Source organism: Verrucomicrobiota bacterium (assembly GCA_019247695.1).
Classification (GTDB): Bacteria; Verrucomicrobiota; Verrucomicrobiia; order Chthoniobacterales; family JAFAMB01; genus JAFBAP01.
Window position 1 is genome coordinate 1 of record JAFBAP010000157.1, and the last position, 57,331, is coordinate 57,331.

At 61.3% G+C, this 57,331-nt stretch carries 51 protein-coding genes and 2 tRNA genes (1 of these 53 cut by a window edge); 19 read left to right on the forward strand and 34 right to left on the reverse strand.

All coding sequences use genetic code 11. From position 1 onward, the window contains the following. Positions 1–491: 491 nt before the first annotated feature. The gene (locus JO015_18440) at positions 492–1,043 is read right to left on the reverse strand and encodes a bifunctional (p)ppGpp synthetase/guanosine-3',5'-bis(diphosphate) 3'-pyrophosphohydrolase (GenBank protein ID MBW0001077.1); all 552 of its coding nucleotides are present in this window, start codon (positions 1,041–1,043) and stop codon (positions 492–494) included. Between the two features lie 20 nt (positions 1,044–1,063). Beyond that, the gene (locus JO015_18445; protein MBW0001078.1) at positions 1,064–2,230 is read right to left on the reverse strand and encodes an FIST C-terminal domain-containing protein; all 1,167 of its coding nucleotides are present in this window, start codon (positions 2,228–2,230) and stop codon (positions 1,064–1,066) included. 132 nt (positions 2,231–2,362) lie between these two features. Between JO015_18445 and JO015_18450 the strand changes: the two genes are divergently transcribed. After that, positions 2,363–3,001: a hypothetical protein gene (locus tag JO015_18450; protein ID MBW0001079.1), complete on the forward strand. Its 639-nt coding sequence runs from the start codon at positions 2,363–2,365 to the stop codon at positions 2,999–3,001. A gap of 19 nt (positions 3,002–3,020) precedes the next feature. Next, positions 3,021–3,917, forward strand: coding sequence for a histone deacetylase (locus JO015_18455; protein ID MBW0001080.1), 897 nt, complete (start codon positions 3,021–3,023; stop codon positions 3,915–3,917). Between the two features lie 263 nt (positions 3,918–4,180). Here JO015_18455 and crcB read toward each other — a convergent pair whose 3' ends face one another. The 3 genes from crcB to JO015_18470 all read right to left on the reverse strand — a co-directional run bounded on the left by crcB (position 4,181) and on the right by JO015_18470 (position 5,341). Then, on the reverse strand, positions 4,181–4,570 hold the full coding sequence (crcB, locus tag JO015_18460; protein ID MBW0001081.1) for a fluoride efflux transporter CrcB: 390 nt from the start codon (positions 4,568–4,570) through the stop codon (positions 4,181–4,183). A 7-nt stretch (positions 4,571–4,577) separates the two neighbouring features. Continuing rightward, positions 4,578–4,994: a CrcB family protein gene (locus JO015_18465; GenBank protein ID MBW0001082.1), complete on the reverse strand. Its 417-nt coding sequence runs from the start codon at positions 4,992–4,994 to the stop codon at positions 4,578–4,580. Positions 4,995–5,266: 272 nt separating this feature from the next. Next, positions 5,267–5,341: transfer RNA gene (locus JO015_18470), tRNA-Val, on the reverse strand. Positions 5,342–5,871: 530 nt separating this feature from the next. Here JO015_18470 and JO015_18475 point away from each other — a divergent pair. Beyond that, the gene (locus JO015_18475) at positions 5,872–7,215 is read left to right on the forward strand and encodes an exodeoxyribonuclease VII large subunit (protein ID MBW0001083.1); all 1,344 of its coding nucleotides are present in this window, start codon (positions 5,872–5,874) and stop codon (positions 7,213–7,215) included. Positions 7,216–7,242: 27 nt separating this feature from the next. On the opposite strand, the gene glgB is transcribed toward JO015_18475, so the two are convergent. Together glgB and JO015_18485 are read right to left on the reverse strand one after the other, a co-directional pair. Continuing rightward, entirely contained in the window at positions 7,243–9,519 is a 2,277-nt protein-coding gene (glgB, locus tag JO015_18480; GenBank protein ID MBW0001084.1) for a 1,4-alpha-glucan branching protein GlgB, read from the reverse strand. After that, a complete protein-coding gene (locus JO015_18485) occupies positions 9,516–10,718 on the reverse strand; it encodes a glycosyltransferase family 4 protein (protein ID MBW0001085.1) in 1,203 nt (400 codons plus the stop codon). Before JO015_18485 ends, glgB begins: the two co-directional genes overlap by 4 nt. A gap of 153 nt (positions 10,719–10,871) precedes the next feature. Between JO015_18485 and JO015_18490 the strand changes: the two genes are divergently transcribed. The 3 genes from JO015_18490 to rpsT all read left to right on the forward strand — a co-directional run bounded on the left by JO015_18490 (position 10,872) and on the right by rpsT (position 11,935). Then, positions 10,872–10,943: transfer RNA gene (locus JO015_18490), tRNA-Met, on the forward strand. Positions 10,944–11,021: 78 nt separating this feature from the next. Continuing rightward, positions 11,022–11,534, forward strand: coding sequence for a hypothetical protein (locus JO015_18495; GenBank protein ID MBW0001086.1), 513 nt, complete (start codon positions 11,022–11,024; stop codon positions 11,532–11,534). Positions 11,535–11,599: 65 nt separating this feature from the next. Next, on the forward strand, positions 11,600–11,935 hold the full coding sequence (gene rpsT, locus JO015_18500) for a 30S ribosomal protein S20 (protein MBW0001087.1): 336 nt from the start codon (positions 11,600–11,602) through the stop codon (positions 11,933–11,935). Positions 11,936–11,984: 49 nt separating this feature from the next. Here rpsT and JO015_18505 read toward each other — a convergent pair whose 3' ends face one another. The 6 genes from JO015_18505 to JO015_18530 form a co-directional block, all read right to left on the reverse strand. After that, entirely contained in the window at positions 11,985–12,347 is a 363-nt protein-coding gene (locus tag JO015_18505) for a PilZ domain-containing protein (GenBank protein MBW0001088.1), read from the reverse strand. A gap of 45 nt (positions 12,348–12,392) precedes the next feature. Continuing rightward, a complete protein-coding gene (locus tag JO015_18510) occupies positions 12,393–13,151 on the reverse strand; it encodes a TVP38/TMEM64 family protein (protein ID MBW0001089.1) in 759 nt (252 codons plus the stop codon). Then, positions 13,105–14,928: a bifunctional homocysteine S-methyltransferase/methylenetetrahydrofolate reductase gene (locus tag JO015_18515; GenBank protein MBW0001090.1), complete on the reverse strand. Its 1,824-nt coding sequence runs from the start codon at positions 14,926–14,928 to the stop codon at positions 13,105–13,107. Before JO015_18515 ends, JO015_18510 begins: the two co-directional genes overlap by 47 nt. A 114-nt stretch (positions 14,929–15,042) precedes the next feature. After that, positions 15,043–15,939, reverse strand: a complete 897-nt coding sequence (locus JO015_18520) for an ABC transporter permease (protein MBW0001091.1) — start codon at positions 15,937–15,939, stop codon at positions 15,043–15,045. Further along, entirely contained in the window at positions 15,932–16,852 is a 921-nt protein-coding gene (locus tag JO015_18525) for an ABC transporter permease subunit (protein ID MBW0001092.1), read from the reverse strand. Before JO015_18525 ends, JO015_18520 begins: the two co-directional genes overlap by 8 nt. A gap of 17 nt (positions 16,853–16,869) precedes the next feature. After that, the gene (locus tag JO015_18530; protein ID MBW0001093.1) at positions 16,870–17,400 is read right to left on the reverse strand and encodes an adenine phosphoribosyltransferase; all 531 of its coding nucleotides are present in this window, start codon (positions 17,398–17,400) and stop codon (positions 16,870–16,872) included. Positions 17,401–17,431: 31 nt separating this feature from the next. Between JO015_18530 and ccsA the strand changes: the two genes are divergently transcribed. Genes ccsA through cobA form a run of 4 tightly spaced genes read left to right on the forward strand, consistent with a single transcriptional unit; the run spans position 17,432 to position 21,747 of the window. After that, positions 17,432–18,256 carry a cytochrome c biogenesis protein CcsA gene (ccsA, locus tag JO015_18535; protein MBW0001094.1) on the forward strand — a complete coding sequence of 275 codons (825 nt, stop codon included), beginning with the start codon at positions 17,432–17,434 and terminating at the stop codon, positions 18,254–18,256. A 5-nt stretch (positions 18,257–18,261) separates the two neighbouring features. Beyond that, on the forward strand, positions 18,262–19,329 hold the full coding sequence (locus JO015_18540; GenBank protein MBW0001095.1) for a glutamyl-tRNA reductase: 1,068 nt from the start codon (positions 18,262–18,264) through the stop codon (positions 19,327–19,329). 35 nt (positions 19,330–19,364) lie between these two features. Beyond that, on the forward strand, positions 19,365–20,243 hold the full coding sequence (gene hemC / locus JO015_18545; GenBank protein MBW0001096.1) for a hydroxymethylbilane synthase: 879 nt from the start codon (positions 19,365–19,367) through the stop codon (positions 20,241–20,243). Continuing rightward, positions 20,236–21,747: a uroporphyrinogen-III C-methyltransferase gene (cobA, locus tag JO015_18550; GenBank protein MBW0001097.1), complete on the forward strand. Its 1,512-nt coding sequence runs from the start codon at positions 20,236–20,238 to the stop codon at positions 21,745–21,747. The genes hemC and cobA overlap by 8 nt, the downstream gene beginning before the upstream one ends. A 411-nt stretch (positions 21,748–22,158) precedes the next feature. On the opposite strand, the gene rpsU is transcribed toward cobA, so the two are convergent. Beyond that, entirely contained in the window at positions 22,159–22,353 is a 195-nt protein-coding gene (gene rpsU / locus JO015_18555; GenBank protein MBW0001098.1) for a 30S ribosomal protein S21, read from the reverse strand. A gap of 232 nt (positions 22,354–22,585) precedes the next feature. Here rpsU and JO015_18560 point away from each other — a divergent pair, with 232 nt between their 5' ends. Both JO015_18560 and JO015_18565 read left to right on the forward strand, forming a co-directional pair. Then, positions 22,586–23,224, forward strand: a complete 639-nt coding sequence (locus JO015_18560; GenBank protein MBW0001099.1) for a LemA family protein — start codon at positions 22,586–22,588, stop codon at positions 23,222–23,224. A gap of 56 nt (positions 23,225–23,280) precedes the next feature. Beyond that, the gene (locus tag JO015_18565; protein ID MBW0001100.1) at positions 23,281–24,189 is read left to right on the forward strand and encodes a TPM domain-containing protein; all 909 of its coding nucleotides are present in this window, start codon (positions 23,281–23,283) and stop codon (positions 24,187–24,189) included. A gap of 52 nt (positions 24,190–24,241) precedes the next feature. Here JO015_18565 and JO015_18570 read toward each other — a convergent pair whose 3' ends face one another. Further along, entirely contained in the window at positions 24,242–24,634 is a 393-nt protein-coding gene (locus JO015_18570; protein MBW0001101.1) for a hypothetical protein, read from the reverse strand. A 289-nt stretch (positions 24,635–24,923) separates the two neighbouring features. Between JO015_18570 and JO015_18575 the strand changes: the two genes are divergently transcribed. Further along, positions 24,924–26,111 carry a cobalamin-dependent protein gene (locus tag JO015_18575; protein MBW0001102.1) on the forward strand — a complete coding sequence of 396 codons (1,188 nt, stop codon included), beginning with the start codon at positions 24,924–24,926 and terminating at the stop codon, positions 26,109–26,111. Next, a complete protein-coding gene (locus JO015_18580; GenBank protein MBW0001103.1) occupies positions 26,108–27,889 on the forward strand; it encodes a hypothetical protein in 1,782 nt (593 codons plus the stop codon). The genes JO015_18575 and JO015_18580 overlap by 4 nt, the downstream gene beginning before the upstream one ends. A 225-nt stretch (positions 27,890–28,114) precedes the next feature. On the opposite strand, the gene JO015_18585 is transcribed toward JO015_18580, so the two are convergent. Beyond that, on the reverse strand, positions 28,115–29,098 hold the full coding sequence (locus JO015_18585) for an aldo/keto reductase (protein MBW0001104.1): 984 nt from the start codon (positions 29,096–29,098) through the stop codon (positions 28,115–28,117). A 225-nt stretch (positions 29,099–29,323) separates the two neighbouring features. Here JO015_18585 and JO015_18590 point away from each other — a divergent pair, with 225 nt between their 5' ends. The 3 genes from JO015_18590 to JO015_18600 all read left to right on the forward strand — a co-directional run bounded on the left by JO015_18590 (position 29,324) and on the right by JO015_18600 (position 32,699). Further along, entirely contained in the window at positions 29,324–30,184 is an 861-nt protein-coding gene (locus tag JO015_18590) for an undecaprenyl-diphosphate phosphatase (GenBank protein MBW0001105.1), read from the forward strand. Between the two features lie 360 nt (positions 30,185–30,544). Beyond that, complete coding sequence (locus JO015_18595; protein ID MBW0001106.1) at positions 30,545–30,940, forward strand: hypothetical protein; 396 nt, start codon at positions 30,545–30,547, stop codon at positions 30,938–30,940. Between the two features lie 340 nt (positions 30,941–31,280). Continuing rightward, entirely contained in the window at positions 31,281–32,699 is a 1,419-nt protein-coding gene (locus JO015_18600; protein ID MBW0001107.1) for an autotransporter outer membrane beta-barrel domain-containing protein, read from the forward strand. Positions 32,700–32,910: 211 nt separating this feature from the next. Here the strand turns inward: JO015_18600 and JO015_18605 are convergent, their stop codons facing one another. Continuing rightward, positions 32,911–33,420 (reverse strand): hypothetical protein, encoded by a 510-nt coding sequence (locus JO015_18605; protein ID MBW0001108.1) that lies wholly within the window; start codon positions 33,418–33,420, stop codon positions 32,911–32,913. Positions 33,421–33,671: 251 nt separating this feature from the next. Between JO015_18605 and JO015_18610 the strand changes: the two genes are divergently transcribed. Then, on the forward strand, positions 33,672–35,711 hold the full coding sequence (locus tag JO015_18610) for an acetoacetate--CoA ligase (protein MBW0001109.1): 2,040 nt from the start codon (positions 33,672–33,674) through the stop codon (positions 35,709–35,711). A 104-nt stretch (positions 35,712–35,815) separates the two neighbouring features. Here JO015_18610 and JO015_18615 read toward each other — a convergent pair whose 3' ends face one another. From JO015_18615 to JO015_18635, 5 genes are all read right to left on the reverse strand, one after another. Next, complete coding sequence (locus tag JO015_18615) at positions 35,816–36,826, reverse strand: Gfo/Idh/MocA family oxidoreductase (protein ID MBW0001110.1); 1,011 nt, start codon at positions 36,824–36,826, stop codon at positions 35,816–35,818. 98 nt (positions 36,827–36,924) lie between these two features. Continuing rightward, entirely contained in the window at positions 36,925–38,061 is a 1,137-nt protein-coding gene (locus JO015_18620) for a sugar ABC transporter substrate-binding protein (protein ID MBW0001111.1), read from the reverse strand. A gap of 39 nt (positions 38,062–38,100) precedes the next feature. After that, positions 38,101–39,231, reverse strand: coding sequence for an ABC transporter permease (locus JO015_18625; GenBank protein ID MBW0001112.1), 1,131 nt, complete (start codon positions 39,229–39,231; stop codon positions 38,101–38,103). Between the two features lie 14 nt (positions 39,232–39,245). Further along, positions 39,246–40,730 carry a sugar ABC transporter ATP-binding protein gene (locus tag JO015_18630; GenBank protein MBW0001113.1) on the reverse strand — a complete coding sequence of 495 codons (1,485 nt, stop codon included), beginning with the start codon at positions 40,728–40,730 and terminating at the stop codon, positions 39,246–39,248. 177 nt (positions 40,731–40,907) lie between these two features. Next, positions 40,908–43,001 carry an FAD-dependent oxidoreductase gene (locus tag JO015_18635; protein MBW0001114.1) on the reverse strand — a complete coding sequence of 698 codons (2,094 nt, stop codon included), beginning with the start codon at positions 42,999–43,001 and terminating at the stop codon, positions 40,908–40,910. Between the two features lie 298 nt (positions 43,002–43,299). Between JO015_18635 and JO015_18640 the strand changes: the two genes are divergently transcribed. Then, on the forward strand, positions 43,300–44,376 hold the full coding sequence (locus tag JO015_18640) for a LacI family DNA-binding transcriptional regulator (GenBank protein ID MBW0001115.1): 1,077 nt from the start codon (positions 43,300–43,302) through the stop codon (positions 44,374–44,376). Positions 44,377–44,424: 48 nt separating this feature from the next. On the opposite strand, the gene JO015_18645 is transcribed toward JO015_18640, so the two are convergent. The 12 genes from JO015_18645 to JO015_18700 form a co-directional block, all read right to left on the reverse strand. Next, the gene (locus tag JO015_18645; GenBank protein MBW0001116.1) at positions 44,425–45,273 is read right to left on the reverse strand and encodes a sugar phosphate isomerase/epimerase; all 849 of its coding nucleotides are present in this window, start codon (positions 45,271–45,273) and stop codon (positions 44,425–44,427) included. 129 nt (positions 45,274–45,402) lie between these two features. After that, complete coding sequence (locus JO015_18650) at positions 45,403–46,236, reverse strand: sugar phosphate isomerase/epimerase (GenBank protein ID MBW0001117.1); 834 nt, start codon at positions 46,234–46,236, stop codon at positions 45,403–45,405. A gap of 44 nt (positions 46,237–46,280) precedes the next feature. After that, positions 46,281–47,312, reverse strand: a complete 1,032-nt coding sequence (locus JO015_18655; protein MBW0001118.1) for a zinc-binding dehydrogenase — start codon at positions 47,310–47,312, stop codon at positions 46,281–46,283. Positions 47,313–47,443: 131 nt separating this feature from the next. Beyond that, entirely contained in the window at positions 47,444–48,286 is an 843-nt protein-coding gene (locus JO015_18660) for a carbohydrate ABC transporter permease (GenBank protein ID MBW0001119.1), read from the reverse strand. Between the two features lie 22 nt (positions 48,287–48,308). Then, a complete protein-coding gene (locus tag JO015_18665) occupies positions 48,309–49,265 on the reverse strand; it encodes a sugar ABC transporter permease (GenBank protein ID MBW0001120.1) in 957 nt (318 codons plus the stop codon). Next, positions 49,258–50,679 (reverse strand): extracellular solute-binding protein, encoded by a 1,422-nt coding sequence (locus JO015_18670; protein MBW0001121.1) that lies wholly within the window; start codon positions 50,677–50,679, stop codon positions 49,258–49,260. Before JO015_18670 ends, JO015_18665 begins: the two co-directional genes overlap by 8 nt. A gap of 151 nt (positions 50,680–50,830) precedes the next feature. After that, complete coding sequence (locus JO015_18675) at positions 50,831–52,042, reverse strand: ISAzo13 family transposase (GenBank protein ID MBW0001122.1); 1,212 nt, start codon at positions 52,040–52,042, stop codon at positions 50,831–50,833. A 334-nt stretch (positions 52,043–52,376) separates the two neighbouring features. Beyond that, positions 52,377–53,309 carry an ABC transporter permease gene (locus JO015_18680; protein ID MBW0001123.1) on the reverse strand — a complete coding sequence of 311 codons (933 nt, stop codon included), beginning with the start codon at positions 53,307–53,309 and terminating at the stop codon, positions 52,377–52,379. A 40-nt stretch (positions 53,310–53,349) separates the two neighbouring features. Beyond that, positions 53,350–54,930, reverse strand: coding sequence for a sugar ABC transporter ATP-binding protein (locus JO015_18685; protein ID MBW0001124.1), 1,581 nt, complete (start codon positions 54,928–54,930; stop codon positions 53,350–53,352). 44 nt (positions 54,931–54,974) lie between these two features. After that, the gene (locus tag JO015_18690; GenBank protein MBW0001125.1) at positions 54,975–56,102 is read right to left on the reverse strand and encodes a substrate-binding domain-containing protein; all 1,128 of its coding nucleotides are present in this window, start codon (positions 56,100–56,102) and stop codon (positions 54,975–54,977) included. A 50-nt stretch (positions 56,103–56,152) separates the two neighbouring features. Then, complete coding sequence (locus JO015_18695; protein MBW0001126.1) at positions 56,153–56,989, reverse strand: TIM barrel protein; 837 nt, start codon at positions 56,987–56,989, stop codon at positions 56,153–56,155. A 53-nt stretch (positions 56,990–57,042) separates the two neighbouring features. Further along, positions 57,043–57,331: the final stretch of a GMC family oxidoreductase gene (locus tag JO015_18700; protein ID MBW0001127.1), read on the reverse strand. The gene runs 1,358 nt beyond the window's last position; only the last 289 of its 1,647 coding nucleotides appear in the window; the start codon falls outside the window, past its right edge; it ends in the stop codon at positions 57,043–57,045.

The following is a 57,331-nucleotide window of genomic DNA, read 5'->3' on the forward strand; positions in this document are numbered from 1 at the left end:
GGCCGGCGCCGCTGGTCGTTCAGGCCGGCGCTGCATGACGAGCTGATGCGTGAGTTGCCGGGCGTCGACCTGGTGATTGTGTGAGGGCCGGGTGCCGGTCACACGGCGGCCGCAGCGGGGGTGGCGGGCGCAACGTAAGAGTTCACACGGCGACCACGGCGGGCCACGGCGACCACGGCGGGAAGAGGAAAGAGTTCGGAGTTCGGCGTTCGGAGTTCGGCGTTCGGCGTTCGGCGTTCGGCGTTCGGCGTTCGGAGCGGCAGCATGGGGGTGGGTGCGAGTGTCAACCTTGGAGTTGCCGCCAAGTCCTCAATCTGTGTCAATCTGTGTAATCTGTGGATGGATCCTCTTTTCTGCGTTCTTCTGCGTGTTCTGCGGATGATTCTGTCTTCCCGCGGTGTGAGCGTGCCCTTCGGGGGAGATCGGACTTGGTTCTACGACCCTTCCGAACTCCGAACTCCTTTCCCCCTCTTCCCGCCGGGGTCGCCGTGTTACGCCGTGGCGCCGTGTGATTCCACTTCCGCCAGTAAACGGCGGACGTGTTCCAGGGCGCGCGTACCGGTTTCGGAGGTGATTCGCGCGGAGACGGCGTCCAGGTAACGGTGGGCGTTACGCAACGTCTTCGGCATTTTGGAAGTTCCGCGCCGGTGGGACACGTTATCGTAAATGTCGGCCAGCTTGACGAGGCAGACCGGTTCGGGTGCGGACGCCAGCCTGGCAACGTAATCGGCTTCCCGTTCCTCTTCGGGCAGGTCCTGCGCTTTGGTCAGATTGGCGACCCAGGCTGCGGCTTCTTCACCGAAGTCCGCCGCGAGTTCTTCTTTTGTGACGGGGGTGTCTTCGAGCACGTCGTGAAGGGCGGCCGCGGTAAGGGTGAGCGGGTCCTGAAGGTTGAACAGGTGCCGCACGACCCAGGTCACACCAATGACGTGCGCGTGGTAGGGCGTCACCCCATCTGCCAGGGTTTGATGCCGGTGCACGCGGGCCGCGAAAGAGAGGGCCCGCCAGGTCTTATGAAAATCGGAATCCAATTCCCCCGCCATGGTTACGTTCCCGTTTCAGATCATTCAGCATTCAGGATGGCGGCGGAAGCAGTATACCCGTGGAGGAAGGTCTGGGACCCGACGGGGCCGATCTCACCGTTGCAGAAAAACCCGGCGAGCGGCAAATCCCCGATGGTTTCGGCGATGACCGAGGGATCATGGTTCAACACGCCGAAAAGGTTGCGGCCGCGCCCTACGCACGAGAAAAGCAGTATGGCCAAAGGGGCTCGGCAGCGCTGCCGGGCCCGTCGACCCGCCTCGACGAGGTCTGAATGGGCGGAGCGCATGTCGCGCAGTTGGAACTGCACCGTCTGACCGACCCGGGGAAACGCGCCGACCGCCAAAGCACCCAATTGGGGATCCGCGCCCAGAATGTTACGGATCAAAAAGTCGCCTAGTTTGAATTCGTCGATGTATTCCGAGACGGCCAAACCAAGGAACAGGTTGTTGCGGACCGAGGTGCGCTCCAGCGCGGGGATGCTGAGAAAAGCGTTCTCCAAGGCCTGATAGGCGGGAATATTCCCGATCTCAAGGATAAGATTATCCTCGGCCTTGGTGATCGGCAGCGGTTCGCCGATCGGGCGGCAACCCTGGCTGACGAGGGACTCAACGGTCACGCCCGCGGTAAAGCCCACGGCGACCAATACCGCATCGACCACGTCTCCGTCTTTCACCAGAAAATATTCGTTATCCGGCGCTCCCGCGATGCCTCCCACGGTAGGTGTACCCGGGTAAGCTTGATTCCAGGTCGCGAGCCAGCCTTCCAGCCCGTCAAACGCAGGGTTAGTTACAACGACCCAGGCGTGGGCTTTGTCCGGAGAAATTCCGGTAAACCGATGCCAAAAAGACGCATCATCAACGGCGTCGAGGTCGTCTTCGGTGATGGCGAAAGTTTCGAAGCTGCCGGCCGGCAATGACAGCAGCAGGAGGCTAAAGCCGGCTTGCTCAAGCTCGATCCGACGACCCAGGACGCCGGAGCCGGAACACCCGATCAATTGCGAAACGTGCCCGTGGAGCCGGATCAATTCGAGGCTGTCCTCAAGGTTCTCAGCCCATTCACGCGTCGCAAAGAAAAATCCCAGCGAGGCGTTAGTCCCCATTTGCTCCCGCAACGCCGTCGTCGCCTCAATGAGAGCCGACTCGGAGTAGGAGCCTGTATGTACGTGGGACACTGCTTTGGGGGTCATTCTTGCAATTTACTGGACGGCTTGCGGAATCAAAGTCCGTTGGTTAAAGGCCGAGCATTTTCGTCCTCAGGTTTTGACGGCGGCCCGGCCCGTGGCCTTTCACTTCGTATAGATTCGATTTAGAGGAACCATATGCGCGTAGTTATTACCGGCGGCCCGAGCAGTGAGCCGATTGACGAAGTCCGGATCCTGACGAACACGTCGTCGGGCGAACTGGCGGTCACCCTGTATGACCGGTTCATTGACGCCGGGCACGACGTTGAGCTCCTTCTCGGAGAAGGAGCGCGCCACGGGCGGGGTGGCGCCCGGCATTTCGATCGCAACGAGGCCCTTGCGCGCATGCTGGCCGCAATCGCCAGAGCCGATGAGGTCGACCTGGTGTTGCACGCGGCGGCACTGGCCGATTTTTCCGTTACTCCGGTCGACGCGGCGGGCGCGCCCCTGACCGCGGCGAAGATTTCCAGCCGGTCTGAAGGCGTGCGTCTCCTGCTGGTTCCGAAACCCAAGATCATTACCGACCTGCGCAAGTTTTTTCGTAACGCCTACCTGGTCGGGTGGAAGCTGGAGCATGAGGGCGACCGGGCGGCATTGATCGAAACGGCGCGACAGCAGGTGCGTGCCAATCACCTAAACGCGTGCGTCGTCAACGGGCGTGCCTACGGTCCGGGGCTCGGTTTCTGCACCGAAGCCGGCCTTATCCACGGGGCGCCGGGTAAGGCGGCGTTTGCCGATTACGTGGTGTCGTTCGCCGAGGGCGGGTTTCAAAGGTAATGTTCGTGTCACGGGCCGTATGCGTTGCTTTTACCTTTCGGACTATTATTACCCGCTGCCTCCGGCCCATCCTTTCCCGATGGAGAAGTTTCCCCAGGCCTATGATCTCCTGATCACTGAAATGCCCGGCCTTGAGATTTGCCGGGCGCCGCTGGCCTCCGTTGAAGATCTGCGACGCGTGCACGTCGAGGAATACCTGGTTAAGCTTTCGCATGCCGGTTTGAGTCCGAGCGAGGCGTTCCGGCTGGGGTTTGAGTGGACGCCTGAACTCTTTGTGCGGTGCCGTTACGAAACCGGCGGAACGGTGGCGACCCTGGCGGCAGCGCTGGATGACGGTTTGGCGGCCAACCTCGCCGGCGGTACCCACCACGCTTTTCCCGGGCGCGGCCTCGGGTTCTGTCTCTTGAACGACGTCGCGGTGGCTATTCGCCGGCTGCACACGGAAAAACCCGGGCTCCGCGTCCTGGTGGCCGATACCGATGCGCACCAGGGGAACGGCACCCACGCGATCTTCCGGGACGACCCGCGCGTTTTCACCTATTCGATTCACGTTGAGAAAAACTATCCTACGATCAAGGAGCCAGGCGATCTGGATGTGGGGCTGCCCCGCTGGGTCGATGGCGCCGGTTATCTCACGCAGTTGCAGGCGACACTGCCGCGCGTCGTTGAAGATTTTGAACCTGATCTGGCAGTCTGGATCAGCGGGGCAGACCCCCACGAGAACGACCGGTTCGGCCAGATGCGGCTTACGAGCACCGATCTGGAAACGCGGGACCGGTTTGTGGCGTCGCTCTGCCGGGAGTTCGAGGTCCCTCTGGCCGTCCTTTACGGCGGCGGCTACAACCGCGTCCCGGGTATGACCGCACGTTTGCACGCCAACTCCGTTAAAACGACGTTCGACGTCTATCACGGCTGAACGACGAACCCTCCAAGCACCAGGCCGCCCTTGAGCATCTCGTCGAGCACGGGGAGGAACCCATGGATGTTTTCTTCGCCACGGCGTCGCCGGGGATTTCCATGGCGAACCGCCTTCCTTAATCGGCGGAAGTGAAGGGGAGTGGTTACCTCCCTTTTGCCGGGCTTACTCTCTGTCGGAACGACGGAGGGGTACACCTTTTGGCGCTGCGCGGCCAGAGCAGGGTAGTTCCGTCACGCCGTTGAGGGTGCAGCTTTGACCGGTCAGAAAACCTTCTGGGCCAATCCCCACCCGAGCGCCACCCCCCCCAAACAGAGGCCGGTCGACGCAAAAATGTTTACCAGCGCGCTGACCCAGCGTCCGCTCAAGACCAGACTCCAGGTCTGAAGGCCGAAAGCGGAAAACGTCGTTAACCCGCCGCAAAAGCCAACCGCGACAAAAACCTTTACCAGTGGAGCCCAGAAGGCGGCATCGTGGGTCACGAGCCACCCCGCGGCAAACCCGATGACCCACGAGCCGACCACGTTTACGGTCAGGGTGCCGTAAGGAAACGTTGCGCCGAACCGCTGCGCGACCATCCCGGACAGCCAAAAGCGGCACATGCTTCCGGCCGCTCCACCGACGAATGCCAAAATCAACGCCAGCAGAGTCATTGGTCGATTAACTTTTTAGGAGGTTGTGGAACTTGAACAAGGCGCGGGGAACGGGCCTTGCAGCAACCTTCCCAAGCCAAATGCCGAGCAAACACAGGGCATGCGAAAGGCCGATATTAAGCCAGAGGTCGACGAAGCGGGCGTGCTGCAGGGCGTCGAAGGAAAGCAGACTGAACGAGCTGAAGGTGGTGTAACCGCCGCAGAAGCCGACCATCAAGAACAACCTGCTCATCGGCCCAAGGTATATGTCCCCGGACGGGTCCGAAACAAAGTTGAGGAACGAGATGAGGAAGCAGCCGGAAACGTTGATCGCCAAAACGGCGAGTGGAGGCCAAAGCCGCATCGTGGCCACCCACTCCGAGATCCCGAAACGCATCAAGGTTCCGATTCCCCCGCCGAGGGCCACCAACCAATACCTGCGCATAAACTCGGTCATGTGTCATTACCCGTCGTTGACGGGAAGGAGTCATCAGCCCGGACAGGGCGGTTTGCCGGAATGCCGGCCGGGCTAAATACGCGCGAATCGGGATCAGATCAATCCATTGCACGTACGTTTTAGGCGGACGCGCGCCAGGGCAACGCTTAAAAACCACGCCAACCTGGTGCCTCGGACCGGGGTTTTCGGCGACCTGAACGTCGACCAGGTCATCGCCGCGATCACCGGGTCGCGCAAAGGGGCCGGCTCGCCTTTTAGGATGGTGCGCGATGCAGGGTTTGAACCTGCGGCCCCTTGCGTGTGAAGCAAGTGCTCTACCACTGAGCTAATCGCGCATTTTACGGGAGAACCGGAGGTTAGGGGCTGGAGGCCGGAATTGCAACCGGAATGTGCGGCCACAGCGAGGAGGGCGGGCACCACGTAAGAGTTCACACGGTCACACGGCGGCCACAGCGAGGAGGGCGGGCACCACGTAAGAGTTCACACGGCGAACACGGCGAGCCACGGCGACCACAGCGGGAAGACTAAATCATCCGCAGAACACGCAGAAGAACGCAGAAAAGAGGAATCATCCACAGATTACACAAATTGACACAGATTAAGAGGACCCGGCGGCAGCTCTAAGGTTGACACTCGCACCCACCCCTCATGCTGCCCCTCCGAACTCCGAACTCCTCTTCCTCTTCCGCCGTGGTCGCCGTGGCTCGCCGTGTTCGCCGTGTGAACTCTTACGTGGTGCCCGCCAAACCCGCTGTGGCCGCCGTGTGACCGTGTGAACTCTTACGTGGTGCCCGCCCTCCTCGCTGTGGCCGCCGTGTGCCGGACATTGCTTGTTTGTCTCGGTTTAGGTTAGGCTGTTGGCTCGATGGTGCCGATTTTCTCCGTTAGCCAGATCACGCGCCGGGTGCGCGACCTCTTGGAAAGCAACTTCGGTCTGATTTGGGTGGAAGGAGAAATCTCGAACTACCGCAAACAATCCTCCGGGCACCATTATTTCACGCTGAAGGACGATCGAGCCCAGCTGAGTTGCGTGATGTTTGCGCGGGCCTGCGCGGCGGGCAACCCGGTTTCGCTGGGAGACGGCTTGCACGTTCAGGCGTACGGCGAACTCACGGTCTACGAAACGCGCGGCCAATATCAGTTGGTGGTCACGCTCGTCCAGACGAAGGGCCTGGGCGTCCTGCAGGCAAAATTTGAGGCCTTGAAGCAGAAGCTCCAGCTGGAAGGTCTTTTCGACGCCGGCCGGAAGCGTCCATTGCCGAAATTTCCGACCCGGGTGGCGGTGGTGACTTCACCGACCGGGGCCGCCATCCAGGACATGTTGAACATTCTGCAGCGGCGCAGCCCCTGGTTGCGCGTACTGGTTTACCCGGTCCGTGTCCAGGGCGCGGGTGCGGCAGTCGAGATTGCCGAGGCCATCAAATGCCTGAGCGAACGCGCGTCGCAACTGGCGATCCAGGTCGTGATCGTGGGTCGGGGCGGCGGCAGTTTTGAGGACCTTTGGGAATTTAATGAGGAGGTCCTCGTTCGGGCGATTCACGCCTGCTCGGTGCCGGTGATTTCGGCGGTGGGCCACGAGATCGACTTCACCATTGCGGATTTTGTAGCTGACGTCCGCGCACCGACCCCAAGCGCGGCCGCCGAACTCGTCGCTCCTGAGATTAACGCCCTCACCAGCCATTTACAGCGTTTGCGGGCCGGCCTGGATCGTGCGGCCCGGCAAGCCCTGGAGGTACGCCGGCTCCATTTGCGCCAGCATACCGTGTCGGTGTTTCTGCGGGAACCGCTTCGCATATTCCAGGAGCGCCAGCAGCGGCTGGATCAGCTCGAAGGCCGGTTGCAGACCTTTCCCCAGGCAACCCTGGAAAAGATGCGTGCCCGGGTGCATCAACTTGATGCGTTGGTACAGGCCTTGCGCCCGGCCCAACAGATCCAACTGGCGCGCCGTGACCATCAACACCTTCAGAATCGGCTGGTTACCGCGATGGCCGCGCGGCTCGATGACCATCACGAGCGCCTGCTCGCGGCGGTCCGTCACTTGCGCCTGCTGGGCCCGCAACAGACCCTCGAACGCGGCTACTCAATCACCCGGGATGACCAGGGACGCGTGATCCACAGCACTGCCCAAGTGCGGCCCGGAGCAACGATCCGCACCCAGGTCAGCGACGGCGAAATCATCTCCGCCGTTCCGGAAGCCCGTCTTCCCTAGCGGAGTTCAAGGCCGGCGGAACCCGCATCATGGGGTTCTGGCCAGGATCGTGACATCTTCCGCCGCCGTCTTTTCCGGTTCGGGGGCCGGGGGCGGCTCCGGCTGGCGGTACTCGTGCTTCTTGAAGCCTACGGTAGCCAGCGGCGGCAAGGTAATCACGATGGAATGGCTCTTTCCTTGCCACGCAATCGGTTCAGCGTGCATGCCGCCGTAGTTCCCGACATTGCTGCCGCCGTAGGTTTCCGCGTCCGTATTCAGGATTTCCTCGTACCAGCCCTCTCCGGGCACGCCGATCCGGTAATGGCGGCGCGGGACCGGGGTGGCGTTGACCGCAAAGATGAACGGTGCACCGTACCTGGCTTTCCGCATGAACGCCACAACGGAGTTCTCCCAGTCATGGAAATCGATCCACTCAAAGCCCTCGTACGTGTCGTCGAGTTCGAAAAACGCCGGCTCGGTTTTATAGAGGTGGTTGAGGTGCTGGATCAGCCGGACCAAACCCCGGTGCATCGGAGAATCCAGCAGGTGCCAGTCGAGGCTGCGATTATGGTTCCATTCCTGCCATTGGGCGAATTCCTGACCCATGAACAGGAGTTTCTTGCCGGGGTGCGCATACATCCAGGCATAGAACAGGCGCAGGTTGGCAAACTTCTGCCACCAGTCGCCGGGCATCTTGTTGATCATCGAACCCTTGCCGTGCACCACTTCATCATGGCTCAGCACCAGGATGAAGTGTTCATGGAACGCGTAGATGAGCGAGAAAGTGGCGTCGCCGTGGTGATACTTCCGGTGAACCGGTTCCCGGCTCATGTAGAGGAGGAAGTCGTGCATCCATCCCATGTTCCATTTGAAGCCAAAGCCGAGGCCTCCTAGGTAAGTCGGGCGCGAGACACCAGGCCACGCGGTGGATTCCTCCGCGATGGTCATGATGCCGGGATAACGCTCGTAGCAGACTTCATTGAAGCGCTTCATGAAGTGGATGGCTTCCAGGTTCTCCCGGCCGCCGAAGACGTTCGGTACCCATTGGCCTGGTTTCCGTGAGTAATCCAGGTAAAGCATCGAGGCCACCGCGTCGACGCGCAAACCGTCGATGTGGTACTCGTCGAGCCAATACAAGGCGTTTCCGATCAGGAAATTGCGGACTTCATTGCGCCCGTAGTTGAAGATGAGCGTGCCCCAGTCCATGTGTTCGCCCTGACGCGGGTCGGCGTGCTCGTAGAGGCGGGTACCATCGAACTGGGCCAGGCCGTGGATGTCCTTCGGGAAGTGGCCGGGAACCCAGTCAAGGATGACGCCGATATCCGCCTGGTGGCAGCGATCGACGAAATTACGGAAGTCGTCCGGGTTTCCAAAGCGGCTGGTGGGGGCGTAATACCCGGTAACCTGGTAACCCCAGGAGCCATCAAACGGGTGTTCCGCCACCGGCAGGAGTTCGATGTGCGTGTAGCCCAGGTCCTTGACGTAGGGTATGAGGCGATCGGCGAGTTCGTGGTAGCTGAGGTACCGGTTGTTTTCCTCCGGCACGCGTGCCCAGGAACTAAGGTGGACTTCGTAGACGCTGACCGGTTCCCGCTGCCATTGCTTGCGGTCGCGCGCTTCCATCCATGCCTGGTCGCTCCAGGTGTAACGGCCCAGGTCGAAGACAAGGGAGGCGGTCTGAAGCCCGTGCTGGCCGTAGAATGCGAACGGATCACTCTTCAGAACGTTGTGACCAAAGCAGTTACGCACCTCAAATTTGTAGTGGGCCTGCTCGCGGATGTCGGGAATAAAGATTTCCCAAATGCCGGCTTCGGGCCGCCGCCGCATCGGGTAGACGCGGCCATCCCACCCATTGAAATCGCCCACGACGCTCACCCGCTGGGCATTCGGCGCCCAGACGGCGAAGGTGGCTCCGGCGTGGCCGTTGATCGTGGTGAGGTGAGACCCTAATTTTTCATAAACATTGTAGTGGTTTCCCTCCTTGAAAAGGTGCATGTCCAGTTCACCCAGGATCGGCCCGAACGAATACGGGTCGGCGAGCTGCACGGCATCCCCGTTCCAGTTCGTCACCTCCAGCAGGTAATCGAATCGCGGCACGTCCTCGCCGATAGCCGCTTCAAAGAATCCTTCCTCGGCGACCCGGTTTGCGTCGAAGCGCCGCGATGTATCATTCCGATCAATCACGGTGAGGGTTTTGGCTTCGGGGCGAAATGCTCGTACAACGAGCTGATTTCCGGCTTGGTGAAGCCCGAGGATAGCGAATGGATCGTCGTGCTCGGCACGCAGGATTCGGTGGATATCGTGGGGGGCAATCGTCGGGGTCATGCTAATCTCCTCAACAAAGGTTCCATTTGCTCAAGGTAGAATTTTTGGGCCGAGTGTCCACGAATCAAGCACTTCCGGCTCAGGTACGTCGGGTCGTTCTCCAATGCGTGCATAATGGTCTCGGCGATCTTTCGGGGTGAACTGCGCAGATCAAACGTCACTGAATTGAACGGAACATGGGTGCGCAACGGTTCTATGGCCGAACAAAATATCGGTAAGCGAAACGCGGCCGCTTCAAGGGGCGGCAGCCCGAAACCCTCCTGGCGGGTCGGGTAAATGACGCCGTCAGCCATGAGGTACAAACTTCTGAGCTGGTTTGCGTCGACGAAAAAATGCTCGTTGACCCAGACCACGCCGGCGGCGACGTCCAGATCGTGCGCTCGCCGCTTGAGTTCGTCCAGGTAAGTCCGGTCACCCGGTCCGTGCGGATTGGCGGCGCCCGAGATAATAAGCGTGGCCGGGTACTCGAGGTCGCGGCAGGCTGCCAGCACGTCGATGGCAAGCTCGAGATTTTTCCGGCGCAAAATGCGGGTTGGGTAGAACAGCAGGGCCGCCTTGGGTTGCAGCGGGGCGAGCAGCGCGTAGGCCTCGTCGGTGATGCCAAGGGTCGACGCCAGATCGATCCCGTTAGGGATGACGGCTTCGACCCGCGTTCCCGTCATGGCCAGGAACTCCAGCGCGCGCGTTTCGGAAATCGCGACGTAATGGACGGGGGATTGGAAGCTGCGCAGGACGTCAAAGGCGGGGCTGCGGGGCACCTGGTAATCGGGGTTGACCGCGGCGAGGTCATGCGTCCAGGCGACCACGGGCAGTCCGGACCTGGCCAACCGGATCAGGGCATGGGTGGCGGCCAGATTGAATGGCATCGTAAGGAGGTTGTGCGCGATGGCGACGTCGACTCCGACGAGGTGCTGGCGCAAGGCCGTTTCAACCGCCTGCACCCGGTCCTGGACGAATTCCTCGGCGGTTTGGCCGGCCGCCGTTGCCCTGCCCGGTGGAGGCTCAAGCCGGGACGAGGGTGCGCTGCTTAGGTCCGGAACGATCCGTACCGGCACATGCCTTGCGAAGGGTTGTCCCTGGCCGCACAGGACCATGACCCGATGCCCGCCGGCCGCCAGCAAACGCGCTTGCTGGCTCAGCACGGTTTCGACCCCGCCGATCACCGGCGGGCAGGTGTAATGGAGGAGGGCAATGTTCATTCGTCGGCCCACGCGCCATTCTCCTTTAGCATGGACGGCGCGACGGCAAAAGGCGCCGTGGGCAAGCCGTTTCCCCCCCACGAACCTTGCCGGGCGGTTGCAGGTTTCGGCTTGCAACCTGGCGGAATGGTTCTACCCTTCGGATTCCACCGCGCCAGGGTAGCTCAGTGGTAGAGCAGGGGACTCATAAGCCCTTGGTCGGGAGTTCAAATCTCCCCCCTGGCACTTTACCAGCCAGATCGAGGCCGGCACGCGAACGTTGCTTGATCCGCAGCCCGATTCTCGTAGGATGAGAGATCTTGTATGGATTTGCTGCACCAACCCATGTTTTGGGCTTTCATCGGGGGATTTTTCCTCGGGTTGATAGGCGTTGTTTTCCTCGCCTTGCGTTTTGCCGACGCAAAAAAAGAAGTTCGGCGCTTGAAGCGGCACTTGTCCGACAAGCTCGAACTGGAATCCGAGGCGACGAACCGCCTCCGGATCGACTTGCAGGAGCTCAAACAGCAGAATGAGAATCTGCGGATAAAAATTGCCAATCTCAACCAGGTGTCGGACCGCCGGCTCCAGCGTGAATTGGAGATCTTTGCCCGCGCGGAGCGCTGGATGGTGTCGAGTTCACCCGGGTTTCCCGCTATCTGGGAGGAAGCCAAACGCAGCGCGATCAATGACCTGGAACAGGAAGAGCAGGGTCGCAGCCTCCCGCAGCGCGTGTTTAATGCGTTGCTTAATCGCTCAAGCGGCTCAAGCGGCTCCAATACTCCGGCCGTCCCGAGCCGTCCCCAGGCTGATAACCTTCGCGACGCGCACGGAACGTGAATTGGCTGGCCGGGGTTGACAGCCGGTGAGAACCGGTTAGCTTCCCCTCCCTTTGAGTTAAGCTTATGGCCAACACCAAATCCGCAGCGAAACGTGCTCGTCAAACCGAGCGCCGTACCCTGCAGAACAGAATCGTCATGACCGGCGTCCGTACCCAGCAGAGAAAGCTGGCGACAGCTCTTTCGGCCGGTGACCACGCCCAGGCGCAAGCGGCTCTGCAGATGTTGGCCTCCAAGCTCGACAAAGCGGCGAAACGGGGTGTGGTTCACCGCAACCTGGCGAGCCGCCGTAAGAGCCGCGCAAACAAGGCGGTTCTGAAACTGGTTGGCAAGGCCAAGGCGGCTGCGGCGACGGCAGCGGAAGCAGGCCAGGGTTCCGAAGCGGACCAGACACCGGCCTGATCGTCCAGGTACCCGCCTGGATGTGACCCAGGCGCCCGCCTGGATGGGATTAGATCAGGTTGCCCATAAGTTCCGGGCGGACGGCCAGCCGGCTGAAAGCTTGCCGGAGGGGGAGGGGCAGGTCCAGGAAGAGCACGACCATTTCGTACCAGGCTGGTTCGTCCAGACGCGGATCACAGCTGACGACGACTCCGGTTACTTCCTCGCAAAGACGCGGTTCACTTGCGCCGCGGCTTTCTATACAGAGCCGGACGGCGAGTTGCGTGCCGAGCGTGAATCGCCAGGGTGACCTGAACCGGAGCCCGGTTTCACTCAGAGCGAGCTGGCCGAAATGGCCCAGGAAAGAGTCGGCACCATAATCCAGATAAATTTCATAATCGGCCTTTGCGGCCGTGGAAGCAGAACAATTCATCCGCCGACCCAACCTCGTTCAAAGCTATTCCGGATTGCGCGACAGTCAAGATGGCTCCTCCATTTCAGCCTCAACCTCTTCCATAATTCGGCGGGCCAGCCGTCCGAGCAGGCAGGTGGTGAGGATGGTCAACACAAATCCCGCCCCCCACGCCAGGTAGTCATGAACGATAGGATGCCTGTTGCCGCGTGCCATCTCGATTCCAAACTGGCCCAGGGTGCCGATGAACGAGTAAAAGAAAAGCCCCGGCGTTTGTCCGACGGCGATCCAGAGCAGGCACTTTTTCAGGTCCACCCGGGTCAGGCCGTAGAGGTAATTTAGCAGACTCGACGGCGCCAGAGGATTTAATTGCGAAAGAACCACGATCTTCCAGCCGTGCCGGCTGATGGCGTGATCGAGCAGGTGCAATCGCCGGTTACTGCGCAACAGCTTTTCGATCCGCTGGCGGCCGAGGCTTCGGGCGATGATAAATGCGGCCGCCGCGCCGAGCAGATTGCCCCCCAACACGAGAATGAATCCCCACCAGAGTCCGAAGAAGAAACCGCCACCGATGCTGAGCACGCCGCCCGGCAGCAGCAGCAGATTGCAAATGGCGTACGCGAACGGGTAGACGAGCCCGCTCCAGAGGCCAAGGTGTTCAACGGTACTCCGGGCGTTCGCCAGCCATTCGAGCAGGGGGTAGCGCATCGAGAGGAAAAAGACCACCGCAAAGGCCAGCAGCAATCCGCCCAACTGGATGACCCAGGCCCAGGAGAACTTAGGATAGACCTCGGACGAACTGGGCGAGTTCAGCGGTGGTGTCATACGCTAGAAATGGAGTGATCAGGTAAACGCCCGGAAAGTATTCAAGCGCAGTCCGGGCGATCTCTTTGGCGATTTCTACCCCGAGTTTGCGCCCCTCCGGCCCCTGGACGCCCGCCATGCGCGCACGCACCCCGTCCGGGACGACGATGCCCGGCACCTCATGGTGTAAAAACTCCGCCTGCCGATGGTTAAGTAGGGGCCAGATTCCCGTCAGGATCGGTACCCCGAAACCTTTCGTGTGTTCATACATCGATTTCACGAGCGTGCAGTCGAAAACAGGCTGCGTCATAACGTAGCTGGCCCCTGCTTCCAACTTTCGCTCCAGGCGCTTGAGCTGAGCGTCAAGGTTCTTGGCGTTTGGATTAAAAGTGCAGCCGACGACGAAGTGGGTGGGGTACTTGATGGTTTTCCCGGCGAAATTGTACCCCTGGTTGAGGCCGCGGATGATCTGCATCAACTGGATGGAGTTGACATCATAAACCGACGTTGCGCCGGGTTGGTCACCGAACTTGGCCGGATCGCCCGTTAATGGGAGGACGTGCCGGATGCCGAGCGCGGCGATGCCCATCAGCTCGCTTTGCAGCCCGATAAGGTTCCGATCCCGGCAACTCAGGTGCAGCAGGGGCATGATGTTGTACTTCTGTTTGAGCACGGCGGCGATCGCCAGGTTGCTTACCCGCAGGATGGCGAGCGAATTGTCGGCCAGGGTGATCACGTCAACGCCGGCGTCGACCAGCATCTGGGCACCCTCGTAGTACCTTTCGAGATCCAACGTTTTCGGGGGATCGAGCTCGCAGACGACGACCCGATCGCCGCGCGCCATCAGGTCCAGGATGCTGGTTTCCGCGGGGCGCTTTTTGCGGGCGTCCTCCGGCGTTCGCAGGCTGGAAATCACCGGTTTGGAACGGACCGGCTTCAGATCCGCGATTGCGCGCGCCATCTCGCGGATGTGGGCGGGCCCGACGCCGCAACATCCGCCAACCAGGCGCGCACCGTGTGCCACAAACTCGCGGGCGGCGTTGCCGAAGTATTCGGGCGCAGGGTTATACAGAAACCGGCCATCCTGGTAACGGGGATAACCTGCATTCGGAAAGGCGCTGATGATAAAGTCGCCCGGGATGCGCTGCAGGATGCGGGTCATCGCGTGGGGACCGGTCACGCAGTTGACCCCGACGACGTTCGCGCCGGCACGGGTCAGATCCCGGAACGCCTGCACGATGGGCAGGCTCGAGGGCAGGCGCCCTTCTTCAGACCCGACGAGGGAGCAAATGGCGGGAATGGCAGGATCCAGCTTGCGCAGTTGTTGCAGGGCCAACCGGATTTCCTCGAAGTCAATGAACGTCTCGAAAAAGATGACGTCGATGCCGGCCTCCAGCAGGGCCGTAAGTTGTTCTGTAAATGCCTGGGCCGGGTCAATGTGCCCCGCGCTCGCCTCTTCGAGGGTGATGCCCAGCGGGCCGACGCTGGCCGCCACGTACACAGAATGGCCCGCAGCCACTTGGCGCGCCAATCGGACCGACGCCTGATTGAAGGCCCTCACCTGCTGTTCCAGGCCGTGGCGGTGAAGGCGGACGGCATTGGCGCCGAACGTGTTTGTTTCAATCAGGCGTGCACCTGCCGCCACATAGGCAGCGTGAACGTCGGATATAAGCTGGGTCTGGGTAACCGAAAGCTCTTCGAAACACGCGTCGATCGAGACACCCGCAGCCATGAGTTCCGTGCCCATGGCTCCGTCGCCGCAAATTACCGAGTCTCCCAATTCCGTCACTAGATCCATCGCCGAACGAGTGTACCCGACACATCGGGGGTAGCGTGCAAGTATCGGTACCGAACGCCATTTGTCATCACTTCTTTTTGCGTCCCGGGATCTGCGGAGCCGCCATTGCCGCCGTCACCTTCTCCGCCGGGGGTCGAGCGCGTCCCGCAAACCGTCTCCGAGAAAATTGAGCGCCAGGAGGGTTACGGCCATGGCAAGGGCTGGAAAAATGAGCAGCCACCAGTAGCCCTTGATGGGGTTGATGGCCTGTGCGCCGTCGCTCAGGAGCAGGCCCCAACTGGCCAAGGGCGCTTGCACGCCCACGCCGAGGAAACTCAGGAATGACTCGTCGAGGATCACGGCGGGGATGGTCAGGGTAAGGTAAACGATGGCGATTCCCAGCAGGTTCGGCAGTAGGTGGCTGAAAATGATGCCGGCGTGAGTCTGGCCGACGGCGCGCGCAGCCGTCACGAACGGATGGGCTTTCAGGCTGAGAACCTGGCCGCGCACGATTCGCGCCATCGTCAGCCACTCGGTGAGGCCGAGGCAGAGCACCAGGATCATGATCTTCGAATAGCCGATCCACGTGCGCAGGCCTCCGGCATCGAGGAACCGCCGCAAAATGGGATCCAGGGTGCTGATCAGAACGAGAAGAAAGATCAGGCGCGGGATGGCGTAGAGCACGTCGACGATGCGCATCAAGGTTGAGTCGAGCGTTCCGCCCACGTAGCCGGCCACCAATCCGTAAGTGATGCCCACCCCGAAGCTTATGGCTGCGCCCGCCGCACCCACCAGAAGGGAGATTTGCGCCCCGAGCAGGACGCGATAAAACAGGTCCCGGCCGTTGAGGTCGGTGCCGAACCAATGGCCGGGGCCGGGCGGCAGGAAGCTGTCGCGGGACACGTCTCCCAACGGGGCAGGCAGCAGCGCCGGGCCGAGGACGGCCAGCAGGGTCACCGCGGCGATCACTGCGGCCGGGCCCCAGAGGGCAGCCCGCCGCCACCGGTCTGACCGGCTTGACTCGTCACTCATATAACACGATCCGGGGATCAAGCACCCCGTAAAGCAGGTCGACGGCCAGGTTAAAAACCACGAGGAGGGTGCAGTAAACAATCACCACCCCTGCCAGCAGAAATCCATCCCGGTTCAGCACCGAGTTGACGAAAAAGCCGCCGGCGCCGGGGATGCTGAAAATGCTTTCGACCACGATGGAACCGGTCAGGAGATTCGCCGCGAGCGGGCCGAGATAAGACACGACCGGCAGAATCCCGACCCGCAGCGCGTGCCGGCAAACCACGCTGAAGTTGCTGAGGCCCTTGGCGCGGGCGGTCCGCACGAAGTCCTGCCCGAGCACTTCAAGCATGCTCGCGCGCGTCAGGCGGGCGATGTAAGCCGCGTAAGGCGCTGCCAGGGTGATCGAGGGGAGGATCAGGCTCCGTGCATCTCCCCAGCCGCCGACCGGCAGCAATGGGATCGTGAACGAGAGAAGCAGGATAAGCAGCGGGCCGATGACGAACGACGGCAGGCAGATGGCCACCAGGGCCAGCAGCATCACGGTGCGGTCGATCCAGGGTTGCCGCGCGGACGCGGCCAGGCTGCCGAAGGCAACCCCGGCGGTCACGGCGAGGGCAAAAGCGATCCCGCCTAAAGTGGCGGACACAGGCAGGGCGTCGGCCAGGATTTCGTTGACCGAACGGTTCCGGTACTTGGTCGACAAGCGCAAATCCCCGCGGGCCAGGTCGCCGAGGTAATTGGCGTATTGCGCCAGAATCGGGCCGTCGAGCCGGTACTTGGCGCGCAACTGGGCCTCAACCTGCTCCGGCAGCTTGCGCTCGCGGTCGAACGGCCCACCCGGCATCAGGTGAATCAGGAAAAAAGTTACGGTGACGACGCAAAAGAGGACCCCGAAAAGGCTCAGCGCACGCCTTAACACGAAGCGGACCATGGCAGCCGGCGCACGCGTCAGAACCGCACGAGCGTGTGCGCGGGGACGTTGCCCAGACGTTCACGCCCGTTCAGAAACAAGAGTTCGATAAAAAAGAGCGCTGCCTGCACCGTCCCGCCCATCTGTTGGACCAGATGAATCGCCGCCCCGGACGTGCCGCCCGTGGCCAGCAGATCGTCAACCAGCACCACGCGTTCGCCTGAAGAAATGGCGTCGACGTGCATCTCCATCTCCGCCGACCCGTACTCGAGCTGGTAGGCGAATGAAATGCTCCGGTAGGGCAGTTTGCCCTTCTTACGCACCGGGATAAATCCGCACTTCAGCTTGTAGGCGACGGCTGCCCCGAAAAGGAAGCCGCGCGCGTCGATCCCGACAATTTTGTCCGGCCGGTTTTTGGCCGCCTCATCCGCCAGGATGTCGATTACGGTGTTAAAGAGTTTTGGATCTGACAAAATCGGTGTTATGTCTTTGAAAGTGACTCCAGGTTTCGGAAAATCTGGGACGTCGCGAATGGCCGCCTGGAGCTGTTCAACGGTTATCCCGCTCATAGTTGGCCGACCGTAGCAGTTCTTTGCGTCCATGCACCCTGTTTTTGTAAGCGTTGTGAATGCCGAGCCGGACCGCATCTGGATAGTGCTCGCGGCGATCTGCTTTCTTTTCGGGTCGGTCTACTCTGCGTACGCCCTGGCGATGGCAAAAGCGTTGCCGCGTTGGGTGAACCTGTGCACTTTGGGAGTGGGTTTCATTCTGCAGACCGGTTTTCTCTACGTGCGCGGACATGCGATCGGGCGCTGTCCGATCACCAACCCTTTTGAGGTAATCGTGTTCATGAGCTGGTCGATCTCGTTGATCTACCTGGTGGTGGGATCCAGCTACCGGCTCTCTCTGCTGGGCGGGTTCACCGCGCCCGTCGTCGCCGTCATGTGCCTGGGTGCCCTGCTCCTGCCGGCTTCGCGCCCTGCGTTGCCGCAGGCGGTCAACCCGTGGCTTGAGGCGCATGCGTCGTTTTCGATGATCGCGTGCGGCGCTTTTGCCTTAGCCTGCGTGGCGGGGGCGATGTACCTGTTCCAGGAGCGCCAGCTCAAAACCCGCCAGCCGACCAGCATCTTTTTCCGGCTGCCGCCGATCAATGCATTGACGGTGGCAAACACCCGCCTGCTCTGGCTTGGATTCGGATTCCTGTCCCTCGGGCTGGCGGCAGGCTTCTGCGTCGGCCGGGCGACCGACGCCTGGAAGGTGGGCTGGTCAATCGTGGTCTGGCTGCTTTACGGCGGTATTCTGCTGGCCCGCAGCCAGCGACGGGTGGCGGCGAAATGGGTTGCCCGCCTTTCGATCCTCGCATTCAGCTTGTTGTTAAGCACTTTTTGGGGAATCCGTTTTATCTCAGAAACACGATCGCTCTAGACGGGATGAACATCTTTTGCCTCGGGCTTAGCCATCAGACCGCCAACGTCAGCGTACGAGAACGCTTTGCCGTGCCCGACGCGCTCCTGGCAGAGGAGCTACAGCGGCTCAGAAAGGTGCCGGGCATCGATGAAGCGGTGATTTTGTCGACGTGCAACCGCACAGAGTTCTATCTCGCCGGTTACCCGGGCCAGCCCGCGCCCGAATCGATTCTCAGCGGCCTGCAGCGCGAACTGGTCAAGGGTGACCTGGAACATTTTTTCCAGTTGTCCGCCGCGGAAACCGCTCGACACCTGTTCCGCGTGACCTCCGGCCTGGAATCGATGGTCGTCGGTGAAACCGAAATTTTCGGCCAGGTCAAGAAGGCGTATCACACGGCGGCGCGACTGGGCGTCACCGGCAAATACCTGAACCGCCTTTTTCAAAAGTCGTTCCAGGTGGGCAAAGACGTTCGGGCCAACACGGGTATCACCAAAGGCTGCGTCTCGGTTGGTTCGGTCGCCGTCGACCTCGCCACGCAGATCTTCGGCAACCTCCGCGGCTGCAAGATCATGCTGCTCGGCGCCGGTGAGACCAGCGAACGCACGGCGCGCGCCTTTCAGTTGCGGGGTGCGCGACAGATTTTCGTGTCAAACCGCTCCTACGAGCGGGCGCAAAACCTGGCGAACCTGGTGGGGGGACGAGCGGTCCGCTTTGATCAATGGGAGGAAGAGTTCATCGATGTGGATATCCTGGTCAGCTCGACTTCGGCGCCGCACTTCCTGATGACGGTGTCGAAACTGGAGCCGATTATGCGCCGGCGCCGGCAACGGCCGGTGTTTATCATCGATCTGGCAATGCCGCGGGACGTCGAACCGGCCGTGCACCGGCTTGACGGCGTGTACCTGTACGACCTGGACTCGCTGGAGGTCATGGCGGCCAAGGGCCTGGAGGCGCGTAAACGGGAGGCTGATCTCGGCGAGCAACTGGTGTTAAACCATGCACGGGATTTTGCCGACTGGCTGGAGCGGGCGTCGACCGCCCTGCCGGCACTCGCTCCAGGGGTGATGTTTGAGTACCCGCGGCCGTGGTGATGTTGCGGCTTGGCACGCGTCGGAGCGCTTTGGCCATGGCGCAAACCCGGCTGGCGGCAGGTGCATTGGCCCGCCTCGACCCGGCCGTGCCCGTGGAGATCGTAAAAATCACGACCACCGGCGATCGCCGTCTCGACGTGAGCCTGCTGGACCCGGGGCCGGCCCTTGAGCGCGGGCTTTTCACTCGGGAGATCGAACAGGCGCTTCTCGCGGACGCCATCGACGTTGCGGTGCACTCGCTGAAAGATTTGCCGACCACACTGCCTGACGGGCTCGAACTTGCGGCGGTCTTACCTCGCGAGGATCCGGCCGATGTGCTCGTTACCCGGACGCCCTCAACTTTGGTTCAGCTGCCGGCCGGCGTGAAGATTGCGACGAGCAGTGCCCGCCGGGCGTGCCAGCTTCTTTACCTCCGGCCGGACCTGGAGATCACCGAGATTCGAGGGAACGTGCCGACCCGGCTCGCCAAACTCGCCGGCGACCCTTCCTTGTTCGGGCTGGTCCTGGCCAAAGCCGGTCTCCGGAGGCTCGGCTTAAGCACGGGGTCCGCGTTGGTGCAGTCTGCAGACGTGAGCCTTTACGCGGTCGAACTACCCGAGATGCTCCCGGCCGCAGGTCAGGGCATCATTGGGTTGGAGATTAAAACCGCCAACGAACGGGCCCGCGGTTGCCTGGAACGCATTAATGACCCGGCGACCTGGCACTGCGCCCGGGCCGAGCGCGATTTTCTGCAGTTGATTAACGGCGGTTGCGGCGTACCCGTGGGGGTTCGAACTTGGACTGCGGACAACACGTTGCACCTTCAGGCCGTGGTGTTTGACCGGGGTACCAACCCGCGAACGGGGCAGGTGGCCGTCCCCCTTGAGGATCATCGAGGTGCGGCTGCCGCGCTTTTGGAGAAAATTTATGAGTAGTAATGGTACATGCATCCTGGCCGGAGGCGGCCCGGGCGATTTGGGGCTCGTGACTCTGCGGACCAAAGCGGCGATCGAGCAGGCGGACGTTTTGATCTACGATTACCTTTGCAATCCGGACCTCTTGCAGTGGGCCAAGCCGGGAGCCGAAGTGATTTACGCCGGCAAACAGGCGGGCCGTCACACGCTTTCCCAGGATGAAATCAACCAATTGCTGATCGATCGGAGCCAATCCGGCAGGGTGGTGGTCCGCCTCAAGGGCGGTGACCCGTTCGTCTTCGGCCGGGGAGGTGAAGAAGCCGAGGCGTTGGCCGAGGCCGGCCTGCCTTTCGAGATCGTTCCCGGCGTAAGTTCGGCCGTGGCGGCGCCGGCCTACGCCGGTATCCCGGTCACGCACCGGGATTATAGTTCTTCGTTCACCGTGTTTACCGGGCATGAAGATCCGGCCAAAGCCGGATCCGAGATCAACTACCGCGCCCTGGTCGAGAGTGGAAGTACCCTTGTCATGCTTATGGGGATGGAGCGGCTGGCCGAAATCGTGCGCAGCCTCCAGGAGGCCGGTGCAGCCCCGGACACGCCGATCGCTCTGGTCCGGTGGGGTACAACCGGCCAGCAGACCACCAGGGTAAGTGATCTCGCCCACGTAACGGAGGCAGCCGAAGGTTTGACCGCCCCGGTGGTCGCCGTTGTGGGTGAGGTCGTCCGGCTTCGGCAAAAGTTGGCGTGGTTTGAGAGACGGCCGCTTTTCGGGCGCCGGATTGTCGTCACCCGTACTCGGAAGCAGGCCGGGAACCTCAGCGACCGGTTGCGGCTGCTCGGGGCAGACGTGCTGGAGATCCCGACGATCCGCATACTCCCGCCGAAGAACCTGATGGAATTTGGCGAACTGGTGCGCGACGCCTACCAGTACGACTGGGTGATTTTTTCAAGCGTGAACGGCGTTGAGGCCTTCTTTGAAATGTTCCTCAAACTTTATAGTGACCTGCGCGAGATCGGCAACGTGCGCATTGCCGCGATCGGTCCCGCCACCGCTCAAAGGATCCGCGATTATCACCTCGGGGTGGACGTGCAGCCGTCGGAATTCGTTGCGGAAGCCGTGGTGAGCGCCCTGCAGGGACAGGGGAGCGTGGAAAATATCAGGATCCTGGTGGTTCGCGCCGAAACGAGCCGTGACGTGTTGCCGAAACGACTCACCGCCCTCGGCGCCATCGTCGATGAGGCCGTCGCTTACCAAACCGTACCCGAAACCGAAGACCCGCACGGGGTGCTCAAGCGTTTTCGCGAAGAGGGCGCCGACATTATTACTTTCACCAGTTCATCCACGGTCGAGAACTTTCTCAACCTCCAACTTCCGTGGCCGCCCGGGCTCAGGACCGTCAGCATCGGGCCCATTACCTCGGAGACGATGCGTAAATGCGGTTTGCGCGTCGATATTCAGGCGAGCCGATACGACATCGACGGGCTCGTCGAAGCCATCGTGGATCAATTCGGTCACACGGCGTGAAGAGGCACACGGCGCCACGGCGGAACGCGGCGACCACGGCGAGAAAATTAAATCGTCCGCAGAACACGCAGAGAATGCAGAAAAGCGGAAACGTCCACCGATTACGCCGATTGACACAGATTAACAAGACCCGGCGGCGACTCTAAGGTTGACACTCGCACCCAACCTCCATGGTGCCGCTCTGAACTCCGAACTCCGAACGCTTTCCCCTCTTCTCGCCGTGTTCGCCGTGGCCCGCCGTGTTCGCCGTGTGAACTCAGTCGTTGTGCCCGCCAGACCCGCCGTGGTCGCCGTGTTCCGCCGTGGCGCCGTGTGCCCCTTTTGCGCTATGCCCGTGGTGTGACGCCGTGTAAAAAAAAACTCCACCGGACGGTGGAGTTTTCGATAAAAACTTTTGAATGGGGGGGAAGCTCAGGGATTGAAGCGGAACTTCAATTTGCCGCGTTTCGCTGCGGCCTTCGCTTTACGGCGAACCTTCTGGTTAGGGGTCTCGAACGCGCGCAACCTCCGGACTTCCTCCATAATCCCCTCCGCATCGAGCTTGTTCTTGAGCCGCTTCAGCGCTCGATCGATTGGCTCTCCCTTACGGACAATCACTTCTGGCATAAAGATTCTCTTCTTCCGGTGCTCTGGCTGGTTGAGGGGCTTATAGTAGCCGCCCTTTCATGACGCGTCAACGGTGTACGCAAATTACTCTCTATTTGGCTGGAGCCCAGCCGGTAACGCCGAGGCGGCCCGATGGAATGAAAAGTTTCGAAATGGTTTAACTTGAAAACGGTAACGGCCAGGGTAGGAACCTGCTCCAAGATGCCGCTTAGAGGCGGCGAGGAGGTTATTAATGAATAGAGCAGCACTTTTCGGTCTGGGGTGTTTAGGGGTATTGGCGGTTCTCGTGCTGGCCGTGGGCGGGCTGGTGGTGGGCGGTTATAACAACCTGGTGCAAGTTTCGGCCGCAGCCGATACCGCCTGGGCGCAGGTGCAAACGCAGTACCAGCGGCGGGCTGACCTGATCCCGAACCTGGTCAGAACGGTTGAAGGCGCAGCGAACTTTGAAAAGTCGACCCTGACCGACGTTGTCAACGCGCGCGCTAACGCGACCAAGGTGACCATCGACCCGTCGAAAGCGCCTTCCGATCCTCAGGCCCTGCAGCGGTTCCAGCAGGCCCAGGATGCTTTAAGCGGAACGCTGGGGCGCCTCCTGGCTGTCAGCGAACGCTACCCGGAGCTGAAGGCCAATAACAACTTCCGCGACCTTCAGGCCCAGATCGAAGGTACGGAAAACCGGATTGCCGTCGCCCGGGGCGATTTCAACCGGGCTGTGCAGAACTACAATGTCCGGGTAAGGACGTTTCCGACCGTGCTTTACGCCGCCATCCTGGGATTCCCGCCTAAGCCCTTTTTCCAGAGTGCGGCGGGCGCGGAGAACGCGCCGTCGGTGAGTTTTCCGTCGTTCAGCCCGTCGCCGGCCGGGCGTTGATCTCGAATCGCATCCGGGGCGCTTGCGCCGGGGCTTGTATGGCCGGAATTTGGTGGATGGCGACACCATCTAAGGCAGCCGGACCGGGTGCAGGTACCCGTTTTGAGGGGAGTGGCATTTGGCCGGGAATGCGGGAAGGGGATGGGCGTACCGCAAGGGAGCGGTTCAGAAGGCGAGCGGCCGGGCCCTGGGCGAGAGCTGCGACGGCGTTGTGGGTGCTTTGGTTGGCCTGGGCGCATGCCTTTGCCGCCCAGATCCCGCCACCCCCGAATCACTATTTAAATGATTACGCAGCGCTCGTTAAACCCGAAACGGCGGCCCGCCTGGACCAGCGCCTGCAAGCGTTTGAACGCGAGACTTCGAACCAGATTGTGGTTGCCATCTTCCCGAATCTGCCGCCTGACACCGACCAGTTCACTTTTACCACGGATGTCTTCAGGGCATGGAAGCCGGGTCAGGCCGGCCGGGATAACGGCGCCATTCTATTCGTCTTCGTGCGTGAGCATCAGATCTGGATCCAGACGGGACGCGGCCTTGAAGGCGCACTGCCGGATGCCGTGTGCAAACGAATCACGGCAGACGTGATTGCGCCCGCCTTTAAGACCGGCCAGTACGATGCGGGGATTGAGGCGGGCGTGAATGCCATGATCGCCGCCACCCGTGGCGAATTCCGGGGAACGGGTCGCACCCACGCCCAGACCCAGGCCGGTGCCCGGCATGACCAGGGTAGCGGGTGGGGCGGCCTGATCCTGATTCTGGTCCTCTTCTTGATTTTCTCGCAGATGGGCCGAGCGCGGCGCCGCTACGGTTACCGGCGGCCGGGCGGAGGTGGAGGTTTCTGGATTTTTCCTTCCGGCGGAGGATCCTCTGGCGGCGGCGACGGCGGGTTCTCCGGCGGCGGCGACGGCGGGTTCTCCGGCGGCGGGGGAGATACCGGCGGGGGTGGCGCCGGTTCGAAGTGGTAACCGGCCGCCATTCGTCACTTTCCCGGCGAGACGTTCCGGCAGCTGGGCACCGTTAGAAAATGGTTTCCAGCGCAGGATCAACCACGACGGCCTGGCGATCGAAAAAAGCCGGCGAATGGTACTGAAAAAAAACCTGCAGGGCTCGGGGCAGCAGGCGCAGTGAGATGCCTTCCCGTTCGGGGCGAACCGCCCGGGCATCCCAGACGCACGGACGAGCCGGACCGTTGGATGGGCGATAGACCCAGCCGTTCGCGTGCACCAGAAACATGCCCATGAGTTCGTGGCGTACCGCGCAAAGGGGTCCGTCGAAGCGGGTAAAAGGTTGATGCCTGCGCAGGACCCCGTGCGGCTCGACCAAGTCGAGATTGCACCTGTTACCGGCCAATTCCATGCGTACACGGGCCACCCGGACGGGGTGCGGCGGCGACGCCGGGCACCAAAGCACCGGCCAACTTTCATCCCCGTTACCCGGCCGGCATGCCGTGAAGAACGCGCCACAGTGTGGACAGATCACCAATGCCTCACTTGCTTGCGTTTCTCTTCCGCGCACGTCTTAGCTTTGTCAGCCAGCCGCCGGACTCAAGCTTAAAATAAATCCCACAAGCGGAAAAATGCCACGACTGCCACAAATGAAGAGCGAGTAGCGCCGTCTCTCTTACCGGACACCCGGCACCCGGCACTCGTCTTCATTCGCGGCATTTTTCCGCTCGTGGCATTTGTGGCATCATAGCGGTATGCCCCCGACCCGCCTGTTAACGGCCGTGCCGATCTGCGACGGTCACGACAGCGCCGTCAACACCGTCAATCTGGAACTTGTTCGCCACGGTTTTGAGGTGGTTTATCTCGGGTACCACCGTCCCGCCCGTGATATCGTGCGGGCTGCGCTTCAGGAGGACGTCCGAGCGATCGGGATATCCACTTACAACGGCGGCCACGTTGAATTCTTCACGGAGGTGCTCCGGCTGTTGGGTGAAGCCGGGGCATCCGTCAGGCTTTTCGGTGGAGGCGGCGGCACGATCACACAGGCGGACGCCAAAATCATGGAGCAGCGCGGGGTTAACCGGATCTTTTTTGCGGGAACGCCGCTCAGCGACGCGGTGGCTTACGCTCGCGGGATTGCCGAGGAGGCGTTTCCGGGTTCGGTTGAAATGCAGCCGCCGTTCTCTGACCGCGCGCTTGGGCGGGCGTTAAGTGTTCTGGAACGCGTGGAGAGCGACGCGCCCGGCTTGCCGGCCGGCACGCAGGCGCATCCGGGCGGGAGAACCCTCCGGATCGGCGTCACCGGTCCGGGTGGCGCGGGCAAGACAACCTTGATCGATGAGCTCGTGCTACGCTTTTTGCGTGCGTTCGGTTCCGGCTCGCGGCTTGCCATCCTCTCGCACGACCCTAGTCTGGCCGGCGGGGGCGCCTTGCTGGGGGACCGCGCAACGATGATCTACTCCCAGCATGACCGCGTTTTTATGCGCAGCAACGCCACGCGCGGCCAGGCCGGGGGAGTAAGCGCAACCACCCGCCGCGCTTCGGATTACCTGGCCGGGACGAATTTGTTCGAAGCCGTGCTGATCGAAACCGTCGGCACCGGCCAGGAAGCGGTCCCGTTTGGCCCGAAACCAGGCTACGTCGACCGGACCGTACTGGTGCTGCCGCCCGATTACGGCAGCCGGCTGCAGCTGCAGAAGATCGCGATGCTCGACCTCGCGGATTGCGTGGTGGTCAATAAAGCGGACAGGCGCGGCGCAAAAACCGCCGTATCCGAAATTCAGGCGCACCTTCGGAGCCGCGCGGACGCGGTGCCGCTTTTTCTGACGCAGGCAAATCTCCACCGGGACACCGGTGTCGACCGCCTCTTTGAGTACCTGTTTGCGGGTAACCTTTCCGATCCCGGCAGCCCTCACCTCCTTCAAATCCAAAGTCGTCTATGAGTTCTCTCGGCCAGGTTGTTTCAGCGGTTCGCGCCTATCGTCGATACGTACAGGAACAAGTCCGGCGCGTCCGCCGGGAGCCGGCCTTTGCCGGCCAGGTAATGTCGCGCTGGGCGGAAGTCAGAGCCCAAATCGGTACGACGCGTACCCCGACCGGGCTCGAGCTGCCCCGGTTGGCTTTGCCGCCGTACGACGAACCGGGCGAAATCCTGCGGTACCTTCTGGAGGGCGGGTTGCCGGGCGAGTTCCCGTTCACGGCGGCGGCTTACCGCGAGCAATACCTTGAGCCGGGCGAGGCGATCCAGCAGAACAACCATCCGGCGCGAGCCGTGCCGCCCGAGGAACCGACCCGCCTCTTCGCCGGCCTCGGCCTTCCGGAAGACACCAATGAGCGTTTTCATTACCTCTCGCGCAACCAGCGTTCCAAGCGCCTCAGCACCGCCTTTGACGGTCCGACCCTCTACGGCGTCGGAGCGGGTGCGGATGGCGTGTTCGGCAAGATCGGCGAGGGAGGGGTCGCCGCAGACACGGTCGACGACATGGAGCGCCTGTATGCCGGGTTCAACCTGGACCAGCCCCAGGTTTCCGTCTCGATGACGATTTCGGGTCCCGCTCCGATCCTGTTGGCCATGTACGTGGCCGCGGCCAAACGGCGGTTCGGGGATGGGGTCCTCACGCAGTTGCGCGGCACCATCCAGGCTGATGTGCTCAAAGAGGTCCAGGCCCAGAATGAATTGGTTTTTCCAATCGAGCCGTCACTCCGTTTTCTCGCCGACATGGTCGATTTTTGCGCGCGCACCATGCCTCGCTGGTACCCGATCTCCATCAGCGGCTATCACATCGCCGAAGCGGGCGCAACGCCGGTGCAGCAAGCCGCCTACACCCTTTCAAACGGGTTCGCCTACGTCGAGTATTTCCAAAATCGCGGGATGGAGGTGAACGCGTTCGGGCCCCGGCTTTCCTTCTTTCTGGACTGCGCCCTGGACGTCGAATACGTCGCCCTGGCCCGGGTCTGCCGGAAAGTTTGGGCGATCGGCATGCGGGATGCCTTCAACGCGGATCGCCGGGCGCAACTCCTGAAGCTTCACACCCAGACCAGCGGCCGGTCGTTGATCGCGGCCGACTGGAAAAATAACCTTACCCGGACCGCCATCGAACTGCTGCTGGCCTGTATGAACGCCACCAATTCCTGCCATAGCAATGCCGCGGATGAACCGTTCACGACCCCGGGCGAAGAATACGCCCGCTACGCCGCTCACGCCCAGGCCATTCTGCTCGAGGAAAGCGGCGTGTTCCGGCACATGATGAATACCTTGCCGGGGTCGCCCGGCATGCGCGTGATCGGGGAGGCGGTGGAAGAAGCTGTGCTGGAAGAGTTTGAAACCATCGAGGAACAAGGCGGCGTGCTCGGTGCGGTCGAGCGCCGTTACCAGCGCAGCCAGATCCAGGCGTCAGCCTACACCCTTGAACGCCAGATTCACGACGGCGAGCGCCCCCTCATCGGACAAAACCGTTACCGTAACGGTGAAGCGGTATGGCCGGACCACGCTATGGTTCGTACCCCGGCGGCGAAAAAGCAGCTTCACCTGGACCGCCTCCACGATTTCGAAAAAAGGCACGCTGCGGAGAGCGAGCGCTGTCTGGATCAACTTTCCCAAGCGGTGGATAAAAACGCGAATGTATTCGCCGAGCTCATCAACACCGTTGAGCACTGTTCACTCGGGCAGATCACCAGGCGGCTCTGCGAACAGGTCGGCAGGTTCCGGCCGCTTGTGTGAAGGTGTGACGGGTAACTGGCAACGCGTAACGGGTAACGGGTAATGAGTGCCGTGCAATGCCCGGGTATGCCGGCGAGTACGGCGGGAACGTTTACAGGGCGCGGGGGGCGAAAGACAGCGAGAAGACAAATGCCGGCCCTTGATACCTGGTCACAGTGCTCAGAGTCACACGCCGAACAGCACACGGTACCCGCCACGCGTTACCAGTTACCCGTTACCCGATTCCTACCAGCGGTGGTGGACCTGGGGACGAATGTAGGCGGCGTAGATTTCCTCGACCGTGTGGTGCTGTTCGTCCGAAAGCGGCGCCAGGTCGGACGCCAACACGTTCTGGGCTATCTGGTCGGGGTTCCGTGCCCCGGGGATAACGCAGGAAACCGCCGGGTGATCCAGGATCCACCGCACGGCGAAATTGGCCATGGTGATCCCGGGCGGCACCAGCGGCCGCAGACGGTCCACGGCCTCGAGGGCCGGGTCCAGGTCGACGCCCGAAAACGTTTCACCCCGGTCAAACTGTTGGCCGAACCGGTTAAAGTTGCGATGATCGTCCGGGGCGAACTGGGTCTGCTTGGTGATCTTGCCCGCCAGCAATCCGCTCGAGAGCGGTAACCGGACAATGATCCCGACGTCAGCCTTTTGCGCCAGCCCGAACAAGAGCTCTTTGGGGCGCTGCCGGAAAGCGTTGAAGATGATCTGCACGGAGGCAAGTTCCGGGTAGTTAATGGCTTTGATCGCCTCTTCCACCTTTTCGACGCTGACCCCAAAATGCCGGATCTTGCCTTCGCGTTGCAGGTCGGCCAACACCTCGAACACCTCGGGCCGATAGTAGACTTCGATAGGCGGACAGTGAAGCTGGAGCAGATCGAGCGTTTCGCGTCGCAGGTTCTCAAGGCTGCGTTCGACGAAAGCGGTCAGGTTCTTGCGGTTATAGCCTTCCGCGTTGTGGGGGTCAAGGCGCCGGCCGGCTTTGGTCGCGACCAGGACGGATTCCGGGCGCTCCGCCAGCACCTGGGCAATGAACCGTTCGCTGCGCCCGTCGCCGTACACGTCGGCCGTGTCGATGAAGTTCACACCCGCATCCAGCGCCGCATGCAACACCCGAATGGCGTCCTCGTCCGCAACGGAACCCCAAGCACCGCCGATTTGCCAGGCGCCCAGGCTGACTTCGGAAATCTCGTAATTCGTTTTGCCTAGTCTTCGATATTTCATAAAGCCTGTACGCGATACGCGCACGACCCCAGGTTTGGTGCGGGGCCGCAGGTTCATCCACGATCGCATCGGCAAGTTAAATGGTTTTAAAAGGTTTCCTTCCGGTTGCGGCGCGCCTGGTCACCGTTGCCGGCGCCCTTGCCCTTTTTGCACGGAATCTGCCCGGAACGATTGCCAAAGGCACTCTGACCGGGTAAGGACAACCCCGAAAAGGCCACTGACGTGATCCATATTCTGCAAATCATCCTCTTGGGACTTGTCCAGGGCGCCGCCGAGCTTCTGCCGATCTCAAGTTCAGCCCACGTGATCGTTGCCGAAAAACTGATGGGCCTGGACCCTTCGGCTCCGGATATGACGTTCCTGTTGGTGATGCTGCACACCGGAACGATGCTGGCCGTGCTGGTTTACTTCTGGCGATCGTGGAAGCAGCACTATTTTTCGAGTACCCGCAAGTTCACCGAGGTTGCGGTCAACGTGGTTGTGGCCACCGTCATTACGATCGTTTTCGGCCTGGCCTTGCAGTTCATCATTGAAAAAGCGTTTCTGAAGGGCACAGACAAAGCGGAACTCGAAACCCTGTTCTCGAATTTGCGGCTGATCGCAGGCGCGCTGTTTGCCGCCGGGTTGCTGATCCTTGCGGCAAGCGGCAAGGACCGGCATAAGGCCCGGCAGGCTCGCGACGCGGATGCGCCCTCCGCCGCATGCATCGGAGCGGTTCAGGGACTTTGCCTGCCGTTCCGCGGATTTTCCCGGTCGGGCGCAACGATCTCGACGGGTCTGCTGCTCGGGATCGAGCGGCGGAACGCGGAGGAATTCAGTTTTGCCCTTGCCGTGGTGCTGACCCCGCCCGTGATCGCCCGTGAACTTTGGCGCTTGCTGAAGGCCAATGCGGGTGCGGCTCAGCCCGTGCATGGGGGCGCGTTGCTTTTGCCGGGGCTGTTCGGCATGCTTTGCAGCTTTGTCGCCGGTTTAGGGGCGCTGTGGCTGCTCTCCCGCTGGCTCGAACAGGGGCGCTGGAGCTTCTTCGGCATTTACTGCCTCGTCGCTGCGATCGTGGTTTTCGGACTCTCCGCAGCCGGGTTCTAATACCGTTTCGACGGCTACGGAGGTAAAATTTTTCTTCCTTCCCGATGCCCCGCCGGCGTTACACCGATCCGACCGTATAAACGGTATGCCGGCCCGTCAGGCCAAAGGCGTTTCAGCCAAGTACGGAGCATCCTCCGGCGCCGGCACCCCCTGAGCCGAATTCTACTGAGGTAACTGTCTGAACCGTTTAAGCCGGCGCCCGGCAGCCAAGGGGAAAAAGCGGCGTGCGGGACGGGCCGTCCTGCCCTTGGGGCCGGACCGTCGTTTTTGGGTGATCACCCCGGCATTTCGGGTATACTGAAGCCACCGTGCCGGCCTGCCCTGGGTGGACAGCCCGGCCCCCCTTACTGAAGTTGACCAATGAGCAAGCCACGGCTTTCACCCCGCTCCTGGATCTTCCACCAGTTCCCCGATCTGGATCCGACGGCCCTGGTCAGGCTCTCTGAACGCAGTGGCGAATCGTTCAGCCCTGAAGAGCAGGAACGCGCCCTTTGGATCTGGAACCGCCGCCCTTCCGAGACGCGGGTACTGTTGCACCTGCTGATTTTGAGCGTCGGCGCCCTGGCGCACGTTCCTCTTATCATTCTCGCCGATATAGAAGTTATTATAATATTCCACAGCTTCTACCTTATATTGGTATTCGTGCTCGCCGGGACCTTTGTCGTCCAGGAAGCGCGTTACCGGCGGTGGCGCCGCGACTATTTGCGGTCGCTGGCACGCGTCGTGGAGCAACAAACCTCGCAGCCCGATATTTAGGTTCCGGTTCACTGAACTGGCGTTAATTCGTTCTTGACGCATCCAACCAAATAGCTCATGCGAAGGGATAGATGCGCCTTAACCATCAAGATCAAGTTGCTCGGCAGGGAGTAGTCTACTGCGGTGCACTGAAAGTTTGCTGCCGCGCGCACGAGAAACCGGGAAAGCCAAGGTAACCCGCGCTGCGCCTCCAGTTAGACGTCGTGTTCCGCATCAGCCTTGCCGATAGCATGCCTGGTCCCAGGGTAAGGTCATCGCGTGACGAGGGGTAACAGGCGTCACGGATCACTTAACGACGCGGGTGCGCCGTTAAGACCAATCACACCTTGCTGAGGACTTTATGAAAGTATTACGTCGAAACATCTTCGCACGGTTAGCCAAGCCCCCTGGGTTAGCTGCTGGTTTACTTGCACTCGCTTCGGTCACTGGTTTCGCCCAGATTCCATTTCTGACCGTTACTACCGCCACTCCTGTCATTAACCGGTTTCTGGCATACCCGTACTCATACAATGAATTACAGGTTGCAACGCCGTTAGCCGGGGTGGTCACTCTCGCCCCTGCGTCCCCCCTGGCGGCGGATATCAGGGCCGCCATTCTTGCTGACGTCGCGACCGGCACGCCGGCTGCGCTGGCGGCGGGTACCCCGAATTTCAGCATCGTAAACTTCCCTCGCGCGTTGGATGCGCTCTCTGCTAACCAGTACACGATGCTGCGTTTCGTGGAAATCAAGAGCACGGAAAACTTCTTCAACAATATCGATGCTCACCTGGCCGAGATCCGGTTGGGCACGCAGGGGTTTTCCACCGCCGCCACGACGTACACCCAACCGGCGCCCACGACCGGCTACTCGAAAGAGGGTAAAGGCGAAGAAGGTAAACAGCCTGTGACCGCACCGCCGCCCCCGCCTGCGGAACCGAAATTCAGTGTTTGGGTAACCGGCATCGGCAACATTGGAACGCTGGACACCGGCGGAGGCGCCGGGATCGATCGTACGGCGGCCGACTTTGACTTCTACGGCGGTGGCGTGATCGGCGGCATCGATTACAAGGTCGTGCCGAAATTCGCGATCGGCCTCGCTGCGGGCTACGAATACACGCACATCAGCCCGAAAGAAGTTTTCGGCAGCGCCCACACCCAACAGGTTAACGGTGAGCTTTACGCCACCTACGGCGGCCCCGTGGGTTTCTACGTGAATGGAATCGCCGGCGGAGGCTATAGCTGGAACGACGTCCACCGCGACGTTTTCGGCACGCAGGCGTTCAGCGCGCCGCAGGCGGCCGACGTCAACACGCACGGCGAGGCCGGCTACCAGATCAGGCTCAGCGACAATCTGGGGATCACGCCTTTCGGCCAGATTTCGTATGACCATCTCTGGAATTCCGGCGCGGCCGAACAGGGGTCAGTCGCCAATCTGGATGTTCACCACGGCACTGCCGACAGTTTAAGGAGCGTCGCGGGCGGGAAGCTCGTCTTCCTGTTTAACTTCCTCGGGCTGCGTCTGACCAATACAATCTGGGGGGGCTGGGAACATGAGTTCCTGAAGCCATACTACAGCGTGAATGCGTCCTTCCGCGGCTTCGAAGGACTTGGTTCCTTCGAGACCCGAAGCGCTCGCTTCGGTCACGAGAGCTTCACGGGCGGCGTCGGTGCAAGCTTTGGTCTGATCACGAACGTCTCAGTTAATTTCAACTACGACGTTCAGGCGAATGATTCGTTCACGGATCATTTCTTCAACCTGGGGTTGATCTACAAATTCTAAGCTGAATTCTGACCGGGAGTTGGGGAAGGCCGGCTCGTCAAGGCCGGCCTTTTTCGTTCCGCCAACATCCTTGCCAGGTCGTTTCGAGTGAACCGTTACCTGCTCCGTGGACCGCGACCATCCGCCTTCCAAGAAAGCCGTCAGCTTGCGGCTGAGCAGCCAGATGGTAGTTTAAACCTAACAATCCCCGCGAATCGGCCCTGGTTTAACGTCAGGATTTTCCCGTGCCGCGTTTAAGCCGGTTAGTTAACAGCGGGTTATCCGTTCGACGCTGTTCTTCCGGAGTCAGAAAACGCTTCAGCTCGGCCTCAAGTTCCTGAACGGTTTGCGTCGAGGTGTGAATGTGCCGGGCTGCATCGAAATCCGCCACCAAACGCTGGTAGGCATGACAAAGAATGGTAAGCTGCGCCAGCAGACTCACCGGGATGCAAGCGTAACCCCCGCGAAGCGGTGCAATTCGTTTCGCCAGCGTACGCAGGTTTTCTTCGGTCAGGTCCAGCTTTTCGCGGTTCACCAGTGACGTTGCCGGGTTGTTAACCTGGACGTTGATTTCTTCGAGCGTATAATCCAGGTCGATGCTGTAGCGGATGTGGTCTTTTCCCTCAAAAGAGAGGTACTCTACCCCGTTGCTTTCATGTCGCGCATAGAGCTCTGCTCCCCGCCGCTGGACATCGGTCAGCCAGTTTTCAACGATGGGCCGTAGGTTGTGCCTCGTTTCCATATACATACCTCCGTACCATTATAGCATTCTTTGTGCCGCCCGGCTTGCAGCTTGAAGACACGACATTTCATACGTTCGTTTGTCGCCCGGCCAGGGAGCGAATGCGCCGGATAAAATGATGGATGACGCCGGTGTGCCGGGAAGGGCCGTGGCGCCTCGCAAATTGCGTCTGCCATCGTGCAGGTCGCGAGTCTCCGCTCGGGAGTTGCTGGCGTATTGACGTGCGGGGCGCAGCCTGATGAAATTCGGCGATGGCCTCTTTATCGGCCCGCTCCCCCTTGTGGCTACCGGATCGTACGCGCGCCACTCACCTTACGCGTTTTATGGCGTGGCTTGCGCGCGACCAGGGAGCGCAGTTTGCGACTTACCAGCAGCTGTATGAGTGGTCCATAGCCCACCCGGACCGCTTCTGGTCCGCCATTGCCCGTTACTTCCACGTACGATTCGGCGCGGCGCCGGCCGGCATCCTGGAAGCCGGCCACAAGGCGATGAATGCGGTCTGGTTCCCGGGCGCCACCCTCAATTTCGCGGAGCACCTGCTCCGGTTTTCACCGGACGAGAACTCCGTCGACCCTGGCCGGACGGCCGTCGTGTTCCGCTCGGAATCCCGGGTGAGCTCCGTAGAGATCAGCCGGCGCGAACTTTGCGAGCAGGTGGCCGCCGTGGCCGGGCGATTCCGCTCCCTTGGGCTCGAAGCGGGCGACCGTGTGGCCGCGTACCTGCCCAACCGCCCGGAAACGCTTGTTGCGTTTCTCGCGGCCGCCAGCCTCGGCGCCATCTGGTCGGTCGTGCCGGTAGAACTCTCCAGCCACGGCGTGCTCGATCGTTTCACCCAGATCCAGCCGAAGCTGCTGGTGACCACTGCGGCGTACCGTTACGACGGCAAGTTCTACGACCGGCGCGAGTCAATCGACCGCATCGTTGCCCAACTGCCTTCGCTTGAGGCCGTGCTTTTGATCCCCTCAGATCCCGCGGCTGAAAACCGGGCCCCGGGCGATTGGAGTGTTCCGGGGATCCCGGGGGTCACGATGATCTCCTGGACCGAGGCGACGTCGACCCCTGCACGCCTCCAATTCACGCGGGTCCCGTTCGCGCATCCGCTGTGGATCCTATACTCGTCCGGAACGACCGGGGCACCCAAACCCATCATCCATGGACACGGCGGCATGCTGCTCGAACACCTGAAGGCATTACACCTGCACCTCGACCTGTCTGCCGGAGACCGCTTTTTCTGGTACACCACGGCGGGCTGGATGATGTGGAACTTTGTGATCGCCGGCCTTGCCCTGGGTTCGACGGTCGTTCTTTACGACGGCTGTCCGAAGTTTCCCGACCTGAACGTGCTGTGGCGATTTGTTTCTGAAGAGAGAATCAATTACTTCGGGACGAGTGCCCCTTTTTTGATGGCCTGCCGGAAAGAGGGGCTGCGGCCCGGTGCAGCGTTCGACGTGACCCGGTTGCGGGCGATTGGGTCGACGGGCGCACCTTTGCCGCCGGAAGGGTTTGAATGGGTGTATCGGGAGGTCAAATCGGACGTCTGGCTCGGTTCGATCAGCGGCGGGACGGATGTCTGTACCGCCCTTGTTTCGAGCAACCCCTTGCTGCCGGTTTACGCCGGGCAATTGCAATGCCGCGCCCTCGGCGCCCCGGTCGAAGCCTGGGACGCAGACGGGCGGCCGGTCCTTGACGAGGTCGGCGAACTGGTGCTGACCGGCCCGATGCCGTGCATGCCGGTCGGATTCTGGAATGATCCGGACGGCCAGAGATTCCGGGACGCGTATTTTGACGTGTACCCCGGAATCTGGCGTCACGGCGATTGGATCCGGATCAACGCGGCGGACGGTCAGTGCATCATTTATGGGCGGTCGGACTCCACGCTGAAGCGCGGCGGCGTCCGGATGGGTACCAGCGAATTTTATCGCGTGGTCGAAACCCTGCCGGAAATTGCGGAAGCGCTGGTGATTGACACTACCCGCCTGGACGTGGCCGGCGCAACCGGCGAGTTGCTGCTGTTCGTGGCCTTGCGTCCGGGTGCCCGGTTCGACGCGGTGCTCCGCGACAAGATTGCGGCGACGCTCCGCGCCGATTTGTCTCCGCGCCATGTGCCGGACGCGATCTATGCCGTCCCGGAGATCCCCCATACGCTGAACGGCAAGAAGATGGAGGTGCCCGTGAAACGGATTTTTGAAGGTGTCCCGCTTGAGCGGGCCGCCAGCCTGCACGCGGTGGCCAACCCCGATGCGCTCCGGTTCTTCGCGCGCCTCGCTCACACCGCGGGCACGGCGAAGTAGCGGGCACGGCGGATCCGCGGAACATGCAGACAACACAGAAGGGGATCCACGTGTTCATCGCTTGACGCCCGGTACGCTGCCGTTGCGAACGCCAAACCGCTGCTTTAAACCGGTTCCGGGGCGTTGTTGGCTGACGATCGCGCGAGCGCGTCCAGAACCTTAATGTTGTTCAGCCCATCTTCCGGCGGCAGCGGAACCGGGCGCCGGTTGAGCACGGATTCCGCGAACGCATCGGCCATAAGTCGGTACTGATTCGCCGGCGCAATACGTTCTTCATGTCGGTTGCCGTCCGGATCGACGATGATAACGAGACCTTCCGCTGCGCGTGTGCCATAGCCGGGGATGATCCCACGGGGCACTTCGATGTAGCCATCGGTGCCAACGATGGTGTAGATGTCGCCTCCGTCAGTGGCAAACGAGCCGCTGATCAGGGCGACGCCGGTGGCAAACTCGAGGAGACCGGCGCTGCTGGTGTCAACGCCCATCTTTGCGTCAATCTGCATCCGGCCAACCACGCGCCGGGGTTCGCTGCCGAACGCCATGCGGGCGATGCTTACCGAATAGCAACCCATGTCCAGGAGTGCGCCACCCCCGAGCCGGGCGTCGTAACGAATGTTCCCTGCATCGAGTGCTCGCATGATGTTGACGGACAAATGCGCGCGCACTTCGCGGACCTGCCCGATTACCCCGGAACCGATGAGTTCCTGCACACGGCGCGTCTGCGGGTGAAAACGGTACATGAACGCCTCCATGAGGTTTACGCCGTGCCTGGCGCAGGCCTCGATCTGCCGCGCTGCATCAGCGGCGGAGGTCGCAAGGGGTTTTTCACAAAGAACCGCTTTGCCGACCGCCGCCGCCCGGATGGTCCAGTCGGCGTGCAGCGTGTTCGGAAGGGGAATATACACCGCGTCTACGTCGGGATCTTCCAGCAACGCCTGATAGCTGCCGGTGACCCGTTTGATGCCGAGTTCCCGCGCAACGCTTCGCGCCTTTTCAATATCCCGGCTTGCCAGAACCTCGACCCTGCCCCAGGTCGAGCCCTGAATCGCCGGGATCACCTGCATCCGGCCAATGCCGGCCGTGCTCATCACACCCCATCTTAGTTGTTGTGGCATTCAGCCCCCCTTTCGTATTCGTCGCGCGGTGATCCGGGCGGTGATGGCACCGTCGCATGGACCTGCCGCGCCCGGATTTGCGTGATGGATTCGCGCGTTCACTTCTTTCTGCCGAAATTGCCCCAGAGATTCGGATCATCGACATTTTCCTTCGTGATGAGAACCGGCTCGGTTCGACCTTTGGGATCAAACGGTTTGCCTTCGAAGTAGGCGATGATGTCATTCAGGATGATCCCGCCCATCGCGTACGGATCCTGGCCGACCGACGCGTCCTGCGTCCCCTGGCGGATGCGGTCCATGGCTAACGGCGTGCCGTCAAGGCCGACCACCGCGACGTGGCCATCCTTTCCGGCCGGGACAAGCTTGTTGATCTGGCGCAAGGCCGACACCACCCCACGCACCATTTCGTCATTGTGACTGAAGACCCCTTTGATGCCGGGGTTTTGGGTGAATGCATCGAGCACCATTTTGTAGGCGTTGTCGGCAACCCATTCCGTGTTCAGCGAACGCACTTCGACGTTGGGGTATTTTTCCTTAATCCGGTCGACGAAGCCTTTGTGACGAAGTTGCGCCTGGTCGGAGCCGATCGACCCTCGGGTCTCGAGCACGACGCCTTTTTCGCCGATCAGCTTTGCCAGTTCGTCGGCCCCCATGGCGCCGCCGCCTTCGTTGTCAAAGTCGACAAAGCCCAGGTATTTGCCTTCCGGCGGAGGATTTTCCATGATGAAGACCGGAATGCTGGCTTCGTTCGCTCGCTTCACGCCGGCCACGATGAGCTTCGCATCGACCGGATTGATCAGCAGCGCGTTAGGTTGCTTGGTCACGGCGTCGAGGGCCTCAGTCACCTGCAGGTTCGGGTCGCCTTTTCCGTCAACGATCTGCAGGACGAGACCGGCATCGGCCGCCTTTTTCTTGATTCCCTCCACCATGGCGACCTGGTACTCGAATTGCAGGCCGAACGTGATATAGCCCACCCGTTTCCCGCGGGCGCCCCCTTCGGCGCTTAATGCCGTGCCGGGAACACCGGCTGTTCCGGCGAATGCCAGCACCGCGGCGCATGCCAAAGCGGCGCCGCGCAAGGTGAACGCACTGAATGCACGGCGGGCCGTGGCATTGCTTCCGGTAGGCACCGCGTGTTCGTCGTCGGCCGATCGTAATCCTTGTGGGCAATCATTGCCGAGGCCGCGAGGAGTTTCGGGCGGTGGTGGTGATGAATTGGTGGGGTTCGTTTTCATGGTTTGTTCCTGGGGGTTTCAGGTGTTTGGCGTTCCGGTTTACGCCGTCGACGTTGGTGGGGTTGTTCTTGGGGCTGGCTCGGCGACCTTCTGCTGAGACCTCATCTCATCTTTCCGAAGGGTCGAGCGCCTGCGGAGGCCCGCCTCCGCAAAGTTGCGCCGGACGACGTCAAGGGCGGCGGCTGCGGCGATCACCAGGCCGCTGACCACGTAATCATAGTTTGGCGGCACATTAAGCAGGTTAATCGCGTTTTGGACGAGCGCCAGGAGCAGCACCCCCAGGAGCACGCCGCCGATCTGGCCCTCACCGCCCAGCAAGCTGACGCCTCCGATCACCACCGCGGAGATAACCGTCAACTCGGCTCCGACGCCGGCCGTCGCCGCGCCGGCTTCCAGGCGTGCAGTGATCATCAGGCCGCCGAGCGCAGCCGTGATCCCCGAGATCACGTAGGCGGCTAAGGTGACCTGGTTTGTACGAATGCCGGAGAGGCGGGCCGCAACCGCATTGCCGCCGGTCGCGTAGATCGAGCGTCCGAAACGCGTGCTGCTCAGCACGAAGTGGGCGATACATCCGAGGGCGATCGTGAACAGGATTACCACGGGGACGCCGAGGAAGCGTACCGCCTGCACGTTCACGAACACGTCCGGCACCGGGGCGATGTTCCGGCCGCCGGAATAAATGAATGCCACGCCGCGGGCCGCGCTCATCATCGCGAGCGTGGCGATAAGCGGCGGGATCTTGATCGCGGTTACGTTTAATCCGTTGATCAACCCGATCGCAGCTCCTGTGCCGAGCGCGATGAGCGTCGCCAGCCAGACGGGCACACCCGCTTGCAGGGGAAGACCGACGCATAGAACGGACGAAAGCGCCAGCACGGCGCCGACCGAGAGGTCAATCCCGCCCACTAAAATGACGAACGCCTCCCCGATCGCCACGACGGCGATTATGGTGGAGGAGTAGAGCAGGTTCTCGATGTTGATCCTGGTAAAAAACACCGGGGTCGCAAGGCTCAACAAACTGCTTCCGATCACGATAACGGTGAGCAGACCCAGGCTCTGAACCGCCTCAAGGACGGCCCGGTTACCGGTGCGGAGCTTACCAAGGAAACCGCGCTGAGTAGGGTAAGCAGCGGATGCGTCCTTCTTAATCGCGTGCGTTTGGGTGCTCATGGGGCTTCTTGCCGCTAGGCGGTGGCGGCGTAGTTCATGATGCGTTCTTGGGACAGGGAGGAACGGTCAAGTTCGCCGGCGATGCGACCGGACCGCATGACCAGGACGCGATCGCTGAGGGCCAGGACTTCCGGCAACTCGGAGCTGATGAGAAGGACAGCGTTACCTTGTGCGGCAAGGCGAACGACGAGTTCACTGATTTCCGCTTTGGCGCCGACATCCACGCCCTTGGTCGGTTCGTCGAGAACAAGGAGGCTGGGCCGGCGGGCGAGCCAGCGCGCAAGCACAACCTTTTGCTGGTTGCCGCCCGACAGCGTCGATATCCGGACCTTCGGCGACGCCATCTTTATCGCGAGCGAGCGTTTTGCTTCGCTCACGATCTTGTCTTCGCGCTTCCTGGAAATTATCCAGCGCGGCGCGATGCGGTCCAGCACGGCTAGGGTCGTGTTCGCGCCCACGCTGAGTTGGCCGACGAGCGCCTGGCGACGGCGGTCTTCAGGCAGCAACGCGATGCCGGCCCGGATTGCGGCCGCCGGATCGTTTGGCGCAACCCTCGTCCCGCCGATCAGCACCTGACCGGCATCGTACGGATCGATCCCAAAAATGCAATTTGCGACTTCACTGCGGCCGGCGCCGACGAGGCCGGCGAGCGTCACGATTTCGCCTGCGTGAACCTTGAACGAGATGTTCTCGAGAACGCCGTAGCGGGTCAGACCCTTTACTTCAAGAATAACCTTGCCCGGCTGGCGGGCGGAGTTGGTGACCTCCTGGACCGCGCGGCCGACCATCATCTTAATGACCCGTTCCTGATCGAGTTCAGCCGCGGGCACGCTCCCGATGAGCCGGCTGTCGCGCAGCACAGTAATGCGGTCAGCGATGCGGAACACCTCCTCCAGCCAGTGCGACACGAAGACGATGCCGAGGCCCTTGGTCTTCAACTCGTGGACGACCGCAAAAAGCCGGTCGATCTCCCGCGGCGACAGTGAGGTGGTCGGCTCGTCCATGATCAGCATGCGCGCGTCCTCCGAAAGCGCGCGTGCGATTTCGACGAGTTGCCCCTCAGCGGGCGAAAGCCGCTGGGCCCGCGTTGCGGGCGAGAGCTCGGGAGCCACCTGTGCGAGCGCTTGCAGGGCGCGCCTTGTCTGTTCTTTCCGGGAAATCACGCCGAACCGCGTCGGCCAGTGGCCAAGCATGATGTTCTCTGCGACGGTCATACTGGGAACCAGGTGGTGATCCTGGTGGATCGTGGCCACGCCCGCTTGGTGGGCCGCCGCGGGATCCTGATCAAGGCGCTTGCCGCCGACCAGAATTTCGCCCCGGTCCGGCGTGTAATAACCGGCCATGACCTTGATCAGGGTGGACTTGCCGGCGCCGTTTTCCCCGACCAGCGCATTGACCTCGCCGGACGTGATCTCGAAATCGACGTTGTCCAGGGCCACGACGCCGGGAAACGATTTACTGATGCCCCGGGCAACCAGCACGGGCCGGCCCGGGGCCAATCCCCCGGCTGGCCGATCACCAGGCTGTGACGCGCCGGTCACGGCTGCCTCCGGGCTTGAACTTTCGCCGGCCGCGAGCTACGCCGGCCGGAATGCTTCCCGGCTGGCCGATCGGATACCGCTTTTGGGGTCGCAATAGATAACGTTTTCATCCTTCGGGGGAGCAAACGCACGCGTTTACAAGGCTTGTGCCAGCATGAATGCTTCGACGATCGTACTTTGAACCAATCGCGGCGCCACGCAATCGCCGACTCGTTCGATCCGGACGTCGTTGAACTCGGCTGCCTCCTTCAACTCCAGGAACAGGTCTTCTCGCGACCGCCGCCCGATAATCGGAACCACCCAGTCGATCCCCTCGACCCACTCCCCTTTGCCCGGCACCAGGAGGTACTTCTTCCAGCCCTGCGTATCCTCGCAGCTGAAGGTGCCGGCGATTTTGGCCCGGTGGCGGCCGATTTCCAGCAGCATCGTGTTCGGACGCAGGCGGATGCCTTTGATTGCGGCACGCCGGTAGAAGAGAGTCCGGGTACCGGCTTCGATGTCCTCGCCGACTAAGGGGTGCGAGGCGATCACTTCGACTCGACAGCCCCGGTCGGCCAGGTATTCTGCCGTGCCGGCGCCCTCCCAGTGGCCATTGTCATCGACCACGAGCACCGTCCCGCTGAGTTCCACCTTTCCCGACAGGACGCGGTCCGACGAGACGACGAACGGCTGATCAAGGCCGGGCACGCCCGGCAGCACCTGCCGGCCAAGCGCCCGCGCGCGCTGTGCGCCGTCGCTCCCCTGGTTAGGCAGGTTCGGCTCCGAGCCGGTTGCGATCACGATCACCTCCGGCGCTAACCCCTGCAGCATTGCGCGCGTCGCCGTCAGGCCGAGCCGGACGTCGACGCCCAGATCGGCTACGGCAGCCTCGAGGTACCGGGTAACCTCCCCGATGATCGCGTGCTCCGGCTGCCTCGCCGCGAGCCGGATCTGGCCCCCAAGGGCGTCCTCACGCTCGAGCAGCGTCACCCGGTGGCCCCGCTTCGCCGCAATCTCCGCGACCTTGAGGCCGGCCGGCCCGCCCCCGACGACCACAACGCGCCGCGAACGACCGCTTTGGGCCACGAACCGCTCGTTAATTTCGCGTTCACGGCCTGCGCCCGGGTTGTGGATGCAGCGAACCGGCTTTTCCTGGCCGACCTGGTAGATGCACGCGTCGTTGCAGGCGACGCACAGTCGCACAAGCTCAGCACGGCCGGCGGCAAGCTTATTCGGCGTCTCGGGATCCGCGATGAACTGGCGCGCCATTCCGATGAGGTCGGCCTGACCGGCCCGCAGCATTTCCTCTGCACGCTGCGGCGGGCTGATGCGCCCGAACGCGACGACAGGCAGGCGGCTCGCGCGTTTAAGTTCGCCGTTGAGCGTCTGAAAATCGCCTGAGGCAACGGCCGCCGGCGGAATTTCCATCCAGTAGCTCGAAAACGAACCCGCGTCGGCATTGAAGTAATCTACAAGCCCGCTCGCTTCCAGGATGTGCGCCATCTGCAAGCCGTACTCAAGGCCGTAGCCGAAAGTCGTGAATTCGTGCAGACAAATGCGCACGCCGACGGGGCAAGCGTCTTCCGTTGCTTTTCTGATCGCTTCAAGAACTTCGAGTGACAGCCGCATGCGGTTCTCAAATGAGCCGCCGTACCGGTCGGTTCGTTGGTTGAAGAAGGGAGAGGCGAACGAGCGCAGCAGCCCGTCGTGCGCCACCTTGATCTCGATCCCGTCGAAGCCGGCCTCGGCAGCATTCCGCGCGCTGACCGCGAAGCCCTCGATTACGGCGCGGATGTCGTCCTCGTCCATCGCTTTCGTGGTGAAATGGCTTGAGGGTTCGGGCATCTGAGTCGGCGCCCACATGATGTGCGGCGGATGCTCGAGCGAGGTGTGGCCCCCGTGGGTCAGTTGGCTGAAGATCTTCGCACCGTGCGCATGCACGGCATCCGTGACGTTGCGCAGCAGCGGGATGACCGCCGGGTCCCACGCGTTGATGAAGCGGCGGGACATCTTGCCGGTGGGATGGATCGCCTGGCTTTCAAAGATGATCAGGGCGACGCCACCGCGGGCGCGCTCTTCGTGATAGGCGACGTGGGCATCGCTCGGCTGGCCGTCCCAGGTGCCCAGGGCGGTGAAATGGGGCTGAAAGACGAAACGGTTCCGGAGCGCGACGTCGCGGATGCGAAACGGGCTTAACGCCATCGAAAACCGCTGAAACGCATCAGGGAGGGGCGAGGTTGAAGCGCTCATGAGAGATAACGTTCTCAGTCAAATCTCTCAGTTTCTGCGGGGGCGCAAGCGGAAAATTGATGTCGCCCGGTTTTTACGGCGCGTGCGTTCGACGAAAGTTGCGTCCGCAAGTGCTTCCGGCGCGCAACCATGACCGGAGAGGGGAGGGGAGGGGAGGCATTTGCGCCGGTCGCTGTCGCGTTCTAAGCTGAGAACGATTACTGAAAACGGAGCCCAGTCGCGCCGGCGAAGTGCCCCCTCCGGCGCCGCGACGGTTTCAGTTTATCATCAGGGGGAATTTATCGGTCACACCATAACCATGCAGGGCGCAGCAGCTACGCTGGACGACGTCGCCAGGCGTGCCGGCACGTCGGTCGCAACTGCAGGACGTGCCCTGGGCGGATACGGGAAAGTGGCGGCGGCCACCCGCGAACGCGTTCTGAAGGCGGCACGGCAGCTCCATTACCGTCCCAATGCCCTGGCCCGCAGCATGAAGCAGCGCTCGAGCCTTACCATCGGGGTGATCGTCGGAAACGTCTGCAACCCTTTCTTCAGCGTCGTCCTTCGCGCGATCGAAGACACGGTAGGTGCACACGGTTACCAAGTGATCATGTGCAACACCGACGAAAGCATCGAAAAGGAGTTGGCCCATGCCAGGGCGCTCCTCGAGCACCGGGTGGCCGGCATCATCCTTTCGCCCACCGCGGGCGAAAATGGAGAAGCCTCCCGGGCGGCCAAGGAAATCCACACGAGCAGGATTCCCCTGGTCTTCATCGATCGGGCGGTGAAAGGGATGAAAGTTCCGACCGTGGTGAGTGACAATCAGTCGGCCGCGCACGAGGCCACCGCGCATCTGGTTGAGGCAGGCCACCGGCGTATCGGCATAATCGTGGGACGGAGGACGCTGGACACCATGTCGGAAAGGATTGAAGGCTATCGCCGGGCACTCGCCCAGCACCGGATTGAATTCGACGATTCGCTGGTCGTCGATGCCGTCCACGTCGGAGTCGAAGGCGGTTATCGCGCCACAAAGCAGTTGCTCGATTTTCACCGTCCCCCGACGGCGTTGCTTGTGGCAAACAGCCTTTTAATTTTAGGGGCACTGAGCGCCATAGCGGAAAAAGGGCTTGCCATTCCGGATAACGTGGCCGTGATCGGTTGGGACGATTTTTACGCTGCCCCGCACCTGAAAACACCGCTTACGATGGTGGATCAACCAGCGCATGCGATGGCCTCGATCGCCGCGGAGCAGCTCATGAAAATGCTGGCTGACAAACCGGTCGATCCTTCTCTCTACGTCATTTTAAAATCCAATTTCATCGTCCGGGACTCAGCCGGAACGCCCTCCAATCGACGACCGCTTGTCGGTTGCCGAAAAACTTCGAGCGATGCGTAAATCGGTTTTGGCTGGGGCTGAAAGCCGTGAACGCAACGATGGTGGAGATTAACGGTTGAAAATCCGTTGCAGGAAGCGTAGTCCTTCGCGAGCCAGTGAATCCTGATCCGGCGCGAGCGGCCGCCAGAGCGAGACCGCGCGGGCGATCTCAGTGATTTCCGCGGTGAATGCCTCGATCACTACCGGGCCTTGGTAGTTGATTGCAGTTAGCGCCAACACAACTTCCGGCCATTCGATGTGCCCGGTGCCCGGCGTGCCACGGTCGCTTTCACAGGAATGAAAGTGAAACACCCTGGAACCGGCCATGCGGATCGCGGTAGCGAGGTTTTTCTCCTCGATATTCATGTGGAAGGTATCCAGCAGCAAGCCGACATTGGACGCGCCGATTCGCTCGATGAGTTCGAGGCCCTGCTCTACGGTGTTGATGAAGTCGGTCTCGAAACGGTTTAACGGTTCAATGGCAAGCTGGACGCCTCGCTCTCCGGCATATTCGGCCACCGGCTTCAACGTTTCCACCGCAAGACTCCACTGCTTTGACCGCTGCGGGGGCGACAGGAGGTTCGTCTTTCCGGTCGCGGAATACATTGGGCCCGCCACGAACGGTGAACCGAGTTCCTTCGCGATATCTATGCACGTCTCGAGGTATTTCGCGGTGTTAGCGCGGACGTTTTCCTCGTCTGAACTGGCATCCCGGCCCGGGCCGAAAGCACCACAAACCGTCGCGGTAAGGTCATTCTCCGCCAATGCCCTTTGAATCCGACCAACATCAATCGTAACGGGGTCTTCAACGCAGATCTCGATGATGTCGAAGCCCAGTTCGCGAACCTTTTTGACAAGTCCAAGCGTCTGGTTCGAGAACGGTGAAACCCAGATAAATGTACTGGCACCGAAGCGCATGAACGATTTTCCTTGAAGTAGAGCTGCTGCCCGAGTTCCGTAAAATTCCGGATGGCCTGTTCAGTCGACCCCTCGAAGAACCGCCACATCGTTTTGAATGCCGGGAATGCCGGGTCCCGGCGCCCGGCACTACTTAGCCGTCAGCAGCGGCTTCATGTATTCGTACGCCTGCCGTGCCACCAGGTCCGGCTCGACGTTTCGCCGGTTGAATCCGATCTCCATCGCCAGGTAGCCGTCATAAGCGATGTCACGCAGCGCTTGCACCAAACCAACAAAATCACCCGGACCCTGACCGGGGGCCAACCGGCCAAACTCGGAGAGGTGAACGTGGCGCAAATTCTTCCCCATCTTATAGACGTAATCGGTCGGCACCTCGTTGCGATAATACGCATGCTGGGTGTCGAACATCAGCTTGACGTTCGGTTCGGCCACTTCCTCCATCAACTCGATGGCGTGGTCGCAGCTCTCGATCAGGTTGCTGTCGGTGGGCGTCGGCTCGATGGCCAGCACCACCCCGGCGCCTTCGGCGGACCTGGCGATCTCCTTGAGGGCTTCGGCACTCCAGGCCCAGGCCTGGGCGCGCGGCGTGCCGAAAATCTGCCATCCGGCGACGTAAAGCACGGTGTTACCCCCGAGGTCGGAGCAGAGCCGGGCAACTTGTTTGTACTGTTCAATGGCTTCCCGGCGCTCTTCCGGAAGGGGCGAAGCGACGTTAAAGCCGGGACCGCCGCCGGGCGCCGGCAGCATGCTGGAGAGCGCCAGCCCATTGTCGTCCAACACGCGTTTGATCTCCTTGCGCCGCTCCTTGGTGACCTGACTAGGGTAGGCATGCGGTGCGGCCGCCCCGATTTCAATGCCGTCGTAGCCGATTCGAGCGATCCGTTTGATGGTTTCTTCGAGGGTATAGGCAGGAACCCAAACCGGAAAGCTGGAGTACACCCAGGTGTTAAAGGCTAATTTCATGATTCGTGGATGCTTGTGCTTTGCTGTTGAAATCTTCTGCCGGTCTAATCCCAGACGAAAATCGCTTTTTCGGTCTTCCGTTCGTCAAACATTCGGAATGCCTCCGGGGCCCGGTCCAGAGAGAAACGGTGGGTAATCATCTTCTCCACCGGAATCCGTCGATCGACGATGAACCGGGCTATCTCCTCAAATTCACTCAGAGGGAAATACCACGCCCCGATGACCTGAAGCTGTTTTCTGATAAACTGGTCGCTCGGGTTTATCGTCGTCGAAGACGATTCCCCAACGAGAGCCACCGATCCGAACCGGCGTGCGGAGTCGAGGGCAGAGTTCTGGGCTTTGCCGTTCCCCGAACAGTCGATCGCCGCGTCCACACCTGCGCCGTCCGTGAGTTCGCGCAACCGCGCGGTGGCATCTTCGCTCCCGCTGTTCACGATTTCGTCCGCCCCGAGTTCCTTTGCCATCGTCAGCCGGTCCTCGAGCACGTCGACGGCGATGATGCGTGCGCCCCTGGCTTTCCCTATAAGGACGCCGGCCGCCCCCATCGGACCGATGCCGAAGACGGCCAGGGTAGTGGCGCCCGATACGCCCAACCTTTTTTGGGCGGAGTATTGCGTTCCAATCATGTCGGTCATGACTGCGCCCGCCTCGAACGAGAGTTGATCCGGCAGCTTGAGGCAGTTAATCGCAGGCGCCACCAGGTAGTCGGCATCACCGCCGTCCACGTCGAAGCCGAGGCATTTGAACTCGGGGCACAGCATCCGGAAGCCGCCATGGCACCACCGGCAATGCCCGCAGCCGATGGCGAGGTAAACTGCCACCCGGTCGCCCGGTTTAACGTTGGTCACGCCGGTCCCGACTTCCACGACGTCACCCGCCGGTTCATGTCCGGGAATGATCGTGCCTGTCTTGGCTGCCTCACTGGCCAGCACGGGCTTGCCGTAATAAAGGCTCATGTCGCTTCGACACAGGGCCGAAGCCCGCATTCTAACCAGCGCCTCGCCGGGTCCGGGTACCGGATCCGGGCGATCGACCACCTCTACCTTTTTGTTTCCAGGGAATAGAACCGCTTTCATGATGATTTTCTGTTGATACCTAGGTGGATAGCGATCTTCCTGCGCCAACGGCGGACGCGTGTTCCGCGGCAACCTGGACCCGGGCCCGCAAAATCGTGTGGGCGTAAAGCCGAGCTACCAGCGCCGATCCATCACTTGACTGCCCCCATGGTGAGGCCCGAAATCAGCCGTCGTCGCAGTAGAAACGTCATCACCAGGATGGGAGCGACAATGGCGGTTGACGCCGCCGTCAGGTTACCCCATTGCGTGCCGAACATCCCGGTAAACTCGTTGACACCGACCGGGGCCGTTTTCACGTCGGCGCGCGTCAGGGTCAACGCGAAGAGAAATTCGTTCCAGCACAGGATCATGCTCAGCACGGCCGCGGCAACGATGCCCGGCACGGCCAGGGGCAAGGTCATCCGGGCGATGACACCGATTCGTGAACAACCATCCACGCGTGCAGCCTCCTCGATGTCGGCGGGGATCTGGGCGATGACGCTGCGCAGCAGCCACACCACCATCGGCAGGTTGAATGCCGTGTAAGGGATAATCAGGATCGGGTAGGTGTCGATCAATTGTAACTGGCCTGCGAGCACGAATACGGGGATGGCCGCTACGATGGGAGGAAACATAATCGTCGACAAGATCCACGTTGATAAAAATTTCCGGCCGGTAAAGCGTACCCGTGCGAGGGCGTAAGCCGCCGGAACGCCGACCAGGATACTGAGGGCGGTCGAAGCCGCGGCCACCAGGGCGCTATGCACCAAAAGCGGCAGGAAGGCCTGGGACGAAGATGTTTCGCCTCCAAATACCGCCGCGTAATGTTCCAGCGTCGGCCGGAACACCCATTTGGGCGGGATGGTCTGCGCATCGCCGCTGGGTTTGATAGAGGTGAGCACCATGAAAAGCAGGGGGATCAGCGCACCGATCATCGACACCCACACGACCAGGCGGCCGGCAATATTCAGGGGTACTCTGCTGACATCTGCCATAACTTGCCTCCGTCCGGGATGATCAGTGTAACAGTTCGGTGTTGCGGCCCAGCACCTGCAGCAACTGCGAAACGATGAATGACAGCAAGATCAGGAATACGATGCCGACGGCGGCAGCGGCACCGATCTGGAAATCTTGCAGCCCAACCCGGTAGAGCGTCAGGTTGATCAGTTCGGTCGAGCGTCCGGGGCCGCCGCCCGTCAGGATCTGGACGGTGCCGAACGTTTTAAAAGCTTCAACCACCCGCAGCAACACGGCGATGGCGATGAACGGCCGCAGCTGCGGCAGGGTCACGTGCCAGAAGGTTTGCCAGACCGTGGCGCCGTCGACGGCCGCGGCCTCCTTGGATTCCTGGGGCAACCCCTGCAGCCCGGCCATCAGGATCAGGGCCACAAAGGGCGTCCATTGCCACACGTCCAGGCTCACCATAGCCACCCAAGCGGTCGGCGCCGAGCTCAACCACTCGATCGGCCGGTGGATCAGGCCCGCCCGCTGCAGGTAGTAATCGACCCAGCCGTAGTTAGGATTGAGCAGTTCGCGCCAGATCAGCGCAGACACCACCGGCGTCACTGCGAAAGGCAGCAACAGGACCGTTGAGGCCAGGTTGTTGCCTAAACTTCGCGGGGCGAGGGCGCACGCCAGCCCCAACCCCAACAGAAGTTCGATCGTAACCGACACCGCCACGAACAGCAGGGTAACGAAGAATCCGTTCCGGACGGTCGGATCGGTGAACACCTGCACGTAGTTATCCAGCCCGACAAACCGCTTCAGGTCAGGGTTGAGCAGCGTAAAGTTGAAGAAACTGGCCTGCAGCAGATAGAGCGCCGGGGCGATCGTCATCAGCAGCAGGATCACCAGGGCAGGGGCCACGAGCGACCAGCCTAATGCCATATCGGAACGAATGGACTTCTTCGCTTCTTGCGGCGAAGGCGCCCATTCGGCCGTAGGCGTCGGTCGGGTGATGGCGGCTTTAGCCATTGGCGATCGGATACCCTGCCTGCTTGATCATCCCTTTGATCTGGGAGGCGGCCGCATCCAGCGCCGCCTGGGGCGTCTGGCTGCCGGTCGCGGCATTGTTGACCGCCACCGCAATCGCCTTACTGACGTCGCTGTAGTTGCTCAGGCGCGCCCGTCCCACCCCGACCCCCAGCGACTTGCCGAGAACTTCGTAGAAGTTGGCGAAGTCTTTCTGAAGCGCAGGATCCGACACGGCTTGTCTATACACCGAGACGCGGGTGGGGTGCAGCTGCTTCTGCAGCATCTTTACCTGCGTATCACTCGACGTCAGCCACGTTATCGCCCGGTACGCCCATTCCTTGTTTTTGGCGAATTTGTTGATGCTCAGGATCCAGGTTCCGAAGTGAGGCCCATAGGATACCTTCTTCGGGACCATGGCGTAGGCCACTTCCCCTTTCACATCCGGGTTGAGCTTCATGTCATGGTAGTTCATCGCCATCGCCGTCAGCCCTGAGTTGAACGTGGCGCTCACGTCATCCCAGGAAAACGACGTCACGCCCGGCGGGGTCACCTTCCGCTTCTGAATTAGATCGGCATAGAAGGTAAGCGCCTCAATGCCGGCCGGAGAGTCAAAAGAGAACCGGAAATCGTCGGAGACGAGGTGGCCGTCGCCTCCCCAGCAGGCGAGCAACGTCTTGAAATCGTCGGTCGCCCAATCGCCGGTGCCGGGCATGAGCGTGGTCCCGTAAAGCCGTTTGTCGGGCCGGGTGAAAAATTCGGCCATCGGCACAAAATCATCCCAGGTTTCCGGCACCTTGAGTTGCTTGCCATACCGGCTTTGAAAGGCTTGTTGCTCTTGCGGGTTATCGAAGAGGTCCTTTCGATAGGCGAGCGTGAGCACGTTCGATTGGATCGGCAAGCCGAAGATTTCGAACCCCTGCTTGGCGATCTGGGCGGCGTCGACCTCGGTTGGCGAGCCTGGAAAATGCATGAACGACTTGGCCGTCTGGTAAACCGCCGAATCATAAAAGGCGGCCGGGATGAAATCGGTCAGGTTAGGATCGGTTACGTCATTGTATTTCGGGTCTTTCAGGTAGGAAGTCAGGGGCTCGAGCTTGCGGGTCAGGGCCGGCATCCACGGCGTATCGATAATCATGATATCGTAGTGGGGGCTCGAGGCCGCCAGTTCCGCAAACACTTTCTGCTGCAGCGCGGCGTAAGGGTAGGTTTCGAGGTTCAGCTTGATGCCGAACTTGGAAGCAAAGTCGGGCAACACGAGTTTTACCGCTTCGGAATCGGCTTCGGCCGTCGCGTACAACAGGTTGAGCATCTGTGGTTTTGACGCGGCCTGCGCCGTGCGCGGCGCGAGCACGCCGCCGAAAACCGCCGCACCGGAAGTTGCGGCGGCTAACTTTAAAAAATCTCGCCTTCTCATAGGAACTTTCCAAGGGGGGGTGATGGATTCGATGTGGCTCTGGGGGGAACGAAGGGTGGAGTGTCCGTTAGGTCGCGGGTGCCAAGGGTCGGGTGTGGGTCTTCGTCCGGGAGGGACGATCACCGTTAGGCTCCCTCTAGAAATAAGGTGATCAGTGGTTCGGCTTGCGAGGCTGGATTTCGTAGTTCCAGTCGCCGTGGAATTTGTCACGCCGCAGCTTGACCTGGGCGATCTCCTGGTCCGAAACTTTGATCCCCGATTCATAGGAGGCGGTGTCCAACTCCGAATGCACCCGGAGGCCTGTGGCGGTGGTGGTAGCGGCAATGAGACTCACGATGGCCTGCAAACTGATCAGAGGCTTGCCACGCCAATTCTGGGTGATGAAAGCGAACAACCGATGCTCGATCTTGTTCCACTTGCTGGTGCCGGGCGGGAAGTGGCACACGGCAATGCGCAAGCCCGTTTCATCGGCGAGTTTTTGTAGCTCCCATTTCCATAACCGCAGCCGTGAGCCGTTACTGCCCCCGGAATCCGCCGTGATCAGCAGGCGCTTGGCATGCGGATAGGTTTGCTGGCCCATGGACCGCCACCACCGGCGAATGCTTTCAACCGCGAATTCGGCGGTGTCATGGTCCACCCCCACACTGACCCATCCTGAGTTGCGACCGATATCGTAAATGCCGTACGGGGTGGCGCGCCCCAATTCCTGGTCGATGAAATCATGCACCCGCACTTTTTCCGGATCGCCTTTGGGGCGCAGTTCCCGGCCGCCATTCTTGAAATCGCCCACCAATTCCTTCTTTTTGGTGTCGACCGAGATGGCGGGCTCTCTGCGGCTTAAGCACCACTTCACCTTAGCATTGAGATGCTCAAACTGGGCATTGCGGTCCGGATGGTTGGCCCCCCCTTTGGTCTTGCGGTTAGCTTGCAAACTGTAGCCCAGCTCGTGAAGCAAGTCGCCCACCACTTGATGGCTGACGCGGTGGTGGAGGCGCTGCAGTTCCTCCGTCAGCTTCCGCAGGCTCTTACAGGTCCAGCGCAAGGGCGCCTCGGGGTCTGCGCGCGTGGTGGATTCCAGCAGTTTCTCCAGATCCGACTTGAAGGTAGGGTCCCGATCGACCGCTTTTTTTCGGCCGCCGCCGGCCCGCCGAATGCGCCCCGGGCTCAACGCCGCTGGCTCTTGCAGTTCCGCCAAGCCGTGGCGGATCACGCGCCGTGAAACCCCGGTGGCCCTGGCGACAGCGCAGATGCCTCCTGGTCCAATCGCCTGACTCTCTGCGGCGGCCAACAGCCGACGCGCCCGCTCATCCAACCGGGGCCGTAAGGTCTCGTAGCGCGCTCTGATGTCGGCCTCAGCAATCATGAATCCAAGTGTAGGCCGAAATCTTTCTATATGGAATGTTTATTTCTAGACGGGCCCTTAGCCCGGGACTGCAACGTTTGGCGCGGGAAGAGCGTGGTTTCGGTTTCAGCCCCTTCGGGGCTGAAGGCGGGTTCGTCCGGACGAAGAGTGTTAATGGACGATGTTGCCATGTTTCGAATCGCCCGTTGCGGGGGAGTTCTTCTCATAAGGGTACAGCATAGTGTGAAACCTGACTGCGATGAACTTCGGTTTGAATTCCAATTTCCGGGATTTGGTCGTCGGGTGCCAACCCTGCGGCGGGTATGGCCGCTTATGGCTGGAACCGGCGGCCCGTTTACCGGCGGGACCGCGCGATCATGACGGCGAGAATGATAATCACGCCGCGGGCGATTAACTGCTGGCTGAACTCCAGCCCCATCAGGATCAGCCCGTTATTGATTAGACCAATCATGAGGGCGCCCACGATCGAGCCGACGACCGATCCGAATCCTCCGAACAAACTGGTGCCGCCCAGCACGGCCGCCGCAATTACCGATAATTCATCACCTTCACCGAGCTGGAACCGGCCCGAGTGGAGCCGACCGGCATAGAGCATCCCGGCTATCGCGGCCGCCACACTGGAAATGATCAGCACCTGCAGCTTAATATTATGCGTCTTGATGCCCGTAAACCGCGCGGAATTCTCGTTGCCCCCGGTCGCGAGGACCTTGCGCCCGAAAGTGGTTTTTCTCAGGGCGACGTGGCCGATGATCGCCGCAATCAACGTCCAGATCAACAGGATCGGGATGGCGCCCAGGCTGCCGGAGCCGAAATAGAAGTTGTAAGTCCGGTCCAGAATCGGGACGGCAGCGGTGTTGCTGGTCCACATCGCCACGCCCCGCGCGATTTCCATCATCGCCAGCGTCACCAGGAACGACGGGATACCTACGCCCGTTGTCAGCATCCCGTTGACCAGCCCCACCACGATGCCGGTCAGAAGGCCCGCCACGATCCCTCCGATGAGCCCGAACGCGGAGATCGCCAGCGCCGTGATCACCGACGCCAAGCCCGCCACCGCACCGACAGACAAGTCGATTTCACCGCAGGACAGCACGAACGTCATCGCCACGGCCATGATCGCGATCATGGCAGTCTGTCGGACGATGTTGAGCAGGTTGTTTGGGTCAAGGAATCCCTTCTCGCCCAGCGTGATCGAGAAGAAGATGAAGATCAGGACAAACCCTGCGTAAATGACGTACTGGCGCCAGTCCTCCAGGGCACGGCGCATAAAGGTGGGCGCGGGCCGCGAAGCCGCCGGCGTGGTGGGCTCAGAGATCGTAGGCATGGTGTTCTTTTTCTTGGATGGCAACTTGCAGGCCTTTTTCCATGGCCGTGATACGGCTGCCCGTGTCGGTGGCGCCCGCCGCCCAGCTTTCGATTTCCTCAGAGGCAACTTCTCGAACGATTCTTCCCTCGGACATGATCAGGATCCGGTCGCTGAAGGCCAGCAGTTCGGCCGGTTCCGACGAGATGACAATGACGCCTTTGCCTTGGTCGGCCAGGTCCCGAATGATCTCGACGATCTCGGTCTTGCTGCCGATGTCGACGCCAGCGGTGGGTTCGTCCAGGATCAAGAGGCTGGGGTCGGCGGCCAGCCATTTGGCGAGCACCACCTTTTGCTGATTTCCGCCCGACAAGCTGCGGATAGGAAGGTCCGGAGAGGCGGTCTTGACCCGGAGCCGCTGGATAAAATCCTGGACCAGGGCCCGTTCCTCGGACTCGCGCACAAAACTGTACCGGGCCAAGCGGTTGATGACCGGCAGGCTCAGGTTGTTCGCCACGCTGTGCTGGAGCACCAATCCCTGGGTGAGCCGGTCTTCGGGGATCATGGCTATGCCTGCGGCCAGGGCTTCCGGCGGCGAGGTGATCTTGACCGCCTTTTCTCTCACCCGGATTTCACCCTCAACGACCGGTTGCAGCCCGGTGATCGACCTGGCCAGGGAGCTGCGACCGCTCCCGAGCAGGCCCGCGATACCCACGATCTCGCCTGCCCGAATGGTAAAACTCACGTCGATCGGGCGAGGCTTACCGGTCAGGTGCGAAACGCGCAGGATTTCCGGGCCCAGATTCCTATTGGCCCGTGCCCGCCGTTCGAATGCCCCGATCCGGCGGCCGACGATTTGTTCGACGATGTGGTCCAGGGGCGTTTCCGCCACGGACTGGGTCATGACGTTGCGCCCGTCCCGCAGGATCGTTACCCGCTCGGCGATCCGCCGGATTTCCTCCATGCGGTGCGAGACGTAGATAATGGACATCCCCGAACTCTTGAGGCGATCCAGGAACGCAAACAGGTGATCGATCTCCGCCGTGCTCAGGGTCGCCGTCGGCTCATCCATGATGAGCACACTCGCCTCCTGCGAAAGGGCTTTGGCGATCTCGGTCAGTTGCCGCTGGCCAGCGCTCAAATTGCTTACCCGGCGACGCGGGTCGAGCTCGACGCCGATCTTTTCCAGGAGTCCGTGCGCCTTTTTCAGGGCCGTGCGATCGTCCAGGAAGCCGCCGGCGGCCCTGGGTTCTCTCGTCAGGAAAATATTCTCGGCAACGGTCAGCGTGGGAATCAGGCTGCCCTCCTGGAAGATCATTGCAATCCCCAGGCGGCGGGCCGCCTCGGGCGTATGCTCCTCGAGTTTGACCCCGTTGATCCAAATTTCACCCGCGTCCGGTTTGTGGACGCCGCAAAGGATCTTCAGAACCGTGGATTTGCCGGCGCCGTTTTGACCGAGAAGGGCGTGGATTTCGCCTTTGCGCACCGAAAAATCCACGTGCTCGACCGCTTTGACCCCGCCGAAGGCCTTGACGATGCCTGTCATGACGACGGCATCGCCCGGTTGTTGATTAGCTTGCTTCATCGATTGACGTCGACTGATTCTGTCCAAGCCGTCAGGCCTTGAGATTACTTCATGCTTTTTGTGATATTGGCGGGAGGATCCTGGTGGTACACTTCCTTCCAGGCCTGCAGCAGATTATCTCGGGTGATGGCCAGTGCGGGCCAGGCAACGTAGGCGGGCGCCGGTTTGTTAAGGAGCCCGTACCCGGCCAACAATGCCTCGGTGGTGCCCTGGTCGTAGGGCCGCTGTGCCCCCAAGCCTTTAATCAACCCGCTTTGGGCCATTTCGATGGCCACGTTCTGCCCTAAATCGCAGGTGGTGATAACCAGGTCATCCTTGGCCGCGGAACGGGCCGCCGACATAACCCCTTCGGCGGGCACGTCCCATACCGCCCAGATACCGTTCAAATTCCGGTGGGACGTGAGCATCGCGGAGGCGGCCCGGTCCCCATCGCCCGAAAAGTCGGGCCCCCCGATGCCTTGTTCGGCCGCGATTTTGATCCCGGGGTAGCTGTCGGCGATTGTTTTCTTGAACCCGTCGTAGCGTTGACGCGTTACGAAGAAATCCGCCGCGTGGTAAACCAAGCCGATCTGACCCTTGCCCTTCAGGAACTTCGCCATGAGGTGGGCGGCAACGACACCGTTTCCGTAGTTGTCGGCCGAAACGACGCTTACGTAGTCTTTACCAGCCTCCATGCCCTTGGGAACGTTGTCCATGAAGACCAGTTTCACCCCTTTCTGGCTCGCTTTCTGGTAGGCGGAGGCTGTGGAGGTTGGGTCCGTCGGGATCGAAACGATGATTTGGGGGTTTTGCGCCAGGATCGTTTCGATGTCAGCCACCTGTTTCTCCGGTTTGAAACCCGCGTCGGTCACCGCAACAACGTCGATGGCCATTTTTGCAAATTGGGCCTTGAGGCCGGCGATCTGCGCCTGCGACCAATCGTTTCCTCCGTAATGCATCACGATCGCGGCTTTCGCCTTGAGCCCCCGGACTTTTTCCAATTCTTCGGAAGTTAAACTTACCGAGTTCGGGTCAGCGGCATCCTCGCCGTGGGGGCCTTTACTCAACGGCTTCTGCTGGACTTCGGCCAACGCTTTCGCCGGATCGACGCCCTGGCCGTGCGCACTTCCGGGCACGCCGCCCAGCGCCGCCAGTGCAAGGATGAGTGAGGTCAGGGTAGAACCGATTTTCATAGGGGTGGGGGGGTATAGGCTAAATTTGATTTATTTGCGAAAGCTCAATCTCAGCTTTCAAGCCGCTTCTCAAAGCTTTCCAAGTACTGCATGCTGATCTCTGCGCCGGCTTTCGGATCGTCATAGGCGTCCAATTCCACCGCGATCCATCCGGAATAGTTGATCCGGACCAGCGCATCCAGAATCCCCTTCATGTCCAACTCACCCCGGCCCAGCGGCAGAAACTCAAACGGCTGCCGGCGAAAATCCTTCAGGTGGACGTAGCGGATTCGGCCGGCGTGATCGAGAATCAACTGCGCCGGATTGCCGCCCGCTGCAGCCAGGTGAGCGGTATCCGGACAAAAGCAGATCCTCGAACGGCTGAATACTTTCTTAATCTGTTCGGGCCTTTCCACGATCGTGGTTAGGTGCGGATGGTAATGCGCCAACAAACCGCGCTGCTCAACCGCGTCGACGACCTTGTCCAAAGCCTCGGCAAGGCGGTCGTAATCTTCATCCGTCGCCGGCACCGTTTTTTGCGCTCCGCCGCCTACCACCAGGTGCTCAGCGCCGAGCTCGGCCGCGAGGTCCGCGGCCTTTCGAATTCTCCATAACTCTTCGGATAAGATGTCGGGAAAGACGAAATTACCACCACTGTACACGGCGACCAGACGGAGCCCGGCCTGATCGAGCCGGCCTCGAAGGCCGCTGAGGTTATGCTCGTAGTCCACGAGGTTGCCGTCGAAGAGCTCGATGGCCTGATAGCCGGCCTGCGCAATCTCGGCGATCGCGCGATTCATGTCGCCAAAGGTCCGGTAGAACAAATTCTTCACGGAAGTGACCCCGACAGGTTCTCCTCCCAGAGCACCCCAACAATTCGCGTGGTAAGCTTTCTTCCAAAGCGGCATATCGACTCCCGATGTCAGCCACGGTTAATTCAGTCTCATCACGTTACTTCCTGCTACGGCTTGCGCTCGGCATTGTAGCGGCTGGCAATGTAGTCGGAGACGCGCCAGGCGTTGGCCATGATGGTGAGCGTGGGGTTGGCCCCGGTTGCCGTCGGGAACGGCCCGCCGTCGACGACGAACAGGTTATCAACCTCATGCGCCCGGCACCACTTGTTCAGAACCGACGCGGCAGGATCATCGCCCATACGGGTGGTGCCGTGCTGGTGCGAACAGTTGCCGGTGATGCGTTTGGGGTAGACGCGGTACACTTTCTTCGCTCCGGCCGCCTCCAGGATTTCAGCG

Bases quoted from the DNA above. Each gene is read 5' to 3' on its own strand.
- JO015_18440 (MBW0001077.1), bottom strand. From the start codon at position 1,043: ATGGCGGGGGAATTGGATTCCGATTTTCATAAGACCTGGCGGGCCCTC.
- JO015_18445 (MBW0001078.1), bottom strand. From the start codon at position 2,230: ATGACCCCCAAAGCAGTGTCCCACGTACATACAGGCTCCTACTCCGAG.
- JO015_18450 (MBW0001079.1), top strand. From the start codon at position 2,363: ATGCGCGTAGTTATTACCGGCGGCCCGAGCAGTGAGCCGATTGACGAA.
- JO015_18455 (MBW0001080.1), top strand. From the start codon at position 3,021: ATGCGTTGCTTTTACCTTTCGGACTATTATTACCCGCTGCCTCCGGCC.
- crcB (MBW0001081.1), bottom strand. From the start codon at position 4,570: ATGACTCTGCTGGCGTTGATTTTGGCATTCGTCGGTGGAGCGGCCGGA.
- JO015_18465 (MBW0001082.1), bottom strand. From the start codon at position 4,994: ATGCGCAGGTATTGGTTGGTGGCCCTCGGCGGGGGAATCGGAACCTTG.
- JO015_18475 (MBW0001083.1), top strand. From the start codon at position 5,872: ATGGTGCCGATTTTCTCCGTTAGCCAGATCACGCGCCGGGTGCGCGAC.
- glgB (MBW0001084.1), bottom strand. From the start codon at position 9,519: ATGACCCCGACGATTGCCCCCCACGATATCCACCGAATCCTGCGTGCC.
- JO015_18485 (MBW0001085.1), bottom strand. From the start codon at position 10,718: ATGAACATTGCCCTCCTCCATTACACCTGCCCGCCGGTGATCGGCGGG.
- JO015_18495 (MBW0001086.1), top strand. From the start codon at position 11,022: ATGGATTTGCTGCACCAACCCATGTTTTGGGCTTTCATCGGGGGATTT.
- rpsT (MBW0001087.1), top strand. From the start codon at position 11,600: ATGGCCAACACCAAATCCGCAGCGAAACGTGCTCGTCAAACCGAGCGC.
- JO015_18505 (MBW0001088.1), bottom strand. From the start codon at position 12,347: ATGAATTGTTCTGCTTCCACGGCCGCAAAGGCCGATTATGAAATTTAT.
- JO015_18510 (MBW0001089.1), bottom strand. From the start codon at position 13,151: ATGACACCACCGCTGAACTCGCCCAGTTCGTCCGAGGTCTATCCTAAG.
- JO015_18515 (MBW0001090.1), bottom strand. From the start codon at position 14,928: ATGGATCTAGTGACGGAATTGGGAGACTCGGTAATTTGCGGCGACGGA.
- JO015_18520 (MBW0001091.1), bottom strand. From the start codon at position 15,939: ATGAGTGACGAGTCAAGCCGGTCAGACCGGTGGCGGCGGGCTGCCCTC.
- JO015_18525 (MBW0001092.1), bottom strand. From the start codon at position 16,852: ATGGTCCGCTTCGTGTTAAGGCGTGCGCTGAGCCTTTTCGGGGTCCTC.
- JO015_18530 (MBW0001093.1), bottom strand. From the start codon at position 17,400: ATGAGCGGGATAACCGTTGAACAGCTCCAGGCGGCCATTCGCGACGTC.
- ccsA (MBW0001094.1), top strand. From the start codon at position 17,432: ATGCACCCTGTTTTTGTAAGCGTTGTGAATGCCGAGCCGGACCGCATC.
- JO015_18540 (MBW0001095.1), top strand. From the start codon at position 18,262: ATGAACATCTTTTGCCTCGGGCTTAGCCATCAGACCGCCAACGTCAGC.
- hemC (MBW0001096.1), top strand. From the start codon at position 19,365: ATGGCGCAAACCCGGCTGGCGGCAGGTGCATTGGCCCGCCTCGACCCG.
- cobA (MBW0001097.1), top strand. From the start codon at position 20,236: ATGAGTAGTAATGGTACATGCATCCTGGCCGGAGGCGGCCCGGGCGAT.
- rpsU (MBW0001098.1), bottom strand. From the start codon at position 22,353: ATGCCAGAAGTGATTGTCCGTAAGGGAGAGCCAATCGATCGAGCGCTG.
- JO015_18560 (MBW0001099.1), top strand. From the start codon at position 22,586: ATGAATAGAGCAGCACTTTTCGGTCTGGGGTGTTTAGGGGTATTGGCG.
- JO015_18565 (MBW0001100.1), top strand. From the start codon at position 23,281: ATGGCGACACCATCTAAGGCAGCCGGACCGGGTGCAGGTACCCGTTTT.
- JO015_18575 (MBW0001102.1), top strand. From the start codon at position 24,924: ATGCCCCCGACCCGCCTGTTAACGGCCGTGCCGATCTGCGACGGTCAC.
- JO015_18580 (MBW0001103.1), top strand. From the start codon at position 26,108: ATGAGTTCTCTCGGCCAGGTTGTTTCAGCGGTTCGCGCCTATCGTCGA.
- JO015_18585 (MBW0001104.1), bottom strand. From the start codon at position 29,098: ATGAAATATCGAAGACTAGGCAAAACGAATTACGAGATTTCCGAAGTC.
- JO015_18595 (MBW0001106.1), top strand. From the start codon at position 30,545: ATGAGCAAGCCACGGCTTTCACCCCGCTCCTGGATCTTCCACCAGTTC.
- JO015_18600 (MBW0001107.1), top strand. From the start codon at position 31,281: ATGAAAGTATTACGTCGAAACATCTTCGCACGGTTAGCCAAGCCCCCT.
- JO015_18605 (MBW0001108.1), bottom strand. From the start codon at position 33,420: ATGGAAACGAGGCACAACCTACGGCCCATCGTTGAAAACTGGCTGACC.
- JO015_18610 (MBW0001109.1), top strand. From the start codon at position 33,672: ATGGCCTCTTTATCGGCCCGCTCCCCCTTGTGGCTACCGGATCGTACG.
- JO015_18615 (MBW0001110.1), bottom strand. From the start codon at position 36,826: ATGCCACAACAACTAAGATGGGGTGTGATGAGCACGGCCGGCATTGGC.
- JO015_18620 (MBW0001111.1), bottom strand. From the start codon at position 38,061: ATGAAAACGAACCCCACCAATTCATCACCACCACCGCCCGAAACTCCT.
- JO015_18625 (MBW0001112.1), bottom strand. From the start codon at position 39,231: ATGAGCACCCAAACGCACGCGATTAAGAAGGACGCATCCGCTGCTTAC.
- JO015_18635 (MBW0001114.1), bottom strand. From the start codon at position 43,001: ATGAGCGCTTCAACCTCGCCCCTCCCTGATGCGTTTCAGCGGTTTTCG.
- JO015_18640 (MBW0001115.1), top strand. From the start codon at position 43,300: ATGCAGGGCGCAGCAGCTACGCTGGACGACGTCGCCAGGCGTGCCGGC.
- JO015_18645 (MBW0001116.1), bottom strand. From the start codon at position 45,273: ATGCGCTTCGGTGCCAGTACATTTATCTGGGTTTCACCGTTCTCGAAC.
- JO015_18650 (MBW0001117.1), bottom strand. From the start codon at position 46,236: ATGAAATTAGCCTTTAACACCTGGGTGTACTCCAGCTTTCCGGTTTGG.
- JO015_18655 (MBW0001118.1), bottom strand. From the start codon at position 47,312: ATGAAAGCGGTTCTATTCCCTGGAAACAAAAAGGTAGAGGTGGTCGAT.
- JO015_18660 (MBW0001119.1), bottom strand. From the start codon at position 48,286: ATGGCAGATGTCAGCAGAGTACCCCTGAATATTGCCGGCCGCCTGGTC.
- JO015_18665 (MBW0001120.1), bottom strand. From the start codon at position 49,265: ATGGCTAAAGCCGCCATCACCCGACCGACGCCTACGGCCGAATGGGCG.
- JO015_18670 (MBW0001121.1), bottom strand. From the start codon at position 50,679: ATGAGAAGGCGAGATTTTTTAAAGTTAGCCGCCGCAACTTCCGGTGCG.
- JO015_18675 (MBW0001122.1), bottom strand. From the start codon at position 52,042: ATGATTGCTGAGGCCGACATCAGAGCGCGCTACGAGACCTTACGGCCC.
- JO015_18680 (MBW0001123.1), bottom strand. From the start codon at position 53,309: ATGCGCCGTGCCCTGGAGGACTGGCGCCAGTACGTCATTTACGCAGGG.
- JO015_18685 (MBW0001124.1), bottom strand. From the start codon at position 54,930: ATGAAGCAAGCTAATCAACAACCGGGCGATGCCGTCGTCATGACAGGC.
- JO015_18690 (MBW0001125.1), bottom strand. From the start codon at position 56,102: ATGAAAATCGGTTCTACCCTGACCTCACTCATCCTTGCACTGGCGGCG.
- JO015_18695 (MBW0001126.1), bottom strand. From the start codon at position 56,989: ATGCCGCTTTGGAAGAAAGCTTACCACGCGAATTGTTGGGGTGCTCTG.